The organism is Methylobacterium sp. WL1 (assembly GCF_008000895.1).
Lineage (GTDB): Bacteria > Pseudomonadota > Alphaproteobacteria > Rhizobiales > Beijerinckiaceae > Methylobacterium.
Genome location: NZ_CP042823.1, coordinates 2,466,099 through 2,522,564, shown reverse-complemented (window position 1 = coordinate 2,522,564; position 56,466 = coordinate 2,466,099). Strand labels below are relative to the sequence as shown.

Annotated in this window: 53 protein-coding genes and 1 other RNA gene (2 of these 54 running past the window's edge); 37 read left to right on the top strand and 17 right to left on the bottom strand. The window is 69.7% G+C overall.

From position 1 onward, the window contains the following. From FVA80_RS12310 to FVA80_RS12300, 3 genes are all read left to right on the top strand, one after another. A protein-coding gene (locus FVA80_RS12310) for a GDSL-type esterase/lipase family protein (RefSeq protein WP_147907456.1) crosses the window boundary here: on the top strand, positions 1-339 show its 3' portion. Its footprint begins 546 nt before the window's first position; only the last 339 of its 885 coding nucleotides appear in the window; its start codon lies off the left edge, out of view; it ends in the stop codon at positions 337-339. Between the two features lie 190 nt (positions 340-529). Then, positions 530-1,885, top strand: coding sequence for a lipopolysaccharide biosynthesis protein (locus FVA80_RS12305; protein WP_147907455.1), 1,356 nt, complete (start codon positions 530-532; stop codon positions 1,883-1,885). Next, on the top strand, positions 1,882-3,027 hold the full coding sequence (locus FVA80_RS12300; protein ID WP_187193657.1) for a GNAT family N-acetyltransferase: 1,146 nt from the start codon (positions 1,882-1,884) through the stop codon (positions 3,025-3,027). The genes FVA80_RS12305 and FVA80_RS12300 overlap by 4 nt, the downstream gene beginning before the upstream one ends. 56 nt (positions 3,028-3,083) lie before the next feature. Here FVA80_RS12300 and FVA80_RS12295 read toward each other — a convergent pair whose 3' ends face one another. From FVA80_RS12295 to FVA80_RS12260, 7 genes are all read right to left on the bottom strand, one after another. Then, complete coding sequence (locus FVA80_RS12295) at positions 3,084-3,368, bottom strand: hypothetical protein (protein WP_147907454.1); 285 nt, start codon at positions 3,366-3,368, stop codon at positions 3,084-3,086. Between the two features lie 439 nt (positions 3,369-3,807). Beyond that, on the bottom strand, positions 3,808-6,138 hold the full coding sequence (locus FVA80_RS12285; RefSeq protein ID WP_147907453.1) for a PAS domain-containing sensor histidine kinase: 2,331 nt from the start codon (positions 6,136-6,138) through the stop codon (positions 3,808-3,810). Between the two features lie 179 nt (positions 6,139-6,317). Next, positions 6,318-8,939, bottom strand: coding sequence for an aminopeptidase N (gene pepN / locus FVA80_RS12280; protein WP_147907452.1), 2,622 nt, complete (start codon positions 8,937-8,939; stop codon positions 6,318-6,320). Positions 8,940-9,032: 93 nt separating this feature from the next. Next, positions 9,033-10,238: an MFS transporter gene (locus FVA80_RS12275; RefSeq protein ID WP_147907451.1), complete on the bottom strand. Its 1,206-nt coding sequence runs from the start codon at positions 10,236-10,238 to the stop codon at positions 9,033-9,035. Positions 10,239-10,242: 4 nt separating this feature from the next. Next, complete coding sequence (locus FVA80_RS12270; protein ID WP_147907450.1) at positions 10,243-11,538, bottom strand: arsenic transporter; 1,296 nt, start codon at positions 11,536-11,538, stop codon at positions 10,243-10,245. Positions 11,539-11,565: 27 nt separating this feature from the next. Next, the gene (gene arsC, locus FVA80_RS12265) at positions 11,566-12,006 is read right to left on the bottom strand and encodes an arsenate reductase (glutaredoxin) (RefSeq protein WP_147907449.1); all 441 of its coding nucleotides are present in this window, start codon (positions 12,004-12,006) and stop codon (positions 11,566-11,568) included. Continuing rightward, entirely contained in the window at positions 11,999-12,349 is a 351-nt protein-coding gene (locus FVA80_RS12260; protein WP_147907448.1) for a metalloregulator ArsR/SmtB family transcription factor, read from the bottom strand. Before FVA80_RS12260 ends, arsC begins: the two co-directional genes overlap by 8 nt. Positions 12,350-12,399: 50 nt before the next feature. On the opposite strand from FVA80_RS12260, the gene arsH reads away from it, so the two are divergent. The 10 genes from arsH to murD all read left to right on the top strand — a co-directional run bounded on the left by arsH (position 12,400) and on the right by murD (position 23,677). Further along, positions 12,400-13,146, top strand: a complete 747-nt coding sequence (arsH, locus tag FVA80_RS12255; RefSeq protein ID WP_147907447.1) for an arsenical resistance protein ArsH — start codon at positions 12,400-12,402, stop codon at positions 13,144-13,146. Between the two features lie 129 nt (positions 13,147-13,275). Next, complete coding sequence (locus FVA80_RS12250) at positions 13,276-13,716, top strand: VOC family protein (RefSeq protein ID WP_147907446.1); 441 nt, start codon at positions 13,276-13,278, stop codon at positions 13,714-13,716. 52 nt (positions 13,717-13,768) lie between these two features. Further along, an RNA gene (gene rnpB, locus FVA80_RS12245) (RNase P RNA component class A) lies at positions 13,769-14,167 on the top strand. Positions 14,168-14,571: 404 nt separating this feature from the next. Further along, positions 14,572-15,639, top strand: a complete 1,068-nt coding sequence (rsmH, locus tag FVA80_RS12240) for a 16S rRNA (cytosine(1402)-N(4))-methyltransferase RsmH (RefSeq protein WP_246692383.1) — start codon at positions 14,572-14,574, stop codon at positions 15,637-15,639. Continuing rightward, the gene (locus tag FVA80_RS12235; RefSeq protein ID WP_147856841.1) at positions 15,636-16,049 is read left to right on the top strand and encodes a hypothetical protein; all 414 of its coding nucleotides are present in this window, start codon (positions 15,636-15,638) and stop codon (positions 16,047-16,049) included. Before rsmH ends, FVA80_RS12235 begins: the two co-directional genes overlap by 4 nt. 6 nt (positions 16,050-16,055) lie before the next feature. Next, complete coding sequence (locus FVA80_RS12230) at positions 16,056-17,966, top strand: penicillin-binding protein 2 (RefSeq protein ID WP_147907445.1); 1,911 nt, start codon at positions 16,056-16,058, stop codon at positions 17,964-17,966. Positions 17,967-17,976: 10 nt separating this feature from the next. Beyond that, entirely contained in the window at positions 17,977-19,437 is a 1,461-nt protein-coding gene (locus tag FVA80_RS12225) for a UDP-N-acetylmuramoyl-L-alanyl-D-glutamate--2,6-diaminopimelate ligase (RefSeq protein ID WP_147907444.1), read from the top strand. Positions 19,438-19,468: 31 nt separating this feature from the next. Beyond that, positions 19,469-20,920: a UDP-N-acetylmuramoylalanyl-D-glutamyl-2,6-diaminopimelate--D-alanyl-D-alanine ligase gene (locus FVA80_RS12220; protein ID WP_147907443.1), complete on the top strand. Its 1,452-nt coding sequence runs from the start codon at positions 19,469-19,471 to the stop codon at positions 20,918-20,920. Between the two features lie 100 nt (positions 20,921-21,020). Then, positions 21,021-22,106 (top strand): phospho-N-acetylmuramoyl-pentapeptide-transferase, encoded by a 1,086-nt coding sequence (mraY, locus tag FVA80_RS12215; RefSeq protein ID WP_147907442.1) that lies wholly within the window; start codon positions 21,021-21,023, stop codon positions 22,104-22,106. Positions 22,107-22,312: 206 nt separating this feature from the next. Continuing rightward, entirely contained in the window at positions 22,313-23,677 is a 1,365-nt protein-coding gene (gene murD, locus FVA80_RS12210) for a UDP-N-acetylmuramoyl-L-alanine--D-glutamate ligase (protein ID WP_147907441.1), read from the top strand. Between the two features lie 97 nt (positions 23,678-23,774). Here murD and FVA80_RS12205 read toward each other — a convergent pair whose 3' ends face one another. Beyond that, positions 23,775-25,250: a PAS domain-containing methyl-accepting chemotaxis protein gene (locus FVA80_RS12205; RefSeq protein ID WP_147907440.1), complete on the bottom strand. Its 1,476-nt coding sequence runs from the start codon at positions 25,248-25,250 to the stop codon at positions 23,775-23,777. Between the two features lie 283 nt (positions 25,251-25,533). On the opposite strand from FVA80_RS12205, the gene FVA80_RS12200 reads away from it, so the two are divergent. The 3 genes from FVA80_RS12200 (at position 25,534) to murC (ending at position 29,344) form a co-directional block, all read left to right on the top strand. Then, positions 25,534-26,700: a putative peptidoglycan glycosyltransferase FtsW gene (locus FVA80_RS12200; protein WP_147907439.1), complete on the top strand. Its 1,167-nt coding sequence runs from the start codon at positions 25,534-25,536 to the stop codon at positions 26,698-26,700. Further along, complete coding sequence (gene murG / locus FVA80_RS12195; RefSeq protein WP_147907438.1) at positions 26,697-27,806, top strand: undecaprenyldiphospho-muramoylpentapeptide beta-N-acetylglucosaminyltransferase; 1,110 nt, start codon at positions 26,697-26,699, stop codon at positions 27,804-27,806. Before FVA80_RS12200 ends, murG begins: the two co-directional genes overlap by 4 nt. 131 nt (positions 27,807-27,937) lie before the next feature. Beyond that, on the top strand, positions 27,938-29,344 hold the full coding sequence (gene murC, locus FVA80_RS12190; RefSeq protein ID WP_147854203.1) for a UDP-N-acetylmuramate--L-alanine ligase: 1,407 nt from the start codon (positions 27,938-27,940) through the stop codon (positions 29,342-29,344). Positions 29,345-29,360: 16 nt separating this feature from the next. On the opposite strand, the gene FVA80_RS12185 is transcribed toward murC, so the two are convergent. Together FVA80_RS12185 and FVA80_RS12180 are read right to left on the bottom strand one after the other, a co-directional pair. After that, positions 29,361-29,753 carry a transcriptional regulator gene (locus tag FVA80_RS12185; RefSeq protein ID WP_246692382.1) on the bottom strand — a complete coding sequence of 131 codons (393 nt, stop codon included), beginning with the start codon at positions 29,751-29,753 and terminating at the stop codon, positions 29,361-29,363. Position 29,754: 1 nt separating this feature from the next. Further along, on the bottom strand, positions 29,755-30,024 hold the full coding sequence (locus FVA80_RS12180) for a type II toxin-antitoxin system RelE/ParE family toxin (protein WP_147907437.1): 270 nt from the start codon (positions 30,022-30,024) through the stop codon (positions 29,755-29,757). 50 nt (positions 30,025-30,074) lie between these two features. Here FVA80_RS12180 and murB point away from each other — a divergent pair, with 50 nt between their 5' ends. The 11 genes from murB to FVA80_RS12125 all read left to right on the top strand — a co-directional run bounded on the left by murB (position 30,075) and on the right by FVA80_RS12125 (position 41,426). Continuing rightward, the gene (gene murB / locus FVA80_RS12175; RefSeq protein WP_147907436.1) at positions 30,075-31,022 is read left to right on the top strand and encodes a UDP-N-acetylmuramate dehydrogenase; all 948 of its coding nucleotides are present in this window, start codon (positions 30,075-30,077) and stop codon (positions 31,020-31,022) included. A gap of 29 nt (positions 31,023-31,051) precedes the next feature. Beyond that, entirely contained in the window at positions 31,052-31,285 is a 234-nt protein-coding gene (locus FVA80_RS12170) for an AbrB family transcriptional regulator (protein WP_147907435.1), read from the top strand. Continuing rightward, positions 31,272-31,628 (top strand): type II toxin-antitoxin system PemK/MazF family toxin, encoded by a 357-nt coding sequence (locus FVA80_RS12165; protein WP_147907434.1) that lies wholly within the window; start codon positions 31,272-31,274, stop codon positions 31,626-31,628. The genes FVA80_RS12170 and FVA80_RS12165 overlap by 14 nt, the downstream gene beginning before the upstream one ends. 35 nt (positions 31,629-31,663) lie before the next feature. Next, a complete protein-coding gene (locus FVA80_RS12160) occupies positions 31,664-32,587 on the top strand; it encodes a D-alanine--D-alanine ligase (RefSeq protein WP_147907433.1) in 924 nt (307 codons plus the stop codon). Next, the gene (locus FVA80_RS12155) at positions 32,554-33,510 is read left to right on the top strand and encodes a cell division protein FtsQ/DivIB (RefSeq protein WP_147907432.1); all 957 of its coding nucleotides are present in this window, start codon (positions 32,554-32,556) and stop codon (positions 33,508-33,510) included. Before FVA80_RS12160 ends, FVA80_RS12155 begins: the two co-directional genes overlap by 34 nt. A gap of 52 nt (positions 33,511-33,562) precedes the next feature. After that, positions 33,563-34,885, top strand: a complete 1,323-nt coding sequence (gene ftsA, locus FVA80_RS12150; protein ID WP_147897292.1) for a cell division protein FtsA — start codon at positions 33,563-33,565, stop codon at positions 34,883-34,885. A 92-nt stretch (positions 34,886-34,977) separates the two neighbouring features. Continuing rightward, complete coding sequence (gene ftsZ / locus FVA80_RS12145; protein ID WP_147957834.1) at positions 34,978-36,771, top strand: cell division protein FtsZ; 1,794 nt, start codon at positions 34,978-34,980, stop codon at positions 36,769-36,771. A gap of 439 nt (positions 36,772-37,210) precedes the next feature. Beyond that, a complete protein-coding gene (gene lpxC / locus FVA80_RS12140) occupies positions 37,211-38,158 on the top strand; it encodes a UDP-3-O-acyl-N-acetylglucosamine deacetylase (protein ID WP_147854463.1) in 948 nt (315 codons plus the stop codon). 192 nt (positions 38,159-38,350) lie between these two features. Beyond that, positions 38,351-39,232 carry an outer membrane protein assembly factor BamD gene (locus FVA80_RS12135; protein WP_147910065.1) on the top strand — a complete coding sequence of 294 codons (882 nt, stop codon included), beginning with the start codon at positions 38,351-38,353 and terminating at the stop codon, positions 39,230-39,232. 201 nt (positions 39,233-39,433) lie between these two features. Further along, complete coding sequence (gene recN / locus FVA80_RS12130; protein ID WP_147910066.1) at positions 39,434-41,107, top strand: DNA repair protein RecN; 1,674 nt, start codon at positions 39,434-39,436, stop codon at positions 41,105-41,107. Positions 41,108-41,225: 118 nt separating this feature from the next. Beyond that, on the top strand, positions 41,226-41,426 hold the full coding sequence (locus FVA80_RS12125; RefSeq protein WP_147910067.1) for a hypothetical protein: 201 nt from the start codon (positions 41,226-41,228) through the stop codon (positions 41,424-41,426). A 56-nt stretch (positions 41,427-41,482) separates the two neighbouring features. Here FVA80_RS12125 and FVA80_RS12120 read toward each other — a convergent pair whose 3' ends face one another. Next, complete coding sequence (locus FVA80_RS12120) at positions 41,483-41,728, bottom strand: hypothetical protein (protein WP_147910068.1); 246 nt, start codon at positions 41,726-41,728, stop codon at positions 41,483-41,485. A gap of 255 nt (positions 41,729-41,983) precedes the next feature. Here FVA80_RS12120 and pstS point away from each other — a divergent pair, with 255 nt between their 5' ends. The 6 genes from pstS to phoB all read left to right on the top strand — a co-directional run bounded on the left by pstS (position 41,984) and on the right by phoB (position 47,742). Further along, the gene (gene pstS / locus FVA80_RS12115; protein WP_147910069.1) at positions 41,984-43,024 is read left to right on the top strand and encodes a phosphate ABC transporter substrate-binding protein PstS; all 1,041 of its coding nucleotides are present in this window, start codon (positions 41,984-41,986) and stop codon (positions 43,022-43,024) included. Positions 43,025-43,109: 85 nt separating this feature from the next. Continuing rightward, positions 43,110-44,087, top strand: coding sequence for a phosphate ABC transporter permease subunit PstC (pstC, locus tag FVA80_RS12110; RefSeq protein WP_147910070.1), 978 nt, complete (start codon positions 43,110-43,112; stop codon positions 44,085-44,087). 12 nt (positions 44,088-44,099) lie between these two features. Further along, the gene (gene pstA / locus FVA80_RS12105; RefSeq protein ID WP_147910071.1) at positions 44,100-44,996 is read left to right on the top strand and encodes a phosphate ABC transporter permease PstA; all 897 of its coding nucleotides are present in this window, start codon (positions 44,100-44,102) and stop codon (positions 44,994-44,996) included. A 22-nt stretch (positions 44,997-45,018) separates the two neighbouring features. Next, positions 45,019-45,834 carry a phosphate ABC transporter ATP-binding protein PstB gene (gene pstB, locus FVA80_RS12100; RefSeq protein WP_147910072.1) on the top strand — a complete coding sequence of 272 codons (816 nt, stop codon included), beginning with the start codon at positions 45,019-45,021 and terminating at the stop codon, positions 45,832-45,834. A 315-nt stretch (positions 45,835-46,149) separates the two neighbouring features. Continuing rightward, positions 46,150-46,872, top strand: a complete 723-nt coding sequence (gene phoU, locus FVA80_RS12095; protein ID WP_147910073.1) for a phosphate signaling complex protein PhoU — start codon at positions 46,150-46,152, stop codon at positions 46,870-46,872. A gap of 174 nt (positions 46,873-47,046) precedes the next feature. After that, positions 47,047-47,742, top strand: a complete 696-nt coding sequence (gene phoB / locus FVA80_RS12090) for a phosphate regulon transcriptional regulator PhoB (RefSeq protein WP_147854464.1) — start codon at positions 47,047-47,049, stop codon at positions 47,740-47,742. 45 nt (positions 47,743-47,787) lie between these two features. Here the strand turns inward: phoB and FVA80_RS12085 are convergent, their stop codons facing one another. The 3 genes from FVA80_RS12085 to FVA80_RS12080 form a co-directional block, all read right to left on the bottom strand. Continuing rightward, positions 47,788-49,941 carry a protein-disulfide reductase DsbD domain-containing protein gene (locus tag FVA80_RS12085; protein ID WP_187193656.1) on the bottom strand — a complete coding sequence of 718 codons (2,154 nt, stop codon included), beginning with the start codon at positions 49,939-49,941 and terminating at the stop codon, positions 47,788-47,790. A 260-nt stretch (positions 49,942-50,201) separates the two neighbouring features. Continuing rightward, positions 50,202-50,348, bottom strand: coding sequence for a hypothetical protein (locus tag FVA80_RS30505; protein WP_187193655.1), 147 nt, complete (start codon positions 50,346-50,348; stop codon positions 50,202-50,204). Between the two features lie 25 nt (positions 50,349-50,373). Continuing rightward, the gene (locus tag FVA80_RS12080) at positions 50,374-52,206 is read right to left on the bottom strand and encodes an aminopeptidase P family protein (RefSeq protein WP_147910074.1); all 1,833 of its coding nucleotides are present in this window, start codon (positions 52,204-52,206) and stop codon (positions 50,374-50,376) included. A gap of 181 nt (positions 52,207-52,387) precedes the next feature. Between FVA80_RS12080 and FVA80_RS12075 the strand changes: the two genes are divergently transcribed. Further along, positions 52,388-52,648, top strand: a complete 261-nt coding sequence (locus FVA80_RS12075; RefSeq protein WP_147910075.1) for a hypothetical protein — start codon at positions 52,388-52,390, stop codon at positions 52,646-52,648. Positions 52,649-52,686: 38 nt separating this feature from the next. Here FVA80_RS12075 and FVA80_RS12070 read toward each other — a convergent pair whose 3' ends face one another. Both FVA80_RS12070 and FVA80_RS12065 read right to left on the bottom strand, forming a co-directional pair. Further along, a complete protein-coding gene (locus FVA80_RS12070) occupies positions 52,687-52,875 on the bottom strand; it encodes an Rmf/CrpP family protein (RefSeq protein WP_147910076.1) in 189 nt (62 codons plus the stop codon). A 30-nt stretch (positions 52,876-52,905) separates the two neighbouring features. Then, positions 52,906-53,826 (bottom strand): 50S ribosomal protein L11 methyltransferase, encoded by a 921-nt coding sequence (locus FVA80_RS12065; protein WP_147910077.1) that lies wholly within the window; start codon positions 53,824-53,826, stop codon positions 52,906-52,908. 278 nt (positions 53,827-54,104) lie between these two features. On the opposite strand from FVA80_RS12065, the gene FVA80_RS30500 reads away from it, so the two are divergent. From FVA80_RS30500 to modB, 3 genes are all read left to right on the top strand, one after another. Continuing rightward, complete coding sequence (locus FVA80_RS30500) at positions 54,105-54,248, top strand: hypothetical protein (RefSeq protein WP_187193654.1); 144 nt, start codon at positions 54,105-54,107, stop codon at positions 54,246-54,248. Positions 54,249-54,695: 447 nt separating this feature from the next. Further along, positions 54,696-55,505: a molybdate ABC transporter substrate-binding protein gene (modA, locus tag FVA80_RS12055; protein WP_147957833.1), complete on the top strand. Its 810-nt coding sequence runs from the start codon at positions 54,696-54,698 to the stop codon at positions 55,503-55,505. 18 nt (positions 55,506-55,523) lie between these two features. After that, on the top strand, positions 55,524-56,216 hold the full coding sequence (gene modB, locus FVA80_RS12050; protein WP_147910081.1) for a molybdate ABC transporter permease subunit: 693 nt from the start codon (positions 55,524-55,526) through the stop codon (positions 56,214-56,216). 38 nt (positions 56,217-56,254) lie between these two features. Here the strand turns inward: modB and FVA80_RS12045 are convergent, their stop codons facing one another. Further along, on the bottom strand, positions 56,255-56,466 hold the final stretch of the coding sequence (locus FVA80_RS12045; protein WP_147910082.1) for a glutathione S-transferase. The gene runs 445 nt beyond the window's last position; the window shows 212 of its 657 coding nt (coding positions 446-657); its start codon lies beyond the right edge, outside the window — the gene reads right to left on this strand; it ends in the stop codon at positions 56,255-56,257.

The following is a 56,466-nucleotide window of genomic DNA, read 5'->3' as shown; positions in this document are numbered from 1 at the left end:
ATCGACGTGGTTCTGGTCGATCCGATCTACACCGCCAGCATGGCGGCGGATGTCGACTACAACCGGATTGTCGACGCGGTCCGTACGGTGGCGAACCAGCAGCAGGTGCCGTTAGTCCGGCGCTACGAGGCCCTGCACTACCTCTCGAGCCGCACCGACAAGGGCGAGAGCCACATGCTCGGCCGGCAGTTCCGGCTGAACGATCTCGGCCTGCGCTGCATGGCCGAGCACGTGGCGTTGACCATCGCCACCTCGCTTGCCCGGACCGAAGCCGCCCCGGAACCGGCAACCGCACCCGGCCCCGCGCCCTTAACCGAGCCGCAACGCGCACCGGGCTAGACACCTCATCCCGAGACCGTTCTTCGGCGGTTACTGGAACAACGTTCTGGATACAGGATCCGAAGATCCCGCATCCGAGGATATCAGGTTCCTGGCGCCGCCTTCACGGGATCGATGGGCATCATCCGGCTTTGAAGGCCGACCCCGCTTTCGGGATGATGCGCGAGAATAGCCCGGTGCGGAGCGCGTAGTGTCAGCCACGGCCGTCCCAGCCCGCCCCCTGCTCGCCGCCGCCGCTCGGCGCCTCGACGCCCTGCGGGCCGGGCCAGGGCGGGCGGCGCTCACGGTCTTCGCAATCCGGGTCGGCGCCGCCGGTTTCGCCTACGCGGCACAGGTGCTCGCCGCCCGGTTGATGGGCTGGGACGCCTACGGGGTCTTCGCGTCGGTGTGGGTCTGGACCGCGATGCTGGGCCACACGCTCACCCTCGGTCTGTCGCAGGGCGCCTGCCGGTTCGTTCCGGGCGACCAGGCTCGGGGCGATCTCGACCTGGCCCGCGGCTATATCCGGGCCGGTGCCCTGGTGACCGGCGGGGCGGCCGTCAGCGTGGCCGGTCTAGGCGCGGCCCTGCTGTGGCTGGAGCCGAGCTTGTTCGCATCGGCATACCGCGCGCCAATCGCGGTGGCTTTGTGCGTGATGCCGCTCTTCGCCCTCCAGGATTACCTCGAAGGGGTGGCGCGAAGCCAGAACTGGGTCGGGCTCGCGATCGCGCCGCCCTACCTGCTGCGCCAGAGCCTGATGATGGCCTGCATGGTCGGCGCCGTCCTGCTCGGAGCCCCGCCCCGGGCCGAAGTCGCGATGGCCTGCATGCTGGTCGCGGCCGCGATCGCCACCGCGCTTCAGGCCGCCCTGCTCGTGGCGCGCCTGCGGGCGGACCTGCCGGCCGGGCCGCATCGCTATCATTGGCGGACTTGGCTCGGCACGAGCCTGCCGATCGCCGGGATCGACCTGGCCAATGCCGGCTTCACCTTCGTCGACGTGATCGTGCTCGGCGCCCTGGTAAGCCCGGCCGAGCTCGGCCTTTACTTCGCGGCGACCCGGATCCAGCAATTCGTAGTGTTCGTGCACTTCGCCGCCAGCGCGGCGACGCTTCAGCGCTACAGTGCCGCCCATGCCCAGGCCGACCGCCCGCTGCTCGCCGACCTCGTCCGCCGCCAGGGCCGGCTGACCGCCGCCGCCACCCTGCTGGTCGGGGCCGGGATCGTGGTCGCAAGCCCCCTCCTACTGGCGATGTTCGGCCCCGGCCTCGGCTCCAGCGTCCCGATCCTGGCCGTGCTGGTGGCCGGGAGCGTCGCCGCCAGCTTGTTCGGCCCCGGCGAGGACCTGCTGACCATGCTGGGCGGGGAGCGCCTCTGTGCCGGCATCACCGCCGCCATGCTGGTTGCCGCCGCGCTCCTGTGCTTGGCCCTGATTCCGCCCTTTGGAACCCTGGGCGCCGCGCTCGCAGTGGCGCTGGCGACGATCGCCCGCGCCATGCTGCTGGCCGCCGCCGCGGGACGCCTGCACGGGCTGCCGACCCCGATCTGGTCCACAGGAGCGACGCGATGATTGTCCACGCGGCCGCCGCGCGTGTGAGAGCGTCCGACCTGTCGGTCTCGGTCGGCGCGGCACCGGAGCCAGAGGCGTGGGACGCGCTGTTCGCCGCGAGCGCCACGCCCCACCCGCATTACGCACGCCAAACGATCGCCGCGCACCAAGCCGCCGGGATGCTTCCGGCGGCTGTGAGCTTCGTCACGGTTCACCGCGGGGATCGCCTGTCCGCGCTCCTGCCGTTCGCGTTCCGGCGCGACCTCACCGGCCTCGGTGGCCGGGTCGCACGGCCGTTCCTGTCACCGCTGGTGACGGCCACGACGCCCCTGGTGATCGACGGACCCGAGCGCGCCGCGACCGTCGCGGCCCTGGTCACCGGCCTGGATCAGGCGTCCGGCGGCCGGGCCTGGCGCTGGCCGCTCCTGCCGGTGCAGGACGGAGTGATCCCGGAGATGCTCGCGGCCATGCGCGCGCGCGGTTGGGCCATCGGCACGGTGGCGGCGTTCGAGCGCCCGGTGATGGAGTGCCGGGAGGACCACACCGCCTTCCTGGCCGGGCACCCGAACCGCTCTCGGTTCAAGGATCTGCGTCGCCGCGCCCGTCGGCTCGGCGAGATCGGTAGCCTCGCGCATGTGAGCGCCACGCATGGCCCGGATCTCGCCGCGTTGGTCGCGGCGTTCCTCGCCCTCGAACGCCGGGGCTGGAAGGGCGAGGCCGGGACCGCCATGGCCTGCCGGCCCGAGACCGAGACGCTCGCCCGCGCCCTGTTCACCGATGTGTCCGGCCCGGTCGCGGTCCGGGCGGATGCGTTGACGCTCGATGGCCGGCCGATCGCGGTCAGCCTCGCCTTGGTCTCCGGTGGCACCGCGACGCTGCTCAAGACAGCCTACGACGAGGATCTGCGCAACCATGCCCCCGGCCTGCTGCTGGAGGCAGACATCGTGCGCGTCTGCCACGAGACCGGCTTCGCCGACAGGCTCGACTCGGCGACGCTCGATGGCTCGGCCCTCGAAGACCTCTACCGCGAGCGCACGCAGGTGGCCGAACTCATCGCCCTGCCGCCGGGGGATCGGACCCTATCCCTTGAGCGGCGCCTGCGGCTGGCCCGGTTCGAGCACGAGGCGCGCGCCGCAGCCAAGAGAGCGTTGCGGCGGCGCTGACGTTCACGCCATATGCGGCGTCATCTATCGGACGCCGGGCGCTTCGGGACGATGCCCTACCGGCTGCGGTATGGACCCTCACCCTGGACCTGGTCGTAGACGCCGTGCCCGGTTCGGGCTCGATAGGCCCGTCCCGCGATCTGACCGGGCGTTGGCGGCGTGCCGGGCTGGGCGAAGCTGGTCTCGGGCCGGTAGGCCGGCCCCCAACCGATCTCCTCGTCGCCGGCCGGGTCCTTACCCGGAAAGCCGGTGGCGTAGCCGACGCTCTGGGCCAGAGCCGGCGCAGTCGCCAGACCGAGCAGGGCGGAGAGGATGAGGCGAAGCGTAGTCCTTGAACGCATCGTTGATGGCTCCCGAAGTTCGATCCGGAAAGCGGATCCTTTGCGAGGGAAACGCCGGATCGCGACACGCGTTCTGTGGGGGCGATTCCGTGTCGCGGGCGAGCCCCGGGCCCACCGGCCGGCGACCGACGACGGTTCGCCGCATAGGTTCGGGTCGGCACGGAGAAGTCGCCATGGAGGATTGGAAGGCGGAGTTCCGGGCCGAGCTGCGCCATCGAGATCGCCACCGCCGACGCGGCCTCGGCGCTGCTGCCGGACCTGCTGCGACGCCTGCGCCGTCACGAGGCCGGACTCGGCGGATGGGGATACCTCTCGCCCTATCGCCGCTGGCGGATCCGACGCCTCACACGCGCCGTGGCCGATGCCCGCTGGCAGGTCGAGCAGGGTCGGCTGGCGCGGATGGGCGGCCTCGACACGAGCCGGTGACGCGCCGGCCGGCTCAGGCAGCGGCCGACTTGCGACCGTCATTCCGGGGTGCGGCGACAGCGCGGCCGAGGCGGTCCGTCTGCTCGGGGGCCGGGGCTGGCAGGCGCACCAGGACGACAGTGCCGACCGTCTCCTCGGAGCGGATCCGCAGGGAGCCGCCGTGCAGCTCGACCATGGAGCGGGTGATCGCCAGCCCCAGCCCCGAGCCCTTGTGGCTGCGGGTCATCTGCGCCTCGACCTGGGTGAATGGCCGGCCGAGGCGGGCGAGGTCGGCGCGCGGGATCCCGATGCCGCTATCCTCGACGAACAGGTGAGTGCTGGCCCCCGCGCGGCGGACGCGCACCGCAATGCGGCCCCCGGCCGGTGTGAACTTCACGGCGTTCTGCACGAGGTTGGCCAGGATCTGCTGCATCGCACTCGGATCGGCCAGCAGCTCGATCCCGGGCTGCACGTCGATGCCGACCGCGATCCCCTTTTCCCGGGCGGCCGCCTCGACGAGGCCGAGAACCGATGCGACGGCGGCATCGGCGGGAATCGTCCGCGGGTTCAGCCGCACCCGCCGCGCCTCGAGCCGGGCCATGTTGAGGATGTCGTCGATCATCGAAAGCAGGTGCGAGCCGCTCTCGCGGATGTCGCGGCAATACTCGGTGTAGCGAGGGGTGCCGAGAGGTCCGAGAACCGCGTTCTCCATAACGTCGGCGAAGCCGATGATCGCGTTGAGCGGGGTGCGCAGCTCGTGGCTCATGTTGGCCAGGAACTCGGACTTGGCCTGGCTGGCGGCCTCGGCCGCGGCCTTCTGGTCGAGGTAGCGCTCGGCCAGATCGGCGAGCTGCTGGGTCTGGAGTTCGAGGGTACGGCGGGAGCGTTTGAGGTCCTTGACGGTCTCGATCAGTTCGCGCTCCGAGGCCTGAAGCTGCTCCTGATGGCGCTTCAGGCTGGTGATGTCGGTGCCGACCGAGACATAGCCGCCGTCCTTGGTCCGGCGTTCGCTGATCTGCAGCCAGCGGCCGTCGGTCAGCTCGGCCTCGAAGGTCCGGGCCGCTAGCCCGGTAAGCGCCAGGTTGGACTCGGGGGATTCGCGTCGGACCTGGGGCAGCACACCCCGGCCCATCACATCGATGTAGCTCCGGCCCGATTGCGCGTCCTCGGGGCTGAGGGCGTGGAGGTGGCGGAACTTCGAATTGCACAGGACGAGGCGGTTGCCGGTATCCCAGAGCACGAAGGCTTCCGAGATCGCCTCGACGGCGTCACGCAGGCGCATGTCGGAGGCCGCGTTGGTCTCCTCCAACGCCCGCTGCTCGGTGATGTCGGTGGCGATGCCGACGAGGTGGCGGCCACCATCAGTGGCATCCGGCATCACTTCGGCCCGGGCGCGCAGCCAGACATAGGCGCCGTCGGCCCCGCGCATCCGGAAGGCATGATCGACGCAGGTCTGGTTGGCGGCGAGGCCACGGGCCAGGCTGTAGAGGTCGCCGTCGTCGGGATGGACCAGGGCGTTCACGGCCCCGAAGGAGAGATATTCGTGCTGCCGCTGGTAGCCGAGCAGGGCGTACATGGAATCCGACCAGTAGATCCGGCCCCGGGCGATGTCCCAGTCCCACAGCCCGCAGGCGCCGCGGCGCAGGGCGGTCTCCAGGCGGCCGCGGATCTGTTCGCGGGCACGGTCGGCGCGGGTCGCCTGCCGGCTCTGCAACCCATAGGCGAGGCCCACACCGACGATCACCAGGATCGCGGCGGCGACCAGGACGATCTGGTCCCGGGCCCGGGCGCTCCAGCCGCGCATCAGCGGCTCGATCGGCTGAAGTACGGCGACCTGACCGGCCCCGTCGGGCAGGCTGTGGATGGCCGCCAGCACGCTCTCGCCGCCGGGTAGGTCGAGGGCCATGGCACCGGCGCGCTCGCCCAGGCCCGAGAGCGGCTCGCTCTCACCGAGCACCTCGGCCAGGGTCGTCGAGCTGGCGGGCAGCGGCGGGTGGGCGGCGGCGATGCGGGCATCGGGCCGAAGCAGCAGCAGGCGGCGCCCCGGGTGCCGCTCGCTCTCCGGCAACAGCGCACGCAGATCGCCCGCCCGGCCACCGGCCGACGTGATCGCCCGGGCGGCCAGCCGAGCGAAACCCTCGACCTCGGCCTTGGCGCCGGCCAGGATCTCGGCCTTCTGGCCCTGGATGTGGAGTGCCGCAAGGCCGATCAGGCAAGCGAGGAACACCGCCAGGATGCCCGGCACGGCGTAGCGCAGCCACCGCTCGACCAGACCGAGCCGCGGATCCTGGACGCGCATCGGCCAGGAAACGGCAAGACTCGATTCCGCACGCGCGGAGAAGGAAGCGGAAGCCGCCTCCGGCATGGCCGAACCTCACCCTTGGGAACTGCGATCCGTCCGCGGCGTCTCGCGCGCCCCGAATCTGATTGAATACAACCATCTTCGAGGGGCGCTTGTCCACGGATTTTTTACCATTCGGCCTTGACGCACCCCCTGGGTTCGGACTCGGCCAGAGAATCGTTTTCTACCGCAAGTTCAGTATCTTAGCCGCCTCCGAGGGTGCGCGCGACGATGTCCGCGGAGTCCCGCGAGAGGCCCGGGATGGCCTTGATCCGATTAAGCATTTCGCCGGCTTTGGCAGCCCGCGATTTTTCCAGCCGACGCCAGGATCCGAAGGCCGTCAGGAGCCGCGCAGCAACCTGTGGGTTGGCCGAATCGAGGGCCGCGACCGTATCGGCGACGAGCGAAAAACCGGCGCCATCGGCCCGAGCGAACTGAGTCGGGTTGCCGAAGGCGAAGCTTCCCACCACGGCACGCACCCGATTCGGGTTGATCATGGTGAAGGCCGGATGGGACTTCAGCCGGGCGATTCGTTCCAAGGTCCCGGATTCGGGGATCTGAGCCTGGATGGCGAACCACTTATCGAGGACGAGCGGCTCGTCGGCGAAGCGCTCCGCGAAGCCCGCCAGCGCGCCCTCCCGGGCCTGACCGGGGATCAGCGCCAGGATCCCGAGCGCTGCCAACCGGTCGGTCATGTTGGTGGCGCGCGCCAGACGGTCCGCGGCGCGCGATGCCCCGGTCTCGGGGTCGCCCGCCGCGATCAGGTCGAGGGCGGCGTTGCGCAGGGACCGGCGCCCGGCCGACGCTGCGTCCGGGCTGTACGCCGCGTCGTCGGCTGCCGCGAGGGCGGCGTCGAGCCGCTCCAGGCGCGGTCGCAGAACTTGGCCGAGATGCGCCCGCAGCGAGAACCGGGCCCCGTGGATCGCATCGGGATCGACGTCCGACAGCAGCGCGTCCGCGGCCTCGCCCTCGCTCGGCAGGGCCAGAACCAGGGCTGCGAAAGCAGGGTCGGACAGCGCCTCGCCGTCCAGGAAGCGCCCGAGCGCCTCCGCGAACGCGTCGGCCCGGGCAGGATCGGGGTTGAGGATGAGTCGGAGGGCGACGTCCTGCGCCGCCTGCCAGCGGTTGAACGGATCGTTGTCCTGCGCGAGCAGGCGCAAGCGCTGGGCGTCGGTCAGCGCGAAATCCAGGCGCACCGGGGCCGAGAAGTCGCGCATCAGCGACGGCACGGGTTCCTCGGTGACCCCGTCGAACACGATCTCGGCCTCTGTCTCGTCGAGGACGAAGATGCCGTCTCGCACATCCGGGCAGGTCGCGCCCGAAAGCGGTCCCGCGGCGCCGACCAGCCCGAGCGCCACCGGGATCACCAGCGGCGGCGTGTCCCGGCCGCCCTCGCCGGGCAGGCTCTGGGTGAACCGCAGGGTGCAGCGGGACGCAGCCGGATCGTACGCCATGGTCGCCGTCAGGCGCGGCGTTCCCGGCCGCTCGTACCAGCGGGCGAAGGCCGAGAGGTCGCGGCCCGTCACGGCCGCGAAGGCGGCCAAGAAGTCCTCGACGGTGGCGGCGCGGCCGTCATTATCGGCAAAGTAGCGGTCCATGCCGGCCCGGAACGCGTCTGCGCCGATCAGCGTGCGCAGCATCCGGACGATCTCGGCGCCCTTGTCGTAGACGGTCGCCGTGTAGAAGTTGTTGATCTCGGCATAGGCGCGCGGCCGCACGGGGTGGCGGAGGGGGCCGGCATCCTCGGGGAACTGCCGCGCCCGCAGGGACCGGACCTCGGCGATCCGGTGGACCGGCCGGGAGCGCATGTCGGAGGAGAATTCCTGGTCGCGGAAGACCGTCAGCCCCTCCTTGAGGCAGAGCTGGAACCAGTCCCGGCACGTGACCCGGTTGCCCGACCAATTGTGGAAATACTCGTGGGCGATGATCGCCTCGATCGCCGCGTAATCCCCGTCGGTGGCGGTCTCCGGACTCGCTAGAACGTACTTGTCGTTGAAGATGTTGAGGCCCTTGTTCTCCATGGCGCCCATGTTGAAGTCGGACACCGCGACGACGTTGAACACGTCGAGGTCGTAGGGACGGCCGAAGGCGGTCTCGTCCCAGCGCATCGAGCGGACCACCGCGTCGAGGGCGTAGCCGGCGCGGTCCTCCTTGCCGGGCTCGACGTAGACCGCGCAGGTGACGGCGCGCCCCTCCATCGTGGTGAAGCGCGTCTCGACCTGGCCGAGCCGGCCGCCGACCAGGGCGAACAGGTAGGCGGGCTTCGGGTGCGGGTCGTGCCAGATCGCAAAATGCCGATCGGTCCCGGCGGAACCGGATTCGACGAGGTTGCCGTTGCCGAGCAGAACCGGAGCCTCGGCCCGGTCCGCCTCGATCCGAGTGGTGTAGACCGCCATGACGTCGGGGCGGTCGAGGAAGTATGTGATCCGCCGGAAGCCGTCGGCCTCGCACTGGGTGCAGTAGACCCCGTTCGACCGGTAGAGGCCCATCAGCTTGGTGTTGGCGGTCGGGTCGATCTCGGTGACGAGGCGTAAGGTAAATGGCTGCCCGGGCGGTGCGTGCAGGCCGAAGCCCGATGGCGTGGCCGTGTAGGCATCCCCTGCGAGCGCCGTACCGTCGAGGGTGACCGAGACCAGCCGGAGGTCGTCACCGTCGAGATGAAGCGGCGCGCCCGCGCGGCCGCCGGGGTTCGGACGCAGGGCCAGGGTCGCGTCGATCCGCGTGGCGTGCGGATCGAGACGGATATCGAGGTCGACGCGGTCGATCAGATAGTCGCTCGGCCGGTATTCCTCCAGGCGGATCAGCGGCGGCGTCTCGGTGCGCATTCGGCTCTCTCCGGATCGGGGGCTGGCCCGTTCTGGTCCCTCGCGCGGCCCGGCGCAACGCGGTCGGGGCGTGAGGGCCCATGATCGGAAACCTCAGCGCGTCGTGCCGCACCCGGGACGATTCTGAGCCGCGCCCTTCAGCCGCCACAGCCCGCCGATCAGGCCGAGGTTGATGGCGGCGAGCAGCGCCAGCAGGCCCCACAGGGCGTCGGGCCCGATCCGCTCCAGCAGGAAGGCGCCGAGCGGCGGCGCAATAGCTTGAGCCACCAGCGCGGGCCGGGCCAGCCGGCCGACGAGCCCGGCATACTGGTCGGGCCCGAACAGCACGAGGGGTACGGTACCGCGCGCGATCGAGTAGACGCCGTTGCCGGCCCCATAGATCATCAGGGCGAGGCCGATCACCGGCTCGTGCGACGCCAGCAGCAGCAGCCCGCAGGCGACCAGCGCGAAGGCGGCGGTCAGCGTCCAGAGCGGGTGATGCCGGCCCCGGTTGGCGATCTCGATCAGCCGCGCGGCGACCTGCGACGGCCCGATCAGGCCGCCATACGCGACGGCGGTGGCGAGGGTGACGCCCCGGGCCTGCAGCAGGGTCAGCAGGTGCACCGAGACCAGCGCCATGATGGTGCCGCCGAGCACCAGCACGCCGGCCATCAGCAGGAAGGCCCGGACTTGCCGCGGCGTCAGCGGTACGACGGGCGCCCCTTGCCCGGTCGTCACCACCGCCGGGGGAGGGGCCGGCGGGATCAGCGCGAGGACCAGCGGCAGCGTCACCGTCATGTGCAGGCCGGCATAGGCGAAGCAGGTCCCCCGCCAGCCGACCTGCGCGACCAGGAACGCCGTGAGCGGCCAGCACACGGTGCTGGCGAAGCCGCCCACCAGCGTCAGAGCCGTGATCGCGGACCGCGCCTCGGCGCGGTACAGGCGTCCCAAGGTGGCGTAGGCAGGATCGTACAGGCCACAGCCCATGCCGACGCCGAGGATCAGCCAACCGGCCAGGAAGACCGGCAGGGTCGGGGACAGGCCCAGCACCGTGAGGCCCGCCGCCAGCAGCAGGGCCGCCAGAGCCAGGACCGGCCGCCCCCCGCGCGCCTGGATGACGCTCCCGACGCGCGGCGACACCACCGCCGCAACCAGCAGGCCGAGGGACAGGCCGCCGACGATCCAGGCCAGCGGCCATCCGGTATCCCGGGCGATCGGCTCGGCCATCACGGCCGGGAGGTAGTAGGTCGAGCCCCAGGCGACGATCTGCACGACGCCCAGCGCGGAGATCACCGGCCAGCGGCGGGTCCGATCTGCCACCGGATCATCCCGTCCCGAGCAGGGGCAGCCACAGGGCCAGGGCCAGCAGGGCGACGAGCAGCACCGGCACGGTAATGACCAGGCCAATCCGCATGTACTGGCCCCAGCCGATCCGCTGTCCCTTGCTCGCCAGAACGTGCAGCCACAGCAGCGTGGCGAGGCTGCCGATCGGGGTGAATTTCGGGCCGAGGTCGCAGCCGATCACGTTGGCGTAAATCATCAGTTCGCGCATCAGCGGCGACAGGTCGGGCGCCTGCTGGATCGCCAGCGCACCGATGAGCACGCTCGGCATGTTGTTCATGACCGAGGACAGGATCGCGGCACCGAAGCCCGCCCCGAGCGTCGCCGCAAGCGGCCCGTAACCGGCGAGCCAAACCAGGCCGCCGGCCAGCGCATCGGTCAGCCCGGCATTCCGGAGCCCGTAGACCACCAGGTACATGCCGAGGCTGAACAGCACGATCTGCCACGGCGCGCCGGCCAGCACCTTGCGGATCGGGATGCGGCCGCCCGTCCGGGCGAGGAGCAGGAGCATGGCCGCGCCCGCGCAGGTGACCACCGAGACCGGCACCCCGAACGGCGCCGTGACGAAGTAGGCCCCGAGCAGCAGGCCGAGCAGCGGGAACGCCGCCCGGAACAGCAGCGGGTCGCGGATCGCGTCGCGGGGCGATTCCAGCTCGTCGACCGGGTAGGTGACCGGCAGCGCGGACCGAAAATACAGCCCCAAAACCAGCAGCGTGGCGGCGAGCGACACCAGATCGACCGGCACCATCACGGCGGCGTAACGCCCGAAGGTGATGGCGAAGAAGTTCGCCGAGACGATGTTGACCAGGTTGGAGATCACCAGCGGCAGGCTGGTGGAATCCGCCACGAATCCGCAGGCGACGATGAAGGCCAGGGCGGCCTGCGGCTTGAACGCGAGCTTCAACAGGATCGCCAGCACGATCGGCGTCAGCAGCAGCGCCGCCCCGTCATTGGCGAACACGGCCGCGATGGCGGCGCCCAGTACCACCACCAGGGGAAACAGACACCGGCCCCGCCCGCCGCCCCATCGGGCGACGTGCAACGCCGCCCAGTGGAAGAAGCCGGCCTCGTCCAGCAGCAGCGAGATGATGATCAGGGCCACGAAGGTGAAGGTCGCGTCCCAGACGATGTGCCAGACCACCGGCACGTCGGCCGGCTGGATCACCCCCGTGGCGAGGGCCACGCCCGCACCGATCAGGGCACTCCAGCCGATCCCGAATCCCCCCGGCTGCCAGATGACGAAAATCAGGGTGACGACGAAGATGACGAGCGCGAGCATGCGGACGGGGATCTTTCCGGCGCCGGGTCAGGCGAGACCGACGCGGCGGCCGACTTCGTCCACCACCGGCTCGCCGCTTTCCTTGACGACCGCGCCCTGCTGCTGCGGCAGCAGCTCGAGCACCCGCTCGGACGGCCGGCACAGCCGGACACCCTTCGGGCTGACCACGAGCGGCCGGTTGAGCAGGATCGGGTGCGCCTGGATGGCATCCAGCAGCTGCGCGTCGGTCAGGGCCGGGTCGGCGAGGCCGAGTTCGGCATAGGGCGTGCCCTTCTCGCGCAGCGCATCCCGAACCGAGAGGCCGGCGCGGGCAAGGAGTTGCTCGAGCAGTGCCCTGGCTGGCGGTGTCTTGAGGTACTCGACGACGTGCGGCTCGATGCCGGCGTTGCGGATCATCGCCAGGGTGTTGCGCGCGGTGCCGCAATCCGGGTTGTGGTAGATCACCACGTCGAAGGCGCAATCAGGCATGGTCCACCTCGTTGGTTCCGGGGCCGCAGGCGGCGAGCGCGGGCGCGCAGATCTCCGGGTGTCCCTGGCAGCAATCCGTCATGAGGAATGCGACCAAACTGGCGAGAACCGGATAGGCGACACTATAAATGATCGAGCGCCCGGCACGGCGCGATCCGATCAGTCCAGCCTGCTGCAGCTCCTTCAGGTGGAAGGAGATGGTCGAGGCGGACACGCCGATGGCGCCGGCCAGCGCCCCGGAGGCCATGCCGTCCGGGCCGGCCTTCACCAGCGCCCGCAGCGCCCGCAATCGGTGCTCCTGACCAAGCGCCATGAAGGCCGCGAGGGCTTGCGGTTCGTCCATTTTCGTTTCTACAATCAGACGATCGTACGAACATACGAGAATGCCTGACCGTGGACAAGCCCGCCCAGCCCTTCGACGACAGCCTCCCGAATCTCAGCCGCCCCCATTTCGCGGTGCCGAGCGCGGCGCAGCTTGCAATTGCGCTTCCCTATGCGCACGCGCCGCGCTTCCTGATCCTGTACGGCTCGCTGCGCGAGCGCTCGTTCAGCCGGTTCCTGGCCCAGGAAGCGGCGCGCCTGCTCGAAGCCATGGGAGGCGAGGTCCGGATCTACGATGCGCACGGCCTGCCGCTGCCCGACGATGCCACGGCCGACCACCCGAAGGTGCAGGAACTGCGCGCGCTGTCGCTGTGGTCGGAGGGGCAGGTCTGGGTCTCGCCGGAGCGCCACGGCAATCTCACCGGCGTGATGAAGAGCCAGATCGACTGGCTACCGCTCAGCGAAGGCTCGGTGCGGCCGACGCAGGGGCGCACCTTGGCGGTGATGCAGGTCTCGGGCGGCTCGCAGAGCTTCAACGCGGTGAACAGCCTGCGCCTGCTCGGGCGGTGGATGCGGATGATCACCATCCCCAACCAATCCTCCGTGCCCATGGCCTACCGGGAGTTCGACGCGGCCGGCCGGATGAAGGCGGGGCCGCTGTACGAGCGCGTGGTCGATGTCTGCGAGGAGTTGATGAAGTTCACGCTGCTGACCCGCGAGCGGGCCGACTATCTCGTCGACCGCTACAGCGAGCGTAAGGAGCGGGAGCCGGAGCGGCTGCGGGCGGTGGCAGACGATATCGGCATCGGCAAGCCATGACCGGCCCGGGTGGCCTACTCGGCCGGGGACGCGCGCTCTAGCTAGGACGGAGGCCGGCCCCGCCGGTCATGTTCGTTTCCGCTGAGGGCGTCGTGACGGCCCTCGCTCCGAAAGAGGGATAGCCGCCAGATGGAATACCTGCACACCATGGTCCGGGTGGCCGATCTCGACCGGGCGCTCGCCTTCTACGTCGGCGCGTTCGGGCTTAAGGAAGTCCGCCGCGTCGAGAACGAGAAGGGCCGCTTCACCCTGGTCTTCCTGGCCGCCCCAGGCGATGTCGAGCGGGCACAGGCGACCAAGTCGCCGCTGGTCGAGCTGACCTACAACTGGGACCCGGAGACCTATTCGGGCGGCCGCAACTTCGGGCACCTCGCCTACCAGGTCGACGACATCTACGCCTTCTGCACCCAGCTCCAGGACAAGGGCGTGACCATCAATCGCCCGCCCCGCGACGGCTACATGGCCTTCGTGAAGTCGCCGGACGGCATCTCGATCGAGATCCTGCAGAAGGGCGCCGCCAAGGAGCCGCAGGAGCCCTGGACGTCGATGGAGAACACCGGCAGCTGGTAATCCATCTGCGACTCTTGACCCGGACGGCGGCGCGGGCGCATCTGCCCGCGGATCAGCCGGCCGGGCGGCCGCTCCGGGTGCGTCAGCGTCCGGGGAGGAAAGTCCGGGCTCCATGGAGAGACGGTGCCGGATAACGTCCGGCGGGGGCGACCCCAGGGACAGTGCCACAGAGAGCAGACCGCCCCGGACGCGTTCGGGGTCAGGGTGAAAGGGTGCGGTAAGAGCGCACCGCGGACGCGGCAACGCGGACGGCACGGCAAACCCCACCGGGAGCAAGACCGAATAGGGGCGGCGCGCCCTTCGCGAGAAGGGCAGGCCCGCTCTCCAGGCCAGTCGCCCGGGTTGGTTGCTCGAGGCGGTCGGCAACGACCGTCCCAGAGGAATGGCCGCCACGTCGGCGCGCGCGAGCGTTCCGGCCTTACAGAACCCGGCTTATAGGCCGGCTGATCCAACCACCCCCGGACCCCTCCGGCGCGGCGATCGCGGACGAGCTCTACAAGCTCCGCGAGGCGCCAGATTCGCGCCCGGTAAAAACCTTCGGTTAACCGTACCGGGGTCAGATCGGTCGGCTCGCCAGCGCCAGGCTCGCGCGTTGACGATCCTCCGAGGCCCATGATACCCGGCATCCTCCCGTCAACGGCGTGTATCGGATCGCCGGACGTAACCTGCACAGTTGCAGGTCCCGTCCGTGCGCGGCGTTTCGCGCGCTCCGCATCCGGTGCCGTTCCCGTCACGCGCGCCGCGCTCGCGCGGCCCGGCACAGGGCACCATGAGACGCACGAGCCGCATCCGCGCCGGAATCCCCGGATCGCGCCGAACCCCCGATTGTCCCCGCACCGGCCCGGCGAGGCGCGCATGATTCGGCGCCGCCCCCCGGCCGAGACGGCGTCCGCGCACCGCGACGGGCCTGCCGCATCCGCCCAGCCTCACGTGCCGGTTCTGCTTGGCGAAGTCGTCGAGTCGCTCAAGCTCGAGGGCGGCCTCGCCGTCGACGGCACCTTCGGAGCCGGCGGATACACCCGCGCGCTGCTGGCGGCCGATCCGACGCTCAAGGTGATCGGCATCGACCGCGACCCGCTGGCGATCGCCGGCGGGCAGGCCCTGGTCTGCGAGGCCGGCGGGCGCCTGCGCCTCGTGCCGGGCCGGTTCGGGGATCTCGACGCGTTGCTCACCGAGGCCGGCGAAAGCCACGTCGACCAAGTCGTGCTCGATATCGGCGTCTCGTCGATGCAGCTCGACGTCCCGGAGCGGGGCTTCTCGTTCCGCAACGACGGCCCCCTCGACATGCGGATGGGCAATGACGGCCCTAGCGCCGCGGACCTCGTGAACGAGGCCGACGAGACCGTGCTGGCCGACATCATCTATCATTACGGTGAGGAGCGGCGCTCGCGGGCCGTGGCCCGGACCATCCACGAGGCCCGCCGCCGCGGCCGGATCGAGACCACCGCCCAGCTCGCCGAGTTGGTCGCCAGCGTGGTGTGGGTCGAGCCCGGCAGCCACATCCATCCCGCGACCCGGACCTTCCAGGGCCTCCGGATCGCCGTGAACGACGAACTCGGCGAGTTGGTGCGGGCGCTCCACGCCGCCGAGCGGGTCCTGGCCCCGGGCGGACGGCTCGCGGTGGTGACGTTCCATTCCCTCGAGGATCGGATCGTCAAGCAGTTCTTCGCCGCCCGCAGCGGCCGGGCCGCCCAAGGCTCGCGGCACCTGCCGGTCGGCCAAGCGGAGACGATCCGCAGCTTCCGCCTCGTCACCAAGGGTCCGGTCCTGCCGGGCGAGGCCGAGATCGCCCGCAACCCGCGCGCCCGCTCGGCCAAGCTCCGGGCCGCGGAGCGCACCGAATCCGATCTGCCCGAACCGCTCGCGGCGCTCCACGCGCTCGCGAGCCTGCCAGACGCCGCCCGCGGGGGCCATCGCCGATGATCCGCCTGCTGAACCTCCTGGCGGTCGCCGGCCTCGTGGCCTCGGCGATCTACGCCTACTCGATCAAGTACGACACGCTCTACCAGGGCGGTCAGGTCTCGAAGCTGCAGACCGCCCTGCACAAGGAGCGGCAGGCGATCGCGGTCCTGCGCGCCGAGTGGCAGCTCCTGACCCGGCCGGACCGGCTGCAGGCCGCGGTGGACAAGCACCTTGCGCTGGAGCCGATCGGGACCAGCCACCTGGCGCGCCTGTCGGACCTGCCCGCCCGCCCGGAGCGCGGCGACGAGATCGGCCGGCTGCTCGCCGCGACCGCGACACCCAAGGACAAGGGCGGGATCGAGCCGCGCACCACCGGCTCGATCACCCGCACCGTCACCACGACTCGCACCCCGAATACCGCTTCGAGGTAATCACCCGTGTCCGAAGACGCCGACCAGATCAGAGACGCGGCTGCCGAGGTGCAGATCTCGGAGCACGCTGTGCGGGAGACCGACGCACCGGCCCACGAGGCGGCGCACTACGCCGTGTCGGAGCAGGATGCGTCGGCGCTCGAGGCCGCCGCCCGGGCGCTGCACCCGGACATGCGTGCCGTCCGCGCCAAGGCGTTCGTGCGGAGCATGTTCCGGCTCGCCATCGAGCGCTCGCACATGCGCGTCGCTTTAGTCGGGCTGGTGTTCGTCGGGGTGTTCGGGACGATTTCGGCCAAGCTGCTGATGATGGCCGTGTTCGGCGATCCGCCGAGCCAGGAGCACCGGGTCGCGGCCGCGTCCTCGACGGCGTTCCGGCCCGACATCGTCGACCGCAACGGCGAGATCCTGGCCACCGACATCCGCACCGTCTCGGTCTTCGCCGAGCCCGGAAACATCTACGACAAGGACGAGGCGGTGGAGCTGCTGACCGCGGTCCTGCCGGAACTCAACGCCTCCGAGCTGCGCGCCAAGCTGTCCTCGCGCAAGGACAAGAAGGGCGCGGGCTTCGTCTGGGTGAAGCGCGAGCTCACTCCGAAGCAACAAGCCGAGGTCCACCGCCTGGGCATCCCCGGCATCGGCTTTCTGCCGGACCACAAGCGGGTCTACCCGAACGGTGTCGCCGCCGCCCACATCCTGGGCGCGACCAATCTCGACGGCGTCGGCATCGCCGGCATGGAGAAGTACATCGACTCGACCGGCCTCCAGGCGCTCAACAGCTTCGGGCTGGTCAGCAAGCAGGCCGACCTGAAGCCGGTGCAGCTGTCCATCGATCTGCGCGCCCAGTTCGCCGTGCGCGACGAGCTGGCCTGGGGCATCGACCACTTCAAGGCCAAGGCCGGCGCTTCGATGATCCTCGACGTCAAGACCGGCGAGGTCATCGCGTTGGTCTCGATGCCGGACTTTGACCCGAACGACCCGAAGGACGCGCTCTCGCCCGACCGCATCAACCGCATGAATGTCGGCGTCTACGAGATGGGCTCGACCTTCAAGGCGATGACGCTGGCCATGGCCCTCGATTCCGGCAAGTACAACGTCAACTCGACCTTCGACACCCGCGGCGGCGTGCTGAACTGGGGCCGGCAGAAGATCCACGAGTATCACGGCACCAACCGCGTCATCACCATGCCGGAGGTGTTCACGCACTCGTCGAACATCGGCTCGGCCAAGATGGCGCTCGGCGTCGGCGTGCCCGGCCACAAGGCCTTCCTGAAGAAGATGGGCCTGCTCGACCGGCTGCGCACCGAGCTGCCCGAGAGCGCCGCCCCGATCGTCCCATCCCGCTGGACCGAGATCAACACGATCACGATCGCATTCGGCCACGGCATCGCGGTGGCACCGATCCAGGCCGCGGCCGCCGTCGCCGCCATCGCCAACGGTGGCGACCTGATCACCCCGACCTTCCTGAAGGCGGCGCCCGAAGACAAGGCCCGCGCCACGCACGTCCTCTCCGGCCAGACCTCCGAGGCGATGCGCTACATCATGCGCCTCAACGCGGCCGAGGGCTCTGCCAAGAAGGCGGCGGTCCCGTACTACTTCGTCGGCGGCAAGACCGGCACGGCCGAGAAGGTGATCGGCGGGCGGTACATCCACAACCGCCTCTTCACCACCTTCATGGCGGCGGCGCCGATGAACGACCCGAAATACCTCTTCATCACCATCATGGACGAGCCGCAGGGCCTGCCGGAATCGGGCGGCTACGCCACCGCGGCGTGGAACTCGGGCGTCGTCACCGGCAAGGTGATCGAGCGGGTCGCCCCGATCCTGGGGTTGCCGCCGCAATTCGAGCCGCCGGTGCGACCGTTCCCTCAGATGGTCAAGCTCAATGCCTACCACATCAACCAGTTGGGCGGCCCATGATGGTGCGGCTATGATCGCCCGGCTTGCGGACCTTTTCCCGGAGATCGCCGGCCCATCCGCCGACCAGACCGTGTCGGCGTTGACCGCCGACAGCCGGCAGGTCGCGCCGGGCGTCGTGTTCGTCGCGGTGCCCGGCACGAAGGCCGACGGCCGCCTGTTCGCCGCGCAGGCCGCCGCACGCGGCGCCGTCGCGGTGGCCGGGGAGGGGGACCGCCCCGCGGACCTGCCCGAGGCGGTCGCCTGGATCGCCGTGGCGGATGCCCGCCGCGCGCTGGCGCTCGCCGCCGCGCGACTTGCGGGTGCACAGCCCGCCACCGTCCTGGCGGTCACCGGCACCGCGGGGAAAAGTTCGGTTGCCGACTTCGTCCGTCAGATCCTGTCCCGGCTCGGCCGCGACGCCGCGAGCCTCGGCACCGTCGGGATCGTCACCGATCGCGGTGCGGAATACGGCTCGCTGACGACCCCTGACCCGGTGACGCTGCACCAGACCCTGGCCAGGCTCGCTCGCGAGGGCGTCACGGACCTCGCCATGGAAGCGTCCTCCCATGGGATCGAGCAACGCCGCCTCGACGGCGTGCGTCTCGCGGCAGCCGGCTTCACCAATCTCGGCCGCGACCACCTCGATTATCACGCCAGCATCGAGGAGTACCTGGCGGCCAAGCTGCACCTGTTCACCGACTTGCTGCCGCAAGGCTGCCCGGCGATCGTCAACGCCGACGGCGCCTATGCCGAGCGGGTGATCGCGGCGGCTGAGGGCGCAGGGCGGTCGGTCCGCACGGTCGGACGGGCGGGAACGGATATCCGCCTCGTCTCAACGGGGACCGACGGCTTCACCCAGGCGATCACGCTTCTGCATGAGGGTGTGACCCGCACGGTGCGCCTTCCTCTCGTCGGCGACTTCCAAGTCGAGAACGCCCTGGTGGCGGCCGGCCTGGCCCTCGCGACCCCGGCCGGCGCCGCCGACCCGGACGGCGTGTTCGCGGCCCTCAGCCACCTCACCGGCGTACCCGGCCGGATGGAGCGGATCGGCGAGGCGGGGGGCGGCCTGTGCCTGGTCGACTATGCCCACAAGCCCGAGGCACTAGAGAGCGTGCTGACCGCGTTGCGGCCGTTCGCGTCCGGCCGGCTCATGGTGGTGTTCGGCTGCGGCGGCGACCGCGACCGGGGCAAGCGCCCGCTGATGGGGGCGATCGCAGAGCGCCTGGCGGATGTCGTGATCGTCACCGACGACAATCCCCGCACGGAGGAACCCCACGCGATCCGGCGGGCGATCCTGGCGGCGGCGCCCAATGCGGACGAAATCGGCGACCGGGCCGAGGCGATTGGCTCGGCCGTGCGGCGGCTCGGACCCGGCGACGTGCTGGTCGTCGCCGGCAAAGGCCATGAAACCGGCCAGATCGTGGGAGATCGGACGCTGCCGTTCTCGGACCACGAGGTCCTGCGCGCCGCCATCGCCGAGGCCGCACGCTGATGGCGCGGCCAGATGGTGACCGGGGGCTGACATGACTGCACTCTGGACCCGCGACGAACTCGAAACCGCCACAGGCGGGCGCTTGCTCGGCGAAGGGCGCCCGATCGGCGGCGCGTCGATCGACACCCGCACGCTGCAGCCGGGCGACCTGTTCTTCGCCATCAGAGGCGAAGCGCGCGACGGCCACGACTTCGTCGCGAGCGCCCTCGGGCGCGGCGCCGGCGCCGCCGTGGTCAGCGAGGCCCGCGCCACGGATCTGACCGCCCACGGCCCGGTGCTGGCGGTCCCGGAATCGGGGGCGGACCCGGTCCTGACCGCCATGACCCGTCTGGGCGAAGCCGCCCGGGCGCGCACCGACGCAAAGGTCGTGGCGGTGACCGGCTCAGTCGGCAAGACCGGGACCAAGGAGGCCCTTCGCCACGTGCTGGCGGGGCAGGGCGAGACCCACGCCTCGGCAGCCTCCTACAACAACCATTGGGGCGTGCCCCTTACGCTCGCCCGGATGCCGCGTGCCACCCGCTACGGCGTGTTCGAGATCGGCATGAACCACCCGGCCGAGATCGTGCCGCTGACCGCCCAGGTCCGGCCCGACATCGCGCTGATCACCACGGTCGAGCCGGTGCATATCGAGCATTTCGCCTCGGTCGCAGCCATCGCGGACGCCAAGGGCGAGATCTTCTCCGGCATCGAACCCGGCGGCGTGGCGATCATCAATCGCGACGGCGAGCATTACGACCGCTTGATCGCCCATGCGCGGGCGTCGCGCGCGGGCCGGGTCGTCAGCTTCGGCGAGCATCCGGACGCGGACGTGCGCGCCCAGACCATCGTGCTGCGCCCCGACCTGTCGGTGGTCGACGCCGTCGTGATGGGGCAGCCCGTCACCTACAAGCTCGGAACCGCCGGGCGGCATGCGGCGCTGAACTCGCTGGGCGTGATGGCGGTGGTCCACGCGCTCGGCGCCGATCTCGCAGAGGCGGCCCTGGCGCTCGCCGGGTTGAGTCCGCCAGTTGGGCGCGGCGAGCGCACCGCCCTCGAGATCGACGGCGGCACCGCCTACCTGGTCGATGAGAGCTACAACGCCAACCCGGCTTCGGTCCGAGCCGCGATCGCGACGCTCGCCGGCATCGAGACCGGCCCGCGCGGCCGCCGCATCGCGGTGCTGGGCGACATGCTGGAACTCGGCGCGACCTCCCACGACCTGCATCGCGGCCTAGCCGATGCGATCGAGGCCGCCCGGATCGACCTGGTCTTCGCCTCCGGGCCGCTGATGCGCCACCTGTTCGAAGCGCTGCCGGTGAGCCGCCGCGGCGGCGTCGCCGACACCGCAGCCGACTTGATCGAGCCGCTGACCCGCAACCTCCGGTCCGGCGATGCCGTGATGGTCAAGGGATCGAACGGCAGCCGCATGGGGCGGATTGTCGATGTGCTGAAAGCCCGCTACGCGGTCGACCCGGCGCGGCGCGGAATGGCCGCCGCCCCGTGATCCGTCCGTGATCCGCCCCATGATCGACACGCCCGAGCGTTCGCGACGATCGGTGCCGCTCCCCGAAACCCGCGCCTGAACAAAGGGGCCGAGCGCCCGGATGCTGTACCTTCTCTCGGAACTGAGCGGCACGTTCTCGCCGCTCAACGTCTTCCGCTACATCACTTTCCGCACCGGCGGCGCGCTGTTCACGGCGGGCCTGTTCGTGTTCTGGTTCGGGCCGTGGATCATCTCCCTTCTGCGCCTGCGCCAGGGCAAGGGCCAGCCGATCCGGGAGGACGGGCCGCAGACGCACCTGCTGACCAAGCGCGGCACGCCGACCATGGGCGGGCTGATGATCCTGGCTGGCGCCGTCGTGGCGATCCTGCTCTGGGCCAACCCGCGCAATCACTACGTGTGGGTGACCCTGACCGTCACCCTCGGCTTCGGGGCGATCGGCTTCTATGACGACTACCTCAAGGTGACGAAGCAGTCGCACAAGGGCTTTTCCGGCAAGTTCCGGCTGTCGCTGGAAGCGATGATCGCCATCGCGGCGTGCACGATCGTCTCCGTCTATTCGCCGGCCGCCCTGCAGAACCAGCTCGCCTTTCCCGTGTTCAAGGACGCGCTGCTGAATCTCGGCTGGTTCTACGCCCTGTTCGGCGCCTTCGTGATCGTCGGCGCCGGCAACGCCGTGAACATGACCGATGGCCTCGACGGCCTGGCGATCGTGCCGGTGATGATTGCGTGCGGCACCTTCGGAATCATCGCGTATCTCGTCGGCAACTCGTTCACCGCGAGCTATCTCCAGGTGAACTATGTCCGCGACAGCGGCGAACTCGCAGTCGTCTGCGGCGCGGTGATCGGCGCCGGCCTCGGCTTCCTCTGGTTCAACGCGCCGCCCGCCCAGATCTTCATGGGCGACACCGGCTCGCTGGCGCTGGGCGGCCTCCTCGGCACCATCGCGGTGGCGACCAAGCACGAGATCGTCCTGGCCATCGTCGGCGGCGTGTTCGTCCTAGAAATGATGTCGGTGATCATCCAGGTCGCGTCGTTCAAGCTCACCGGCAAGCGCGTCTTCCGGATGGCGCCGATCCACCACCATTTCGAGCAGAAGGGCTGGAAAGAGCCGCAGGTCGTGATCCGGTTCTGGATCATCGCGGTCATCCTGGCGCTCGCGGGCCTCGCGACCCTGAAGCTGCGCTGAGAAACTGTGCTAGACTATGTACCACTACGGCCGATCCCAATCGGGCCCTCATCCTGAGGTGCGGCCGCAAAGCGGACGCCTCGAAGGAGCCCTCCAGCCGGCCGCGTGACCCCTGGAGGACTCCTTCGAGGCCCGCTGGCGCAGGCACCTCAGGATGAGGGGGTTGGGTGGGATCGGCGATGTTCCCACGTTGAATTGAGTTTCCCATGACACCCGTCACCGTCTTCGCGGGCCAGAAGGTCGCCCTGTTCGGGCTCGGCGGCTCGGGGCTGGCCACGGCCAACGCGCTGAAGGCCGGCGGCGCCGAGGTGATCGCCTGGGACGACAACGCCGACAGCGTGGCGCGCGCGCAGGATGCGGGCCTGGGCACACAGGATCTGCGCGAGGCCGACTGGTCCGGCTTCATGGCCCTGGTGCTCAGCCCCGGCGTGCCGCTGACCCATCCGGAGCCACACTGGACCGTCCGGCTCGCCCGCGAGACCGGGGTCGAGATCATCGGTGATATCGAGCTGTTCTGCCGGGAGCGCCGGGCGCAGTCGCCCGAGGCGCCGTTGGTGGCGATTACCGGCACCAACGGCAAGTCGACCACCACGGCGCTGATCGCCCACGTGCTCGCGCAAGCCGGGCGCGACGTGCAGATGGGCGGCAACATCGGCACCGCGATCCTGTCGCTGGCGCCGCCGGATGCCGGCCGCGTCCACGTGATCGAGATGTCGTCGTTCCAGATCGACCTGACCCCGGGTCTCGACCCCACGGTCGGGGTGCTGATGAACATCACGCCGGACCATCTCGACCGCCACGGTACCATGGAGCAGTACGCCGCCATCAAAGAGCGCCTGATCGCCGGCGCCGGGCTGGCGGTGGTCGGGATCGACGACGGCCCGAGCCGGGCGATCGCCGAGCGGCGCGCCGGTGACCTCGTGCGCGTCCACGTACCCGCCGGCGACGCGCTCTGCGCCGACGCCGTGACGGTGCGCGACGGCATCGTCCGCGATCCCGACGGGACGGCTTTGGCCGACGTCAACGGCATCGGCTCGCTGCGCGGCGCCCACAACTGGCAGAACGCGGCGGTGGCAGTGGCGGTGGCCCGCGCGCTCGGGCTGACGCCCGAGGCGATCCAGGCCGGCCTGTCCTCGTTTCCGGGACTGCCGCACCGGATGGAGGAGGTCGGGCGGCGCGGCGCCGTGCTGTTCGTCAACGATTCCAAGGCGACCAACGCGGATTCCACCGAGAAGGCGCTGACCGCTTTCCGGGACATCCACTGGATCCTCGGCGGCAAGGCCAAGGAGGGCGGCATCTTCCCGCTGGTGCCGTATTTCCAGCGGGTCGCCCATGCTTACCTGATCGGCGCGGCCTCGGACGCCTTCGCGGCCACCCTGGAAGGGGTCGTGCCCTACACGCGCTGCGAGACCCTCGACGTCGCGGTCCCCAGGGCCGCCGAGAACGCCGCCGCCTCGGGCGCGCCGGAGCCGGTGGTGCTGCTCTCGCCGGCCTGCGCCTCCTACGACCAATTCCGCAACTTCGAGATCCGCGGTGACAGGTTCCGGGCGTTGGTGCAGGCGCTGCCCTGAGGGCATCGATCGGCAGGGTTTCGAAAGGTCGGGTACCGTTTGCGAGTGCGGAGCCCCACCGAAGGGATGAGCCCTTTGGAAACCCGGTCCGGGTCGGTCAGCGCGCCAGCACCCTGGCGGCGTCCCGCGTGGTCGCCACCGCCTCGGAGACGTCGGCCACGGCTTGCGCGATCGCCCCGATATTGCCGGTTATCGCCGTGACCGCGCCGGCGGCACTCTGCATGCTCTCGGCGAGGTCGCGGGTTACCGCGCTCTGCTCTTCAATGGCCGCTGCGGTGGACACCACGGTCTCGCGCATCACCGAGACCGAGGCCCCGATCGAGCCGAGCGCGACGACGACCTCCTGCGAGACCTGCTGGACGCTGGCAATCTCACTGTTGATCTGCCCGGTGGCGCGGGCCGCCTGGTCGGCGAGCGCCTTCACCTCGCTTGCCACCACCGCGAAGCCGCGGCCGGCCTCGCCGGCCCGCGCCGCCTCGATGGTGGCGTTGAGCGCCAGCAGGTTGATCTGGCCGGCGATGCTCTGGATCAGGCCGACGATGCTGGACATCGCAGTCGCGCTGTCGGCGAGCCTCTTGGTGTGGCCGTCCGCCTCGCGCACGCAGGTATAGGCGGTATCGGTGGCGCCCTGAGAGCGCACGATGCTCTGGGACATCTCGGCGACGGAGGCGGCGAGTTCCTCGGCCGCCGCCGCCACGGTCTGGACATTGCCGGAGGTCGAGTCCGCCGCCGAGGAGGCCAGGCGGGCGGCATCCGTGGAATGCAGGACCGCGTGCTCGATTGCGCCGAAATTGGTGTCGATCAGCCTGCGGAGGTCGGCCAGCAGGCGGACCTGATCGGTGATGTCGGTGGCGAACTTCACCACCTTGTAGGGTCGGCCCCCGGCGTCGAGGATCGGGTTGTAGGACGCCTGAATCCAGATCTCCCGACCGTCCTTGCCGAGGCGGCGGAACTGCGCGGCCTGATAGGTACCGTTGCGCAAAGCCGCCCAGAACGCCCGGTAGGCCTCGCTGTCCCGGTAGCCCGCCTCGACGAACAGGCTGTGGTGCTGCCCGACCACCTCGTCGCGGCCGTAGCCCATCGCGGTAAGGAAGTTGTCGTTGGCTTCGAGAACCATGCCATCGAGGTCGAAGGCGATCACCGCCTGGACCTTGTGGATCGCGGCGATCTGACCGGCGCGGTCGGCCTCCTCGGTGCGCTGCCGGGTGATGTCGGTGGCGAACTTCACCACCTTGTAGGGCCGGCCACGGGCGTCGAGCATCGGGTTGTAGGACGCCTGGATCCAGATCGGCCGCCCGCCGCGGCCGACCCGACGGAACTGGCCGGATTCGAACCCGCCGCCGCGCAGGCGCTCCCAGAACGCCCGGTAATCCGCCGAATCACGATATTCCGGGTCCACGAACAGGCTGTGATGCTGCCCGACCACCTCCGGCAGGGTGTAGCCGACCGCGTCGAGGAAATTGCCGTTCGCCGACAGGATGCGGCCGTCGAGATCGAACTCGATGAGCCCCTGGACGCGGTCGAGGGCCGCCAGCTTGGCCTGCGCTTCACGGACCTTCAGAGCAGCGAACATCTCGAACCGACTTCTGCTGTGCGGATCGGGCCTGGCAAAGCGGCGCATGCAACACGCCGGTCTCCGATCCTGGTGGGGATACACCTCCAAGTTGCACAACGAGAATTAACATTCGATGACATCGTCCACAGTATACCTCGGACGAATACGGTACTTCTTCCGCGCTGGGGATCCCGGGCCGCGCCAGGCTCAGCCGGCCATAAGGCTCTGTTTACCATTCCCCCACAGGATCGACTCGACCGACGCGGACCGGCCTCCGCGCGGCCTGGAGTCGTTGCCCGGCATGATCTCACGCGCGGAACGCACACCCCTCACCGACTGGTGGTGGACGGTGGACCGCGGGCTGCTCGCGGCGCTGTTCGCGCTGATGGTGGCCGGCCTAGTCTTCCTGATGGGCGGCGGCCCACCGGTCGCCGAGCGCATCGGCCTGCCGACCTTCTACTTCCTCAACCGGCAGGCGCTATACCTTGCGCCGACCATCCTGCTAATCTGCGCCGTGTCATTCCTGTCCCTGCGCGGGGTCCGGCGGTTGGCGCTGGTCACCTGGATCTGCGGCGTCGCGCTCTGCCTGCTTGCCGGCAAGTTCGGCCCGGAGATCAAGGGCGCGCATCGCTGGATCCAGTTCGGACCGATCGGCCTGCAGCCGTCGGAATTCGTCAAGCCGGCCTTCGTGGTCGTGGCGGCCTGGGCCTTCTCGGAGGGCGCGCAACGCCGCGACATGCCGGGCGGCTTCCTGGCGATGCTGCTCCTGCCGATCACCATCGTGCCGCTGCTGCTGCAGCCCGATTTCGGCCAGACCATGCTGATCACCATGGTGTGGTGCGCGCTGTTCTTCGTCGCCGGCCTGCACCTGATCTGGGTCGCGCTGCTCGGCGTGCTCGGGCTCGGCGGCGTGTTCGCGGCCTACCTGTTCTTCCATCACGTCCGCGAGCGCTTCAACAAGTTCCTCGACCGCGATTCCGGCGGCGGCTTCCAGGATTTCTGGTCGCGGGAATCGTTCCGCTCGGGCGGCTGGTTCGGCACCGGCCCGGGGGAGGGGGTGGCCAAGCGGCACCTACCGGACGCACATACCGACTTCATCTTCTCCGTAACGGGCGAGGAATTCGGCGTGATCGTCTGCCTGTGCCTCGTCGGCCTGTTCGCTTTCATCGTGCTGCGCGGCCTCAAGCTCGCCCGGCGCACAGACGACACCTTCTCGCGCCTTGCGATCACCGGGCTGACCACCCTGTTCGGGCTCCAGGCCTGCATCAACATGGCGGTGAACACCCAGCTGATGCCGGCCAAGGGCATGACCCTGCCGTTCGTCTCCTTCGGCGGCTCGTCGATGATCTCCCTGGCGCTCGGCACGGGCTTTCTGGTTGCGCTGACCCGCAAACGCCCACGCACCGTCCTGCTCAGCCAGAAGCCACCCGGCACCGCCTCGGCCACCGTCGCCGGAGTGATGCGATGACGGTCTTCACACCCACGATCCTGCTCTGCGCGGGCGGCACCGGCGGCCACCTGTTCCCGGCCGAGAGCCTCGCCCACGCCCTGCGCGCCCGCGGCATCCGAGTGGCGCTCGCCACAGACGCCCGGGTCGACGCGATCTCGGGCGAGTTCCCGGCCTCGGAGGTGATCACGATCGCCTCGGCGACGCCCTCGGGCCGCTCGCCCCTGAAGCGGGCCGGTGCCGTGCTGACGCTCGGCCGCGGCTTCGGCGTCGCCGCCCGGGAGATCCGGCGGATCAACCCGGCCGCAATCGTCGGCTTCGGCGGCTACCCGACCGTACCGCCGGTCCTCGCCGGCCAGATCCTGCGGGTGCCGACGGTGCTGCACGAGCAGAACGCCGTGATGGGCCGGGCCAACGCCTTCCTGGCGCGGGGCGCGCGGACCATCGCCACCGGCTTCGAGGATGTCCGCGGCGTGCCCGACAAGGCGCGCGCGCGGCGCATCCACACCGGCAACCCGCTCCGCCCGGCGGTGATCGAGGCGGCCAAGGTTCCATACCCGCCGCTCGGCGACCGCGATGCCCTCCGGCTCCTGGTGTTCGGCGGCAGCCAGGGCGCCCGGGTCATGGGCGAGGTCGTGCCCGAGGCGATCGAGCGCCTGCCCGCCGACCTGCGCGGCCGCCTGCACCTCGTCCAGCAGGTCCGGCCAGAGGACCTGACCGCGGTGCAGAACCGCTACCTCGCCCTCGGACTCGCTGGGCTCGAGGCCGCTCCGTTCTTCAAGGATCTGCCGGCCCGGATGGCGGCGAGCCACCTCGTGGTCTCGCGATCGGGCGCCTCCACCGTGTCGGAACTCGCGGCGATCGGCCGGCCCTCGATCCTGGTGCCGCTGCCCGGCTCCCTCGATCAGGACCAGGCCGCCAACGCCGCGACCCTCGACGCGATCGGCGCGGCGCTCGCCCTGAAGCAGACCGCGTTCACACCGGATCGCCTCGCGGCCGAGCTGGTCGCCTGCTTCGAGACGCCGGCAAAATTGACCGCGGCGGCCGATGCGGCCAGAAGCGCCGGCATTCACGATGCCGCCGAGCGGTTGGCCGAGGTCGTCATCGAGACGGCCACCCGTGGGTAGCAATGGGGTTTCCGAAGGGCTCAGCCCTCTGGCGGGGGATCGGGGCGAAGCCCGACGGCAGGGCTCCACCCTGCACCCGCAAAAGGTCCCAGACCTTTTGAAACCATGACGTTACGGAAGGCACGAAACAGATGAAGCTGCCCGACAAGCTCGGCCCCATCCACTTCATCGGCATCGGCGGCATCGGCATGTCCGGCATCGCCGAGGTGATGAGCAACCTCGGCTACACGGTCCAGGGCTCCGACGCCTCGGACAACGCCAACGTCCGCCGGCTGGCCGAGAAGGGAATCCGCACCTTCGTCGGCCACCAGGCCGAGAACGTGGACGCGGCCGCCCTGGTGGTGGTCTCGACCGCGATCCGCCGGGACAACCCGGAGCTGCAGGCCGCCCGCGAGCGCCGGCTGCCCGTGGTCCGGCGCGCCGAGATGCTGGCCGAGCTGATGCGCTTCAAGTCCTGCGTCGCCATCGCGGGCACCCACGGCAAGACCACCACGACCTCGCTGGTCGCGACTCTGCTCGACGCCGGCAGCCTGGACCCGACCGTGATCAACGGCGGCATCATCAACGCCTACGGGACCAACGCCCGCATGGGCGAGGGCGACTGGATGGTGGTGGAGGCCGACGAGTCCGACGGGACCTTCCTCAAGCTGCCCGCCGATGTCGCCATCGTCACCAACATCGACCCTGAGCATCTCGACCATTTCGGCTCGTTCGAGGCGGTGAAGGACGCCTTCCGGCGCTTCATCGACAACATCCCGTTCTACGGCTTCGCGGTGATGTGCACCGACCATCCGGTGGTGCAGGACATGGTCGGCCATATCGAGGACCGGCGCATCATCACGTACGGCGAGAATCCCCAGGCCGACGTGCGCCTGCTGGATGTGGATCTGAAGGGCGGCCAGAGCCGCTTCCGCGTGATGATCCGAGACCGGCGTCCGGGCTTCCGCATGGAGATGGAAGATCTCGTCCTGCCGATGCCGGGCAAGCACAACGCGCTGAACGCCACCGCGGCGCTCGCCGTCGCCAACGAGCTCGGCGTCTCGCACGACGCCATCCGTCGGGCGCTGGCGGGCTTCGGCGGGGTCAAGCGTCGCTTCACCCGCACCGGCGAGTGGAACGGCGCCACGATCTTCGACGATTACGGGCACCATCCGGTGGAGATCAAGGCGGTGCTCAAGGCGGCCCGTGCCTCAACCGACGGCAACGTCATCGCGGTGGTGCAGCCGCACCGCTACACCCGCCTCGCCTCGCTGTTCGACGATTTCTGCACCTGCTTCAACGACGCCGACACCGTGATCGTCGCCCCGGTCTACACGGCCGGCGAGTCGCCGATCGAAGGCGCCGACCGGGACGCGCTCGTCGCGGGCCTGCGCTCCCGCGGCCACCGCGACGCCCGCCCCCTGGAGCGGCCCGAGGAGCTGGCCGGCATCGTGGCCGAACTCGCCAAGCCCACCGACTACGTCGTGTGCCTCGGCGCCGGCACCATCACGCAATGGGCCTACGCGCTGCCGGGCGAACTCGCCGCGCGGGGGAAGTGAGCGGGATGGGCGTCGATCAGGCTGAGTCCGGCATGAGGTCTTCGACATCGATGTCGAGCGCCCGTGCCAGCCGTTCGTAGACGGCAGGATCGGCCGTGCCCGCGCCAGTTTCGAGATCGATGAGTTTCACCTCGGGCACCGACCCGTCGCGCGACAGCACCGCAATCGTCATGCCCCGCCGGGCACGCCAGAACGCCAGGGGACACGGTGCCGCGCGCAGGGCTTCGAGATCGGCCTCGTCCAGAAGCTCGTTCTCGCCGCCGTCCAGGCGCCGCTGCGACTCGTCGATGACGCGTGCGTCGAGGGTGTCTTCCGCCAGCTCGCGCAACCGCTCGAGTCTCGCCTCCGGCAGGATCACGATGGCTTCTCCGGAGGGCGTCCGGGTTCTGACGATGGTCACGGGCAGCATCCTAGCCCTCGATCGAGCCGCGCGGGCCGACGGCGTGGACAATGATCCGATCCGCCTCGGTCGTGAAGACCGCACGCCAATCCCCGACTCGCAATCGGTACCGCTCTCCTGCGCCTTTCAGTGCCTCCACGTTGGTGGCGAGGCTGTCGGGATCCTGCGCATAGAGTTGAAGCTTCTGCCGGGTCAGGTCTTCGGTCGGCTTCGGCATCCGATTGAGGCTACGGGCGGCCGCACGGGTGAAGCTCAGGCTTCTGCCGGTATCGTTCGCCATCCCGCCCCGATTCCCTCAAGCGAGCCGGTTGATCCGGTCCAAAGCTTAGCATGACCGCATCGCTCCACGATCGAATCCGCGCCGCCGCGCCGGCCCTGCGCGGGCGCCTGCTGGCCGACCAGCCGCTGGCCGACCTCACCTGGTTCCGCGTCGGTGGCCCGGCGGAGGTGCTGTTCACCCCGGCGGACGAGGAGGATCTCGCGCACCTCCTCGCAGCCCTGGAGCCCGACGTGCCGGTCACGGTGATCGGCCTCGGCTCCAACCTGATCGTCCGCGACGGCGGGGTGCCGGGCGTGGTCATCCGGCTCGGCGGCAAGGCGTTCGGCGGGATCGCGATCGACGGCGACGCCCTGCAGGTCGGTACCGCCGTTCCGGACATGCGCCTCGCGAAGGCGGCGGCCGAGGCCGGGCTCGACGGGCTCGCGTTCTACCGGGGCATTCCGGGCTCGATCGGGGGCGCCCTGCGGATGAATGCGGGTGCCCATGGCGGCGAGACCACGGACGTCCTGGTCGAGGCGCACGGCGTCGACAGGAGCGGAGCGCTACGCCGCTTCAGCCACGCCGAGATGGGTTTTTCCTACCGGCATTCCGACGCGCCCGAGGACGTCGTTTTTACTCGTGCGTTGTTGCGCGGAACACCCGGGGACCGCACCGCGATCGAGGCCGAGATGGAGCGGGTCACCGCGGCCCGCGAGGCCGCGCAACCGATCCGCGAGCGCACCGGCGGCTCGACCTTCGCCAATCCGGAGGGCGGCAAGGATCCGACGATGAAGGCCTGGCAACTCGTCGATGCCGCCGGCTGCCGCGGCCTGACGCGGGGCGGTGCCCAGGTCTCGCCGATGCATTGCAACTTCCTGATCAACACCGGTGGCGCCACCGCTGCCGATATCGAGGGGCTGGGCGAGGAGGTCCGGCGTCGGGTGCGGGAGACCAGCGGTGTCGCTCTGCGCTGGGAGATCCGGCGGATCGGCGTGGCCTCTGAGCCGGTAAGCCAGTAAGCTGTAAGTCGCGGCGAGGAACCGATGCGATGCCGGACACGAGCGCCCGCACCGCCTACTCGAAGATGTCGGTGACGAGTCAGACCGTGCTGCCCGCAGAGGTGCGCGAGCGCCTCGCCCTCGGACCCGGTGATCGCGTGCGCTACCGGATCACGCCGGAGGGTATCCAGATCGACAAGGCTCCCCCGGCGGGCGAGGATCCGTTCGTGGCGTTCACACAATGGGGCGGCGCCATCGACGACGAAGATTATGCCGACCGCTAACGCCTTGGATTTCCCCGCCGGCTCGGTCGTGGTTGTCCCGTTACCCTCTTCGGACCGGCTGGCCGAGAAGCGGCACCCCGCCGTCGTCGTCTCTGGAGCCGCGGTGGCGCGGGCCGGTTATGTTTGGATCGCGATGATCACGAGCGCCCGAAACGCCGGCATGGCCGGCGACATCCCGATCGCGGATCTCGGTGCGGCCGGGCTCGGCGTCGCCTCCACGGTCCGCCTCTTCAAGATCGCCTGCATCGAACCCGGCCGCGTCCTTCGCGGCATCGGCGCTCTGCCACCGGTCACCGCGAAGGCGGTCTTTGCCGCGATCCATGACTGGGTCGGCCCAGCGTGACTCGATCCTCGACCCAGACTTCCCCGGAGCCCACCATGTCCAAGCACGTCGCCGTCCTCCTGGGCGGCACCTCCGCCGAGCGCGAGGTCTCGCTCAGCTCCGGCGCGGCCTGCGCCACAGCGCTCGAAGGGGAGGGGTACCGGGTCACCCGGGTCGATGTCGGGCCGGACATCGCTTCGGTGCTCACCGAGTTGCGGCCGGACGTGGCCTTCAACGCCCTGCACGGCCCAGACGGGGAGGACGGCACGATCCAGGGCCTGCTGGAGATCCTGAAGATTCCGTACACCCATTCGGGCGTGCTCGCCTCGGCGCTCGCCATGAACAAGGAGCGGGCAAAGACGGTGCTGCACGCCGCCGGCGTGGACGTGCCGGCGGGTCGGATCGTTAACCGCTTCGAGGCCGCGAAAAGCCACCCCCTGCCGCCGCCCTACGTGGTCAAGCCGATCGCGGAGGGCTCGTCCGTGGGGGTCATCATCGTCCGCGACGGCCGGTCGCACCCGCCTCAGATCCTCGCCTCCGAGGACTGGACCTTCGGCGAGCAAGTCCTTGCAGAACCTTACATAGCGGGTCGCGAACTCACCTGCGGGGTGATGGGCGACAAGGCACTCGGGGTGATCGAGGTGAAGGCCGCCACGGGGGACTGGTACGACTACGACGCGAAGTACGCTCCGGGGGGCTCGGTGCACGTGCTGCCGGCCGAACTTAAACCAAATGTTTACCAGCGTGTCCAAGAGTTGTCGTTAACGGCGCATCAAGCACTGGGCTGCCGGGGCGTCAGCCGTGCCGACCTTCGCTACGACGACACACCGGGTGGAACCGGTTTGCTCGTCGTGCTGGAGGTCAACACGCAACCCGGCATGACCCAGACGAGCCTTGTGCCGGAGATGGCGGCCCATGCGGGTCTTGGTTTCGGTGAGCTCGTCCGATGGATGGTGGAGGACGCTTCTCTGAATCGCTGAGCGGCGGTGACGCGGCCGGTCGAAGCCTTCCCGCGCGCCTCGTCGGCGCCGCGTTGGACCGGCTCACCGGACGCGCTCCCAACCGCTCTCTCTCGGTGCGCCGGTCCCGCAAGGGCCAGCTCCTGAGTGAGCGCTTGCCCCGCGGCGTCGGTACCGTGGGCGTCTCCGTGTCCCTCGCTGCCGTGGCCTTCGCCGGCTTCGTGGCGAGCGGGCGCTACGAGTCCTTCGTTGCCGAGCAGGGCCGCCCCCTGGACATCGCCGCACGGGTCCTCGGCTTCGGCGTCGAGCGCGTGACCATCTCGGGCATCTCCCGGATGTACGAGCGCGAGGTGCTATCGGCGGCCGGCATCGACTGGCGCTCCTCGGTCCCGTTCCTGGACGTCGTGGCGGTGCGCGAGAAGCTGCTCGCCGTGCCGCTGATCGCCCAGGCTTCGGTCCGCAAGATCTATCCGAACGAGATCGCGATCACCCAGGTCGAGCGCGAGCCCGCTGCCCTCTGGCAGAAGAACGGCGAGATCAACGTGATCGCCGCCGACGGGACCGTGATCGACGCGATGCGGGACGACCGCTACGCCAGCCTGCCGCTCGTGGTCGGCGACGACGCCAACAACAAGCTGCCCGAATATCTCGCCCTCATCGCCGCCGCCGGTCCGCTCTCCGAGCGGATCAAGGCCGGGACCTACGTCTCGGGCCGGCGCTGGACTCTCAAGCTCGACGGCGTGGACGTGCGCCTGCCCGAGATCGATCCGGCCGCGGCGCTCGCCCGCCTCGTCCGGTTCGAGCGCGAGGCCGGCCTGCTCGAAAAGGACATCATCGCGGTGGATCTGCGCATGCCCGACCGCCTGGTGGTGCGCCTGACCGAGGAGGCCGCCGCCGCCCGTGCGGAAGCCCAGAAGGCGAAGAAGAAGGGCGCAGCCAGCTGATGCCCTCAACCGCGATCCCCGCCCGTCCCGCCTTCTGCGTCCGGTAGTGTCAATGCACAGCCAACACGGCCTCACGCCGCGCCTGAAGCCGCTCTCCGCCCGGCGCTCGACCACCCTGTCGGTGCTCGATATCGGCACCAGCAAGGTCGTCTGCCTCATCGCCGAGCTGCAGCCGGCCGAGGCGCTCTCGACCCTGCGCGGCCGGACGCACCTCGCCCGCATCATCGGCATCGGCCACCAGCGCTCGCTGGGGCTGAAGGGTGGGGCGATCGTCGATCTCGCCGCCGCCGAGGGTGCGATCCGCCAGGCGGTCCACGCCGCCGAGCGGATGGCCAAAGTCGAGGTCCAGTCGGTCATCGTCAACATGTCGGGCGGCCGGCTCGCCTCGCAGCATTTCCAGGCCCGGGTGAACACCCGCTCCGGCACCGTCACCGGCAGCGATGTCGAGCGGGTGCTGGAGACGGCGAGCGCCCACGGCGTCAGCCCCGGCCGGGCCGTGCTTCATGCGCTGCCCACCGGCTACGCACTGGACGGGCAGGGCGCAGTGATCGATCCGTCGGGCATGATCGGGGAGGCCCTCGGGGTCGACCTGCATGTCGTGACGAGCGAGCTCGCCGCCGCCCGCAACGTCATGCTGGCGGTCGAGCATTGCCATCTCGGGGTCGAGGCGGTGATCGCGACGCCCTACGCCGCCGGGCTCTCGGCCCTGGTGGACGACGAGGCGGAGATGGGCGTGTGCGTCGTCGACATGGGCGGCGGCACGACCAGCGTCGGAGTGTTCTCGGGCGGCCACCTCGTCCACGTGGACGCGGTGGCGGTCGGCGGGCACCACGTCACCATGGATATCGCCCGGGGGCTCTCCACCCGCATGGCCGCGGCCGAGCGGCTGAAGACCCTCTACGGCTCGGCCCTCTCCACCCCGTCCGACGATCGCGACATGATCGCCGTGCACGGGGTCGGCGAGGACGAGGGCGAGGCCCCGGCCCACATCCCGCGCTCGCAGCTGGTGCGGATCATCAAGCCGCGGGTCGAGGAGGTGGTCGAACTGGTCCGCGACCGCCTGCGGGATGCCGGCTTTGCGGCCCAGGCCGGACGCCGGGTGGTGCTGACGGGGGGCGCCAGCCAGCTCGTCGGCCTGCCGGAGGTCGCCCGGCGCGTCCTCCAGGGTCAGGTCCGCATCGGCCGGCCGCTGGGGATCCGCGGCCTGCCCGAGGCGGCCAAGGGACCGGCCTTCTCGGCCGCCGTCGGCCTGCTGGTCTACCCGCAGGTGGCGCACGCCGAGCACTTCGAGCCGCGGGGGCACGGCGCCTTCGCGGCCACGGGATCGGACCGGTACATCAGCCGGGTCGGGCGCTGGCTCCGAGAGAGCTTCTAGAGTTTCACCGCCGCCTTCACGGGCGGGGGATCGAAAAAATATCGGCGCCGCAGCGCCGCACGGAAAGCAGAGTAAGCGAGAGGCTCGACACCATGGCCATTACCCTCCAGGCGCCGGACATCCGGGAACTCAAGCCCCGCATCACCGTCTTCGGTGTCGGCGGCGCAGGCGGCAACGCAGTCAACAACATGATCGAGTCGGGGCTGCTCGGCTGCGAGTTCGTGGTCGCCAACACCGACGCGCAGGCGCTCACCTCCTCGAAGGCGGAGCGGGTGATCCAGATGGGCCTGGGCGTGACCCAGGGCCTCGGCGCCGGCTCACACCCGGAGGTCGGCTCGGCCGCCGCCGACGAGGTGATCGACGAGATCCGGGACCAGCTCTCGGGCGCCCACATGTGCTTCATCACCGCCGGCATGGGCGGCGGCACCGGAACCGGCGCCGCGCCGGTCATCGCGCGGACTGCCCGCGACATGGGCATCCTCACGGTCGGCGTTGTCACCAAGCCGTTCCAGTTCGAGGGGGTGCGCCGCATGCGCACCGCGGAGAGCGGCATCCAGGAGTTGCAGGCCGCGGTCGACACCCTGATCGTGATCCCGAACCAGAACCTGTTCCGGGTCGCCAACGAGAAGACCACCTTCGCCGACGCCTTCGCGATGGCCGACCAGGTGCTCTACTCGGGCGTCGCCTGCATCACCGACCTGATGGTCAAGGAAGGCCTGATCAACCTCGACTTCGCCGACGTCCGGGCGATCATGCGCGGCATGGGCAAGGCCATGATGGGCACCGGCGAGGCGTCGGGCGAGAAGCGCGCCAACCGCGCCGCCGAGGCAGCTATCGCCAACCCGCTCCTCGACGACGTCTCCATGAAGGGCGCCCGCGGCCTGCTGATCTCGATCACCGGCGGCTCCGACCTGACCCTGTACGAGCTCGACGAGGCCGCCACCCGCATCCGCGAGGAGGTCGATCAGGACGCCAACATCATCCTGGGCGCCACCTTCGACGAGAGCCTCGACGGCATTATTCGGGTGTCTGTCGTCGCCACCGGCATCGAGCCGCTGCTGATCTCGGCCAACTCGCCGAACAACCCGGCGATCGCCGAGACCGAGCAGCGTATCGCCGAAGTCGCCGAGCGCCTGCGGGCCGAGGCCCGTGCCCGCGCGACCTCGCCGATTCCGAGCATCCGCACGGACTCGATCGCCCAGGCCCCCGTACAGCATCAGGCGCCGGCCGCCCCGCAGCCGGCTCCCGAGATGCGCGCCGAGACCCGCTTCGAGGCTCCCGCTCCGGTCGCCCGCGACGAGGTCGTCCTCGCCCCCCGTCCCAGCCGCGGGCCGCCGCGCCGTTCGTCCCGCCCCCGCCCAGCAGCAGGCCGAGCCGGCTCCGCAGTTCCAGGCCGGCCCGTTCGTCCCGCCGCGTCCGGCCGCCCCCGCGGCCGCGCCGCTCGCCCGCGCCCGCGCATGCCGCAGATCCACGAGCTGCCGCCGATCGCCCAGAACCAGATCCTGGCGAACCGGGCCGCCGAGGAAGCCGCACCGGAATCCAAGCGGACCTCGCTGCTGCGCCGCCTCGCCACCGTCGGCTTCGGCGGACGGCGCGAAGACATGGACGGCGTGCCTGCTCCCCGGGCCGCCGGCCCGGTGGCGCCGCAGCCCCACCAGGGTCAGCAGCATATGGCCCAGCCCCAGCTGGCGCAGCCCCAGCTGAACCAGCCCCAGCTGAACCAGCCCCACGTGCCGGCGGCCCCGCGCGCTCCGCTTCCGGCGGCGCCGCAATACCGGCCGGCCCAGGGCGGCCTCGATGCCCAGGGACGCGTTGCGCCCCAGTCCCGGATGATGGACGACGATCAGCTCGAGATCCCGGCCTTCCTCCGCCGTCAGGCGAACTGAACGCGCGAGGCGCGCGATGACGAAAGAGGGGCCGGCGGGAAACCGCTGGCCCTTCGCGCTGCAGCGAAGCAACCCTTGGTTGCGAAGAACAAGGACTGGGGTCTCCGCGGGGTTAACGATTGAGTCGCTATCCCCAGGTGCGTGATGCATACACGCCACAGAACGGCCACCGGTTAGCCACGCATTAACCAAGCTTTAAGCCTTTGTGCCATCAGCTTTTTAACCGCTCCCAACAGCAAGCGTGTCTGTAACAGAGCGTAAGAATCCGTGATTTGGCTGCCCTGTGCGGTGCAGCTATAGACACTTCCAGACCAATGAGACGCGCTCCGGGACACAACCTGATAGCGCGGGTAGGGGCTTCAAGCAGCGGACGGATCGGACAGTTTCCTCACCATCCCTGGTCGGGATGGCGGACCTGATCGCGGCCGGGGGCTAATGAATGCGAACGCATAAACAGACGACCCTGAAGGGGCCGGTAACGCTCTCGGGAGTCGGGGTCCATTCCGGGAACCCGGCCGAGATCACCATCCGCCCAGCTCCGGCCAATCACGGCATCGCGTTTCTTCGGACCAGCACCACCCACGGCAACGACCGCCTGATCAAGGCCCATCACGCCCTGGTCTCCGCCACCGAACTCTGCACCGTCATCGGTGACGTCGAGACCGGTGCCGTCGCCACCATCGAGCATCTGATGTCGGCCCTCTACGGACTGGGTGTCGACAACGCCCTGGTAGAGATCGACGGGCCGGAGATGCCGATCCTAGACGGTTCAGCCCTCCAATTCGTACAGGCCATCGACACGGCTGGGATCGCCTCCTGCGGCACCCCGCGCCGCTGGCTGAAGATCCTGCGCCACGTCCGCATCGAGACCGGCCGTGCCTTCGCCGAGCTGCGCCCGATCGACCGGGGCTTCCGCCTCGATGTGGAGATCGATTTCGACAGCCCGGTGATCGGCCGCTCGCGCAAGGCGATGGACCTGTCTCCCGCCACCTACCGCCGGGAGATCGCCGGCGCCCGCACCTTCGGGATGATGAAGGATGTGGAGCGCTACTGGAAGGCCGGGTTCGCGCTGGGCGCGTCGCTGGAGAACACCGTCGCGGTCGGCGAGACGGCGGTTGTCAATCCCGAGGGTCTGCGCTTTCCGGACGAGTTCGTCCGCCACAAGATCCTCGATGCGGTCGGCGACCTCGCGCTGGCCGGCCTGCCGATCCAGGGGGCCTACCGTTCCTATTGCGGCGGCCACCGGATGAATGTCGGGGTGCTCTCTGCCCTCTTCGCCGACCGGTCCAACTACGCCATCATCGAGGCGCAGGGCTCGCGCCGCGAAGCCGTCCTGTCGGAACTCGGCGTCGGCCTCGGCATCGCCGCCTTCGCGGGCGATCTCTGACCCCAAGTCTGTGACCTGCGGGACACAGCTGGCAACCGATACGGTCTGCCGCGGCCTTGCCGCTTTCGTGCCCGAATCAAGCGTCAGGGTTTAACGGTCCGTGAACGACGGGCACGGCCCGGTCGGGCCGGATCCATTCACGCGATGGCACGACGGCGCGGGAAGTGCGCCGGTCCCGGGAAAGAGCGCCAGATGCCTGTCACCATTCGTCATCGCCGGGCGGCTGCCTTCATGGCGCCCTTCGTGGCCGTTCTCGGCCTGGGCCTCGGCGGCTGCGACTTCGACCCGACCAACCTCTTCGCCGAAAAGTACAAGCCCGAAGTCGTGCCGGATGTCCCCGCGGACAAGCTCTACAGCGAAGGCTTGGCCAAGCTGGAGGACAGCGACTACGAGGGCGCGGTCAAGAAATTCGACAGTCTCGACAAGCAGTACCAGTATTCCGAGTGGTCCCGGAAGGCGCTGCTCATGACGGCCTACGCCAATTACGAGGGCCAGAAGTACGACGACGCGATCAGCGCGGCGAAGCGGTACCTGCAGCGCCACCCGGCCAGTAAGGATGCTGCCTACGCGCAGTATCTGATGGCGATGTCGAACTACAAGCAGATCCCGGACGTGACCCGCGACCAGGACCGCTCCGAGAAGGCGCTGGTCGCCCTGCAGGAGCTGGTCCAGAAGTACCCGACGTCCGAGTACTCGACCGATGCGCGCTCGAAGATCCAGATCACCCGCGACCAGCTCGCCGGCAAGGAGATGGAGGTCGGCCGTTATTACCTGGAGCGGCGCAACTTCCCGGCCGCGATCAACCGGTTCCGCGACGTCGTTGCCAAGTACCAGACCACCCGCCATGCGGAAGAGGCGCTGGAGCGCCTGACCGAGGCGTACTGGGCGCTCGGGATTACCCAGGAGGCGCAGAACTCCGCGGCGGTGCTGGGGCACAACTTCCCGGACAGCCCCTGGTACAAGGATGCGCACGCGCTCCTGGCCAAGGGCGGCCTCGAGCCCCGCGAGGAGAAGACCTCGTTCCTGTCCAAGATCTACCGGACCGTGACGGGCAAGACCGCCTCGGCCGAGTGACCGATCCGGCAGGCTTCGGCCTGCCGCCGGCGGGCTTCGGCTTGCCTCAAGACGCCCCAGGGCCCGGAGCCGCCGCTCCGGGCCTTTCTCGTCGGCGCGGCCCCGCGGCATCGCAATTGGGGCGCGACGCATTTTTGGGGTGAATCCGCGCCGCGGCGGCCTTATGTCTGCGGTCCCGCCCTCAGGAATCCCCGCCGCCGCATGCTGGCGCAGCTCGCGATCCGCGACATCGTTCTGATCGACAGGCTCGAACTGAATTTCCGGACAGGCCTCAGCGTCCTGACCGGGGAGACGGGTGCGGGCAAATCGATCCTGCTCGATGCCTTCGCCCTGGCCCTCGGCGGCCGCGGCGAAGGTCGACTCGTGCGCCATGGGGAGCCGCAGGGCGGCGTCACCGCGGTGTTCGATCTCCCCCTTGATCATCCGGCCCGCCGGATCGCGGCCGAGGCCGAGATCGACACCGAGGGCGACCTGATCCTGCGCCGGACCCAGATGGCCGACGGCCGTACCCGTGCCTTCGTCAACGACCAGCCGGTGGGCGTGCAGGTTCTACGGGCGATCGGCGCTGCGCTCGTGGAAATCCACGGCCAGCACGACGACCGCGCGCTGGCCGACCCGGCCTCCCACCGGGCGATCCTCGATGCCTTCGGGGGCCTCCAATCCCAGCTTGGCAAGGTTGCGACGGCCGCCAAGGCCGTGCGCACGGCGCGCTCGGAACTTGCCGAGCACCGGGCTCGCATCGAGGCGGCCCGCAAGGAGGCCGACTTCCTGCGCCACGCCGTGGAGGAACTCGCCACGTTGGCGCCCCAGCACGGCGAGGAGGCCCAGCTCGCCGAACGCCGCAGCGTCATGCAGCAATCGGAGAAGGTCGCCCGCGAGCTGAACGAGGCGCTCGACGCCGTCGGCGGACCGCATTCCGGCGTGCCGCACATATCGGCCGCCCTGCGCAAGCTGGAGCGCCGGGCCGGACAGCTCCCGGCCCTGATCGATCCCTGCGTCAACGCCCTAGACGCCGCCATGGTCGCCCTCGACGAGGCACGCGCGGTCCTGGACGCCGCTGTCACGGAAACCGAGTTCGACCCGCGCGACCTGGAGCGAGCGGAGGAGCGGCTCTTTGCGCTGCGTGCCGCCTCTCGGAAATACGACGTTCCAGCCGACGACCTCGCCGCCCTGGCGGAGCGCTACGCCGGCGAGGTTGCGAGCCTCGATGCCGGTGAGGCGGCCCTGGAGGGCCTGGAGCAAGCAAGGGCGAAGGCCGAATCGCAATACGCGGAGGCGGCCGAGAAGCTCAGTGCCGGGCGCCGCAAGGCGGCCAAGCACTTGGATGCGGCCGTGAAGGCCGAGTTGCCGCCGCTGAAGCTGGAACGCGCCCGGTTCATCACCGAGATCGTCACCGACCCGGAGGCGCGCGATCCCGCCGGCATCGACCGGGTCGAGTTCTGGGCGCAGACCAACCCCGGCACGAAACCCGGCCCGATGATGAAGGTCGCCTCCGGCGGCGAGTTGTCGCGTTTCATGCTCGCCCTGAAAGTCGTGCTCGCCGACAAGGGCTCCGCCCCGACCCTGATCTTCGACGAGATCGACACCGGGGTCGGGGGCGCGGTGGCCGACGCGATCGGCCTGCGCCTCGCCCGGCTCGCCGCCACCGTCCAGGTGGTGGCCGTGACCCACGCCCCCCAGGTCGCGGCCCGCGCGAGCACACATTTCCTGATCGCCAAGGCCCCCGTGAAGGGCGCCGGCCGGGTCGCGACCCGGGTGGCGAGCCTACCGGTGGCGGAGCGCCGCGAGGAGATCGCGCGGATGCTGGCCGGCGCCACGGTGACCGACGAGGCCCGTGCTGCGGCGGCCAAGCTTCTGCAAGGCGCGGATGCATGAACGCGCAACAACCTTAACCGTTAGTTGCGCGTAACGTTTTGTTAACCATTCCTGGCGAGACTGATCCCATCCCGGGACCGTGGTTCAGGAGCACGCGGTTGAAGGGCGGGAGGAAAACATGAAGCCGTCCATCGTCGCGTCCGAGGGGCGCGGGCATTCGGGTCGGGCCCTCAAGCAGGCGATCGACACGCACCAGCTCGGGCTGACGCTCCGCACGGTCTATGAAGGCAGCGTCGACACGCAGCCGATCACCGACACGCACGTGGAACTGCTCCTGCGCTTGCGTCAGAAGGAGCGGGAGCTGCGCCGGGTCGGCTGAAGCCGCGCCCCGACCGGACCCGTATTAGCCCGAACCAAGATTGCTTTCGCCCGGCGCTACCAGCGCCGCGAGCCGGGCCGCCGACGGTACTCCGCCGCCCGGATCTGCGTCAGAATCCTGTCGAGATCCACCAGAAGTTCGACCTCCTCGTGGCGCGCCTGAGCGATCGCCTCGGCGTCGGTGCCGTAGCGCTGACGGGCCTGAGCCAGGGTCAGCGCGCGCTCTACGGCCTCGCGGTCGGCGTGCAGGGCAAGCCATGCCGCATCGGGACCTTCCTGTGCGTCGGTCCCCTGATCATCCACGATCCGACTGCCTTCCTGGTCTCACGGGCAGCACCGCCGAGATGCCGCCACCGGGCTTGAACGCGCCAGCGCGCCAAACCGTGCCTTCGTCTCTGCGGCGCGATGTCATGCCGATGTCATCTCCCTGTCGTAACGCCCGGCCCATCGGGCGGCCGGCGCCGGGTCTCTTGGAAGACCGGCCGCACAGCTCTGCCGCGGGCATGGGCTTGCCGGCGGAGAGGCGCAGGCTCTCGCCCGACGGCAATGGAGATACCCTTGAGACCCTTTGCTTACGCGCTCGCCGTCGGCCTCGCCACGGTTCAGCTGGCGTCCGCGGCACTCGCTGCCGACATCACGGGAGCCGGTGCCACCTTCCCGTTCCCGGTCTACTCGAAGTGGGCCGAAGCCTACCGCAAGGAGACCGGCTCCGGACTGAATTACCAGTCCATCGGCTCCGGCGGCGGCATCAAGCAGATTCAGGCCAAGACCGTTGATTTCGGCGCCACCGACGCGCCACTCAAGGGCGAGCAGCTGGCCAAGGATGGCCTCGTCCAGTTCCCCACCGTGATGGGCGGTGTCGTGCCGGTGGTGAACATCGCCGGCCTCGAGCCCGGGAAGCTGAAGCTCACCGGCGACATCCTGGCGGACATCTACGCCGGCAAGATCTCCAAGTGGAGCGACCCGCGGATCGCGAAGCTCAACGACGGCGTGAAGCTCCCGGACGCCACCATCACCCCGGTCTACCGGTCGGACGCCTCGGGCACGACCAACATCTTCACCACCTACCTGTCCCAGGCGTCCGAGACCTGGAAGAAGGAATACGGCGCGGCCACGACGATCTCCTGGCCGGTCGGGCAGGGCGGCAAGGGCAACGAGGGCGTGACCGCCACCGTCAAGCAGGTGCCGAACGCCATCGGCTACGTCGAATCCGCCTACGCCAAGCAGAACAAGCTCGCTTACGCCCTGCTGCAGAACAAGGCCGGCAAGTATCCGCAGCCGGACGACAAGGCGTTCCAGGCCGCCGCCGCCAGCGCCGATTGGAAGTCGGCCCCGGGCTTCGGTATCTCGCTGACCAACCAGCCGGGCGACGATGCGTGGCCGATCACGGCGGCGACCTTCATCCTGGTCCACAAGGAATCGGCCGATGCAGCCAAGGCCGCAGATACGCTGAAGTTCTTCGATTGGGCCTATAAGAACGGCGATAAGCTCGCCTCAGACCTCGATTACGTGCCGCTGCCGGATAACGTCGTCGCTCTGATCCACGAAGAGTGGAAAACCGTGAAGGGCAAGGACGGTAAGCCCGTCTTCAACATGTGAGTGAGATGGGGAGGGGGTCGCGGCCCCCTCCCTCGCATCGCGGCCCGCACCGCGCTACCACGCCTCCCTTCGCAGAGAATCGCGGATGTCCGCTTTGACCGAGACGATTGCCCTCGCCCGACCTCGCGCCGCCGCCGCGCGCAAGGGACCGAGCCGGAACCTCGACACCCTGTTCCGGGTCTGCTCCTACGGCGCGGCCCTGTTCGTGCTCGTGGTGCTCGCCGGAATCCTGGGCTCGATCCTCTACGGCGGCTGGCCCGCCTTCCGGGAATTCGGGTTCGCCTTCCTGACCTCCAGCGCCTGGAACGTCGGGACGGAGCAGTACGGCTCCCTGGTCGCCGTCATCGGGACCGTGGCCTCCGCCACGCTGGCACTCCTGATCGGCGTCCCGGTCTCCCTGGGGATCGCCGTCTACCTTACGCAGCTCTGCCCAGGCTGGGCCCGCAAGCCAGTGGCGATGACCATCGAGCTGCTCGCCGCGGTGCCGAGCATCATCTACGGCATGTGGGGCCTGTTCGTGTTCGCGCCGCTCTTCGCGCGCTTCGTCCAGATCCCGGTATCGAACATCGTCGAGGGCCTGCCGATCGTCGGCACGCTGTTCTACGCCCGGGTCCCGTCCGGGGTCGGCGTGTTCACCGCCGGCATCATCCTGGCGATCATGATCGTGCCGTTCATCGCCTCGATCGCCCGCGACATGCTCGACCAGATCCCGACCGTTCTGCGCGAGAGCGCCTACGGCATCGGCTGCACGACCTGGGAGGTGGTCCGCCACGTGCTGGTGCCGCAGGCTTCCGTCTCGATCATCGGCGCGATCATGCTCGGCCTCGGCCGCGCCCTCGGCGAGACCATGGCGGTGACTTTCGTGATCGGCAACGCCAACCGCCTCTCGGCCTCGATCTTCGACCCGAGCTCGACCATCGCATCGCGCATCGCCAACGAGTTCAACGAGGCCGACGGTCTCCAGCTCAACGCCCTGATGGCCCTGGGCTGCATCCTCTTCATCATCACCTTCGTGGTGCTCATCATCGCCCGGCTGCTGACGCGCCGCGTCAAAGCTGCCTGAGGAGGGCTCTCGATGGACGCGTCCAACCCCATGGCCTTCAACACCGCCGCGCCGCGCCGCTCCGGACGGGTCCGCCCCAGCCGGCGGATCGCCGACCGCGTGCTGCGCACCGCCTGCCTGGTCGCCACGATCGTGGGCGCCGTGGTGCTCGGCTCGATCCTGCTGATGCTGATCATCCAGGGCGTGCAGGGCTTCACGCCCGCCATGTTCATGCACCCGACCCCGGGCCCCGGCTCCGAGGGCGGCGGCATCGCCAACGCGATCCTGGGTAGCCTGGTGCTCACCGGGATCGGGATCACGATCGCGACGCCGGTCGGCGTCATGGCCGGGACCTACCTGGCCGAGTACGGCCGGTTCTCGAAGATCGCCGGGCTGATCCGCTTCCTCAACGACATCCTGCTCTCGGCGCCGTCGATCCTGATCGGCCTGTTCGTCTACACCCTGATGGTGCGGCCGATGGGGACCTATTCGGGCTGGGCCGGCGGCGTGGCGCTCGCCATCATCGCCGTGCCGGTGATCGTACGCACCACCGAGGACATGATGCGCCTGGTGCCCGGCACCCTGCGCGAGGCCGGGGCCGCTCTCGGGGCCCCGCCCTCGACGGTGATCATCAGCGTCACCTGGCGGGCGGCCTCGGCCGGCATCGTCACGGGGATCATCCTGGCGCTGGCCCGCATCGCCGGCGAGACCGCGCCGCTCCTGTTCACCGCGCTCAACAACAATTCGTGGTTCTCGCCCGACCTCATGGGCGGCGTCGCGAACCTTCCGGTCATGATCTACCAGTTCGCCCTCTCACCCTATCCGAACTGGCAGAGCCTCGCCTGGGCCGGGGCGCTCCTCATCACCGCGACGATCCTGGTGCTGTCGATCATCGCCCGTCTCGTCATCAAGCCGCAGATGTCGCGCTAAGACCCTTCTCGAGGACACGACGATGAACGCCGCTTCCGCGATCCCCACGGTCGATCTCACCCGCAACCACGCCAACGAGGGCGGTGCGGTCCGGATCGCCGTGAAGGGTCTGAACTTCTACTACGGCAGCTTCCACGGGCTGAAGAACGTGGACATCAACTTCCACGACCGCCAGGTCACGGCCCTGATCGGGCCGTCCGGCTGCGGCAAGTCCACGCTGCTGCGCTGCTTCAACCGGATCTACAGCCTCTACCCGGAGCAGCGGGCCGAAGGTCAGATCATGCTCGACGGCGAGAACATCCTCGACCCGTCCGTCGACCTGAACGACCTGCGCTCGCGGATCGGCATGGTTTTCCAGAAGCCCACCCCGTTCCCGATGTCGATCTACGACAACGTGGCCTTCGGGCTGCGCCTCTACGAGAAGCTGCCGAAATCCGAACTCGACGGGCGGGTGGAGCAGTCCCTGCGCAAGGCCGCCCTCTGGGACGAGGTGAAGGACAAGCTGCGCCAGGCGGGCACCGGGCTCTCCGGCGGCCAGCAGCAGCGCCTGTGCATCGCCCGCACCGTGGCCCAGAGCCCGGAGGTGATCCTGTTCGACGAGCCGACCTCGGCGCTCGACCCGATCTCCACGGGCCGCATCGAGGAACTGATCGAGCAGCTGCGCGACGAGTTCACCATCGTGATCGTCACGCACAACATGCAGCAGGCTGCGCGCATCTCGCAGTTCACCGCCTTCATGTACCTGGGTGAATTGATCGAGTTCGGCCCCACCAACCGCATGTTCATGAACCCTGTGGAGCAGCGGACCCAGGATTACATCACCGGGCGGTTCGGTTAAGCCAATCGCGGAAGTTTCGCGGAAGAGTTGATGACCGGATCGGCACATGTTTGCGCGTCGATCTCAAGACGCGGAGCCGCGCCCGATCGGAATTCGACCGGGCGCTACTCCGAGGCATGTTGCGTTGACCTGGGAACATCGGCCTATTCCGGTTGTTTTTGTCGCGTTCCGAAATCTGCTCCGCTCCGCATCATGACGTGAACTATCCAAGGGACTGGGTACCGGGAAACGTACAACGGTATCCGTGATCGCAGCGGCGGGTTTCCGCCAGACCTCGCGGATCAAGGTTTGCGGGACGCCATCGAAGGATCCACCATGCCCGGCCATATCGTCAGTTCCTACGACACCGACCTGGATGACCTGCGTCGCTCGATTTCCGAGATGGGCGGCGTCGCCGAGAAGATGGCCGCCGAGGCGACCGATGCCCTCGTCCGCCGGGACGATACGCTCGCCCAGGCGGTGATCCTCGCCGACAAGCGCCTCGATGCGCTCCAGCGTGACATCGAAGAGCGGGCAGTGCTGCTCATCGCCCGGCGTCAGCCGCTGGCGATCGACCTGCGCGAGACCATCTCGGCAATCCGCGTGTCCGGCGATCTGGAGCGGATCGGCGACCTCGCCAAGAACGTCGCCAAGCGGGTCGTCGCGATCTCCGATCAGGCGCCTGCGCAGAAGATCGTGCTCGGCGTGCGCCACATGAGCGACCTCGCGGAAGCTCAGCTCAAGGATATCCTCGACGCCTATGCCAGCCGCGACATCAAGGCGGCCTACGATGTCTGGGAGCGGGATGGCGAGATCGATGCCCTGTACAATTCGCTGTTCCGCGAGCTCCTCACCTACATGATGGAGGATCCGCGCAACATCTCGTTCTGCACGCATCTGCTCTTCTGCGCGAAGAACGTCGAACGCATCGGCGACCACACCACCAATATCGCCGAGACGATCCATTACCTCGCCACCGGTGAGACGCTGGCGGGCGAGCGGCCGAAGAACGACGCGTCGAACTACGCGACGGTCGGGCCTGCCGCCACGGCCCCGTGACATGCGGTTCGCGGTTCCTCCGCAGCGCGCACTCCCACCTGCGGGACAAAGCCCCGGTGGGAGTGCGCGTGGGTTGAGGAATCGCGGCCCCTGCCGCACCATCGGCGCGTCCGGGCCCTCCGGCGCGGTTGATTCGATGCGTGCCGAATTCGGAACAGGTTATCGAACGTGAGCATGCAAGTCCTGATCGTCGAGGACGAGGAGGCGCTGACTACCCTGCTGCGCTACAACCTGGAGGCCGAAGGATTCCTGGTGGATTCGGCCAGTCGCGGTGACGACGCCGAACTGCTCCTGGCCGAGCGCACGCCCGATCTGGTCCTGCTCGACTGGATGCTGCCCGGCCTCTCGGGCATCGAGTTGTGCCGCCGCATCCGGGCCCGACGCGAGACCGAGCGTCTGCCGGTGATCATGCTCACCGCGCGCGGCGAGGAAGGCGACCGGGTCCGCGGGCTCGGAACCGGCGCCGACGACTACATCGTCAAGCCGTTCTCGGTGCCGGAACTGCTGGCCCGCGTTCGGGCGCTGCTGCGTCGGGCCAAGCCGGCCCACGTCGCCGACCGTCTGGCGGCGGGCGACATTGAGCTCGACCGCTCCGGCCACCGGGTCCGGCGCGCCGGCGAGGAACTCCATCTCGGGCCAACCGAATTCAGGCTGCTCGAATTCCTGATGCTGGCGCCGGGCCGGGTTTTTTCCCGTGAACAGCTCCTCGACGGGGTCTGGGGCCACGACGTCTACATCGACGAGCGCACCGTGGACGTGCATGTCGGGCGGCTGCGCAAGGCGCTCAACGCCCCCCGGCAGGCCGACCCGATCCGCACCGTGCGGGGCTCGGGATACGCCTTCGACGAGACGTTTTCCCTCGAAGCCTGAAGACCTCCAGCCCGTCGGGGCGGAACGGCGCGCCTGCCTCCTCGGTCAGCGTGCCAGCGCTGCGCTCTTACCGGAGGCGGCCGGTACCGCCTGCAAGGCCGCCAGCACCGTTCCCTCGGTGAGGATCTGCGGCAGCACCTTTGCCTCCCCAGTGCCCGTGTAGAGCAGGTACAGCGGGACGCCGCTGCGCCCATGCGCCTCCAGCAGGCGGGTGATCTCGGGGTTCTGGTTGGTCCAGTCGCCCTTCAGGTAGGTCACACCCCGATCATTCATGGCGGCCCGCACGGCCTTCGTGGACAACGAGGTCGTCTCGTTGACCGCGCATGTGATGCACCAAGCGGCGGTCATGTTCACGAAGACCGGCCGCCGCGCGTTCACCAAGGCGTCGAGACGCGCCTGCGTGAAGGGCTCGACGCCCTCTGCGGCGGCACGGGCGACGGGCACGGCCCGGTCGCGATCGAGGGTCAGGGTCAATGCCCCGACGGCGACGACCGTCAGCAGCGCGACGCCCTGGACGCCGGGTCCGACCCGCGAAGCGGCGGCGCGCCCGTGCTCCCAGGCCCAAGCCGCGAAGCCCACCAGCACGAGGCCGATCAGCCCCACCAGAAGCCCCTGCGGGCCGACCTGCTGGGCCAGGACCCAGATCAACCACGCCACCGTTGCGTAGACCGGGAAAGCCAGAACCTGCTTCAGGGTTTCCATCCAGGCGCCCGGCCGCGGCAGCGCCCGCAGCGCCGGCGGCCACAGGGTCAGCGCCAGGAAGGGCAGGGCGAGGCCCAAGCCCATGCTGGCGAACACCGCGAGCGCGACGCCGGCGCTCTGGGTCAGCGCGAAGCCCACGGCCGAGCCCATGAACGGTGCCGTGCAGGGGGTTGCCACCAGGGTCGCGAGAACGCCCGTAAAGAATGAGCCGCTGAGACCCGAGCGCCGGGCGAGCCCGTCTCCGATGGCGGTGAGCCGACCGCCGACATGGACAACCCCCGAAAGGCTCAGGCCCATGGCGAGCAGCAGATAGGCGAGCCCGGCCACCACGGCCGGCGATTGCAGCTGGAAGCCCCAGCCGATCGCGGCCCCGCCGCCCTTGAGGGCGAGCAGCAAGCCTGCAAGGCCTAGGAAGCTTGCCATCACCCCAGCCGTGTAGGCGAGGCCGTGCAGGCGCACGCGCGCCGCGCTCTCGCCGGCATGCCGGACGAGGCCGAGCACTTTGATCGACAGGACGGGAAAGACGCAGGGCATCAGGTTGAGGATCAGCCCGCCCAGAAAGGCCAGGCCCGCCGCGGTCGCCAGGGTCAGCGCGTCGAAGGCCGGGGCGACCGGTTGGGCTGCGGCGGAAGCCTCGGGTGCAGCCACTGGGACCGGTGCAACCGGCTCGTCCCCGTACGCGAAGGCCAGGCGATGCGTTTCGGCGCCGGTCGTCTCCTCCACGGTGAGCACGCCCGGCAGGGCGGCCGGTGCCGGGTCCGTCGGGGTGCTCCGCGCGAGGGTGAGGTGCAGGCCGGATGCGTCGACGCGCATCACCTGGACGGCGGCGTTGTCGATGGCGGTCTCGGAATAGGGGAAGAACGATGCAGCCTTGATAGACTCGGGCTTTAGGCCGGCCGCGGCGAAGTCGAGTTGCAGCGTGTCGCCCTGACTCGAGAGTTGCAGCGGCCAGAGCGCAGGGGCGGGCAATGCGGTGCGAGCCCGCTCGAACATGGCAGCCTGCCCGGCATCTGGCCGGGGCTCGCCCACCGGCAGGGTCAAGGCGAGGTCGGCGGAGCCCGGGACGCATTCGGTCTCGCAGACCAGGTAGGTCAGCTTGGCCTGGATCCGCACCGGATCGGCCGGGTCGAGGCTCGGCGGCGGCGTGACCGGCACGAGCAGGGTGACCTCGCCCTCGTAGCCGTAGTTCATCAGCGTCGCGATCGCGATGCGCTCGGGGGCGGGCCACCGGATCGCGCCGGCGTTGAAGCCCGCCGGCAAGGTCCAGGTCACTTCGGGGGGCAGACCGGAATCGCCCGGGTTGCGCCAGTAGACGTGCCAGCCCGGCTTCACCTGCATCCGCACCGCCAGGGTGAACGGCTGCGCCCCGGCCACCGCGATCGGCTCGGCCACGAGGCTCGACCGCACCAAGTCGGGTGGCGTGCGGAAGCCTTGCGCCGACGCGGCCGACAGGCTTGCGGTAAGGGCCAGGACAAGGAATGCGAGGCGGCGGATCATGCTGTCCCTTCGCGCGCGGGTCGGCCGCGGTTTCACCCGCGTCATCTCCGAGACGCAGGCGGGTCGTCTCGTGACGGGCCTTATAGCGCGCCGGTTCGGGCCCTGTCCTGCGCTCCAGCCCATGAGCCATCGGCCACGACGCCGCTGAGGCGCTCAGCGGGGCTCGAACAGGATGAGGGAGAGGGCGACCCTTCACTGAGTTCGTGGAGCTCGCGCTGTTCGCCGTGCTCGGCGATGACGCGCAGCGTTTCGCCGGCCGTCTAAAGAGCTTTGCGTATCGCCAAGCCGACGTCGCAAAGCTTGTCACCGTCGAGCGGGTCGGTGGCGTCGTCGCAGACGATCAGCTGGACCCGCCGGACATCGTCACCATCCGATCCTTGCGTGTGGCCGAGGCGCACGTTCTGCACCGGGGCGCACTCGAAGGCGCCCGGATCAGAGCGCCAGAGGCGCAGTGGCGCGGTCCAACCAGCCGCGGGTTCCGGCATCGACGAGCGGCGCCAGTGTGTCGCGCACCCGGGTGTGGTAGGCGTCGATCCAGGCCCGCTCTTCCGGCTCGAGCAGGTCCGGGCGGATCAGCCGCCGATCGTAGGGTGCGAGCGTCAGGGTCTCGAAGCCGAGCATCGGGCGTTCGCCTTCAGGGATCTCACGGGGCTCGACGAGGACGAGGTTTTCGATCCGGATGCCGTAGGCGCCCGGGGCGTAGTAGCCCGGCTCGTTCGACAGGATCATGCCGGGCTCCAGCGCCACGGTCCCGGTCTTAGCGATGCGCTGCGGACCCTCATGCACCGACAGGAAGGCGCCGACGCCATGACCGGTGCCGTGGTCGAAATCGAGCCCGGCCTGCCACAGCGGAGCGCGGGCGAATGCGTCGATCTGGGCGCCGGTCGTGCCCTTTGGGAACACCGCCCGGGCGATGGCGATATGTCCCTTCAGCACCCGGGTGAAGCGGTCGCGCATCGCATCCGTCGGCGCGCCGACCGCGACCGTCCGGGTGATGTCGGTGGTGCCGTCCGGGTATTGAGCCCCGGAATCGATCATGAACAGCTCGCCGGCCCGCACGGTCCGGTCGCTTGTGCGCGTAACCCGGTAATGCACGATCGCCCCGTTCGGGCCGGAGCCCGAGATTGTCGGGAACGACACGTCGCGCAGGTCGCCGCCGGCCGCGCGGAAATCCTCCAGGGCCTCCACGGCGGCGATCTCGCTCAAGCCCCCCGTGGCGGCGGCGCCGTCGAGCCAAGCCAGGAAGCGCACGACGCTGGCGCCGTCGCGGGTGTGGGCGGCGCGCGCGCCAGCGATCTCGGCGGCGTTCTTGACCGCCTTCATGCCGGTGATCGGGTCCTTGCCGATATCGGCGGTCCCGCCCGCGGCTTCGATCTTCTCCTTCAGGGCCACGGCGCCCGTCGCCGCATCGACCCGCACGCGCACACCGCTGAGCGAGCCGAGCCCGTCATCGAGGTCGGCTCGCGACAGGATCTCGGCGACCGGCGCCAGCGCCGTGCGCAGGGCCGGATCGACCTTGGGCGAGACCAGGAACAGCCGCGCCCGCCCTTCGCGTGGCAGGATCGCGTAGCCCAGCGCCAGCGGCGTATGGCCGACATCGGAGCCGCGCAGGTTGAACGCCCAGGCGAGATTGTGCGGGTCGGAGATCACCAGGGCATCGCAGCCGCCCTCAGCCAGGGCCGTGCGCACACGGGTGAGCTTGTCGGCGACCGACTCACCCGCGAACGCCTCGGGATGGGGAACCACCGGCCCGGCCGGCGGCTTCGGACGGCCGGCCCAGACGGCGTCGACGAGGTTCGGCACGGGCCGTAGCGATCCGCCGGCCTTGACGGCGGCCCGTTCCAGGCGAGCGACGCCGTCCGGCGTGTGCAGCCAGGGATCGTAGCCGAGAACCTGATCGCGCTTGAGGTTGTCGGCGATCCAGGCCTCCGCGGTCGATTCGGCCAGCGGCACCACGGTGACGACCCCGGTATCGACCTGTTCGGGTGCCTGCAGGGTGTAGCGCCCATCGACGACCAGGGCGGCCGACTCGATCAGGATCAGGGCGGTTCCGGCCGAGCCCGTGAAGCCGGTGAGCCACGCCAGCCGTTCCGCGTCGGCCGGCACGTATTCCGACTGATGCTCGTCGGCCCGGGGCACCACGAACCCGTCGACGGCGGTCTCGCGCAGGGCCGCGCGCAAGGCCTCGATGCGCTCCACGCCCTTGCGATGGCTCGGATCGTCGAAGGTCTGGAACCGGTGGCGGGGCGGACTTGGCTCTGTCATGCGCGGACCCTATCGCCGGGCGGTCCCTCGTCGCAACCGGGCGGAATCGACGCGTGGATCGTGCGCAGCGCGGTTTTTCGAGCCGTCCACCCACCTTTCGGATGATGCTCGCGGGCGTAACCTATGGTTTAGAGTCGCGCGCAATCTTATCACGCCAGATCTTTGCCCTATCTCCCAGGTCATGCCACGCCGCGTCTTCTACCGAATCAGCGACAGAGCCGACGGTCTCTTCGACGCCATCACCACGATCGAGCCGGATACGGTGATCCGGCGCGACGGCTTCGCTTCGCTTGCGGAGGCGGAGGAGTGGGTCGAGGGTCTGCGCGTCCTGATGGCTGCGCTCGGCGCCCCGGTCGCACACGCGGACGATGCGGAAAGCCCGGTCGTCGAGGCGTTGCCAGAAGGATCGACGGGGCCTGGACGGCTCCGGACCGCGCGTTAGTGCACGGACGGTTTGGGATTCCCGGCGGTACGACGGAATCAGGCGTCGGCGATCGGCAGATCCGGGGCTTTGCCGGATGGCACGCCATCATAACCCTCGAGCCAGGCGATGCGGTCGGGTGAGTCGGCCGGATAGGGACAGGAATCCTTGGGACGGCCCCGGGCCCGGGCCTGCGCGCCCTCGGTGATGGGATCGGACGGCGGATTGGGGCGCGGCGTCTGGCTCATGCCCGGGCAATGCGCGGCCCGGGTCCCGGTTCAGCGCCGGGGCCGCTTCGCCGCACCGCCGCGGGCCAGCACCAAGGCGACCCAGCCCTCTATCAGGCCGCTTCTCACGAGATGGAAGCCCTGGTGGCGGTAGGCTGAGAGCACACCCGCCACGTCACGCTCGATCAGGCCTGACAGGACCAGCACGCCCGCAGGCGCGACCACGCGCGACAGGGTCGGAGCGAGGCGGCGCAGGGGCCGCGCGAGGATGTTGGCGAAGACGAGGTCGAAGTGCCGCGTCCGGTCCGCGAGCCGGTGGCGTACGCCGGGACCCTCGTAGAGTTTGAGATAGGGCCCAAGGCCGTTAAGGCGGGCGTTCTCCCGGGCGGTCCGGACCGCCTCGCCGTCGAGGTCGCCCGCCACAACCGCCTGCCGCAAAACCTTGGCGGCCGCGAAGGCCAGGATCCCGGTTCCGGTGCCCACATCCAGCACATGCGCCGGACGCCGTCGCTTCAACTCCGAGACCAGCGCCCGCAGGCAGCCGAGGGTCGTACCGTGATGGCCCGTGCCGAACGCCAGGGCCGCCTCGATCTCGATCGGCAGATCGTTGCCGCGCACCGCGTCGCGGTCATGTGCGCCGTGCACGAGGAAGCGGCCGGCCCGGACCGGCTTCAGCCCCTCCAGGGAGGTGCGGACCCAATCCTGCTGCTCGATGGTGCGGAACTCGGCGACGTCGGCCTCGTCCCCGATCACCGGGCGGATCAGGTCGCGGACGTACGCCTCGTCCGGCGCGTCGGCGAAGTAGGCCTCGAGCCGCCAGGTGAAGCCATCCGCATCCTCGAACGCCGCCACGGCGGTCTCGGTGGGATCGAACATCTCGCCCAGCAGATCCGTCATGGCCCGGGCCGACCGCTCATCGGTCGTCAGGCGCAGGATGTGAGTCGGGCGGTGGGGCGGCAGACCTTCGAGCATGGTGCCGGGCTGTAGCCCCGGAGCGCGCCGCATTACAGGGGCAGATGCGAAAAAACCGTATCCGACGCCACGATCTCATCGCGTCGGAGACCAGGATTGCCAATTTGTTGCTGCTTCGACACATCTGACAATCACCGGACAGAAATCGATTTAAATCAGTTTCCGCGCAGGATTTCGCTGATTACAACAGTCTCGGCTTTCCCAAGGCCAGACCCTCAACTCTGGCGCGCCGCGCTTCGTGAGCCGGCGCGCCCGTTTTGACAGATGACAGCGTCGCCATGAACTCACCCCTGCTCGTCAGCGTCGCCGTCACGCTCGCGACGACCCTTGTGGCCACGCTGTGGGCCATCCTGGTCGCGGCCGGGATGGGTCCGGTGCCCGAGGGCGAGCAGCACGAGCGGCGCGACATTCGGACCTGGTGAGACGGATCGCGCAGCTGGATTCGCAGCGGATCGCGCCCAGGAATGCGGCACGGTGTCTAAGCGTTAACCACAGAATCCATGGATCGCCCGCGGAACTGGCGACGTGTGCCGACGTTTTTGCCAGCTTTCGCCAGACGCGTGACCAAGCAGGGTGCGTACAGCGTGACCAAGTCCAGGCGTTCCGGACCGCGCGGCCCCACCATCGTCAACGATGGGGCTGTCCCTCCCTCACCCCGTGAACGGATCTTCGGCGGGCCGGCGCCGGACGGCCCGCTTCCAGGTCATCTCCTGGTCCTGCTGAGCCGGCTGCACCGGGCCGAGGCGGCGCCACGGGAGCGCCGGGAGACACCGCGCGGCTGAACGGCGCTTGGCCCGCCGGGGCACCGCACTTAAGGTCCCGGGCGCAGGCGGCCGGTTCACGGGGCCCGCCACGGGATTCCCGAGCCGATGCGACCCACAAGACGGATCTTGACGCTCATCGCCGTGCTGGCCGTCGTCCCGGTTGCCGGGACGGCGAGGGCCGCCGATCCGGTGGTCGTCTTCGCCGCGGCGAGCCTGAAGAACGCGCTGGACGACGCGGCGGCAGGCTGGACGAAGGAAACCGGCACGATCACCCGGATCTCGTATGCCGGCTCGAATGCCCTGGCCAAGCAGATCGAGGCGGGGGCGCCGGCCGACCTGTTCATTTCAGCCGACCAGGCCTGGATGGACTACGCCGAGAAGGCCGGCAGCTTGAAGCCCGACACGCGCGTCGATCTCCTGCGCAACGCCCTGGTGCTGATCGCGTCCGAGCCGAAAGAGGGCGGGTCCGACCCGGAGGTCGCCCTGGCGCCGGATCTCGGTTCTACGCTCACCCGGATCCTCAACGGTGGCAAGCTGGCGATGGCGACCATCGACGCCGTCCCGGCCGGCAAGTACGGCAAGGCCGCCCTCGAGAAGCTCGGGGCCTGGGACGCCGTGAAGGGGCAGGTTGCCCAGGCCGAGAACGTGCGCGCGGCGCTGCTGCTAGTGGCCCGCGGCGAGGCGCCGTTGGGCATCGTCTACGCCACGGACGCGGCCGCCGAGCCGGGCGTCCACGTGGTCGCGACCTTCCCGTCCGACAGCCATCCGCCGATCGTCTATCCGGCCGCACTGATCAAGGATTCGCGCAACCCCGATGCCGCCACCCTGCTGGCGTATCTGCGCGGCCCGGCGGCAAGGGCCTCCTTCGAGCGCCAGGGCTTCAGGGTGGTGGGCAAGCCTGGCGCAAGCCGGTAGCCGTCCGCGCCCGCGGCCGTGTTCGGCCTCCCCCCCGACGCCTGGAACGCCGTCACGTTGAGCCTGCGGGTGGCCAGCGTGGCGACCCTCGCGAGCCTGCTGCCGGGGCTCGCGGTGGCGTGGCTGCTGGCGCGACGCCGGTTCCCCGGGCGTGCACTGCTCGACGGTCTGGTCCACCTTCCGCTGATCCTGCCGCCGGTGGTGACCGGATACCTGCTGCTGCTGGCGCTCGGCCGGCGCGGCTTCCTCGGCAGCGCCCTTGCGGAGATCGGCATCGTCTTCGCCTTCCGCTGGACCGGGGCGGCGCTCGCCTGCGCGGTGATGGGGTTCCCCCTGATGGTGCGGGCGATGCGGCTGTCGATCGAGGCGGTCGATCCCAGGCTCGAGCAGGCGGCCGGCACCCTCGGGGCGAGCCCGCTCGCGGTATTCCTCACCGTCACGCTGCCGCTCAGCCTCCCGGGCTGCATCGCGGGTGCCGTGCTGGCCTTCGCCAAGGCGATGGGCGAGTTCGGGGCGACGATCACCTTCGTGTCGAACATCCCCGGGGAAACCCAGACCCTGCCCTCGGCGATCTACACGCTGACCCAGGTCCCGGGCGGGGAGGGGCCGGCGCTGCGCCTCACCCTGATCTCGGTCGCCCTGTCGGTGGCGGCCCTGCTGGTTTCGGAGTTCCTGGCGTCCCGCGCCGCGCGCCGGCTGCAGGCGGGCTGATGGCGGGACGCCCCACCGTCGCCCGATGCGACCGCCGCTCAGGCGTACGCGTAGGGACCACCCCGCTCCAACGCCGCGGCGTAGGCCGGGCGGGCATGGATGCGCGCGAGCCAGGCCGTGACCCGCGGCCCGGTCCCGGTTCCGCGGGCCGCGAAGGCCTCCAGCGGGAAGCTCATCATGATGTCGGCCGCGGTGAACTCCGCGCCGCAGAAGAACGGCCTGTCGGCAAGCTCCCCCTCCCAGAACGCCG

Bases quoted from the DNA above. Each gene is read 5' to 3' on its own strand.
- murD (WP_147907441.1), top strand. From the start codon at position 22,313: ATGACACCCGTCACCGTCTTCGCGGGCCAGAAGGTCGCCCTGTTCGGG.
- rsmH (WP_246692383.1), top strand. From the start codon at position 14,572: ATGATTCGGCGCCGCCCCCCGGCCGAGACGGCGTCCGCGCACCGCGAC.
- FVA80_RS12220 (WP_147907443.1), top strand. From the start codon at position 19,469: ATGACTGCACTCTGGACCCGCGACGAACTCGAAACCGCCACAGGCGGG.
- FVA80_RS12155 (WP_147907432.1), top strand. From the start codon at position 32,554: ATGGATGGTGGAGGACGCTTCTCTGAATCGCTGAGCGGCGGTGACGCG.
- FVA80_RS12205 (WP_147907440.1), bottom strand. From the start codon at position 25,250: ATGTTCGCTGCTCTGAAGGTCCGTGAAGCGCAGGCCAAGCTGGCGGCC.
- lpxC (WP_147854463.1), top strand. From the start codon at position 37,211: ATGCGAACGCATAAACAGACGACCCTGAAGGGGCCGGTAACGCTCTCG.
- arsC (WP_147907449.1), bottom strand. From the start codon at position 12,006: ATGCCTGATTGCGCCTTCGACGTGGTGATCTACCACAACCCGGATTGC.
- murB (WP_147907436.1), top strand. From the start codon at position 30,075: ATGACCGCATCGCTCCACGATCGAATCCGCGCCGCCGCGCCGGCCCTG.
- FVA80_RS12200 (WP_147907439.1), top strand. From the start codon at position 25,534: ATGATCTCACGCGCGGAACGCACACCCCTCACCGACTGGTGGTGGACG.
- FVA80_RS12085 (WP_187193656.1), bottom strand. From the start codon at position 49,941: ATGATCCGCCGCCTCGCATTCCTTGTCCTGGCCCTTACCGCAAGCCTG.
- FVA80_RS12125 (WP_147910067.1), top strand. From the start codon at position 41,226: ATGAAGCCGTCCATCGTCGCGTCCGAGGGGCGCGGGCATTCGGGTCGG.
- FVA80_RS12180 (WP_147907437.1), bottom strand. From the start codon at position 30,024: ATGGCGAACGATACCGGCAGAAGCCTGAGCTTCACCCGTGCGGCCGCC.
- FVA80_RS12300 (WP_187193657.1), top strand. From the start codon at position 1,882: ATGATTGTCCACGCGGCCGCCGCGCGTGTGAGAGCGTCCGACCTGTCG.
- FVA80_RS30500 (WP_187193654.1), top strand. From the start codon at position 54,105: ATGAACTCACCCCTGCTCGTCAGCGTCGCCGTCACGCTCGCGACGACC.
- FVA80_RS12285 (WP_147907453.1), bottom strand. From the start codon at position 6,138: ATGCCGGAGGCGGCTTCCGCTTCCTTCTCCGCGCGTGCGGAATCGAGT.
- FVA80_RS12170 (WP_147907435.1), top strand. From the start codon at position 31,052: ATGCCGGACACGAGCGCCCGCACCGCCTACTCGAAGATGTCGGTGACG.
- FVA80_RS12165 (WP_147907434.1), top strand. From the start codon at position 31,272: ATGCCGACCGCTAACGCCTTGGATTTCCCCGCCGGCTCGGTCGTGGTT.
- FVA80_RS12080 (WP_147910074.1), bottom strand. From the start codon at position 52,206: ATGACAGAGCCAAGTCCGCCCCGCCACCGGTTCCAGACCTTCGACGAT.
- FVA80_RS12250 (WP_147907446.1), top strand. From the start codon at position 13,276: ATGGAATACCTGCACACCATGGTCCGGGTGGCCGATCTCGACCGGGCG.
- FVA80_RS12075 (WP_147910075.1), top strand. From the start codon at position 52,388: ATGCCACGCCGCGTCTTCTACCGAATCAGCGACAGAGCCGACGGTCTC.
- FVA80_RS12070 (WP_147910076.1), bottom strand. From the start codon at position 52,875: ATGAGCCAGACGCCGCGCCCCAATCCGCCGTCCGATCCCATCACCGAG.
- ftsA (WP_147897292.1), top strand. From the start codon at position 33,563: ATGCACAGCCAACACGGCCTCACGCCGCGCCTGAAGCCGCTCTCCGCC.
- murC (WP_147854203.1), top strand. From the start codon at position 27,938: ATGAAGCTGCCCGACAAGCTCGGCCCCATCCACTTCATCGGCATCGGC.
- FVA80_RS12270 (WP_147907450.1), bottom strand. From the start codon at position 11,538: ATGCTCGCGCTCGTCATCTTCGTCGTCACCCTGATTTTCGTCATCTGG.
- FVA80_RS12065 (WP_147910077.1), bottom strand. From the start codon at position 53,826: ATGCTCGAAGGTCTGCCGCCCCACCGCCCGACTCACATCCTGCGCCTG.
- mraY (WP_147907442.1), top strand. From the start codon at position 21,021: ATGCTGTACCTTCTCTCGGAACTGAGCGGCACGTTCTCGCCGCTCAAC.
- recN (WP_147910066.1), top strand. From the start codon at position 39,434: ATGCTGGCGCAGCTCGCGATCCGCGACATCGTTCTGATCGACAGGCTC.
- phoU (WP_147910073.1), top strand. From the start codon at position 46,150: ATGCCCGGCCATATCGTCAGTTCCTACGACACCGACCTGGATGACCTG.
- ftsZ (WP_147957834.1), top strand. From the start codon at position 34,978: ATGGCCATTACCCTCCAGGCGCCGGACATCCGGGAACTCAAGCCCCGC.
- FVA80_RS12225 (WP_147907444.1), top strand. From the start codon at position 17,977: ATGATCGCCCGGCTTGCGGACCTTTTCCCGGAGATCGCCGGCCCATCC.
- pepN (WP_147907452.1), bottom strand. From the start codon at position 8,939: ATGCGCACCGAGACGCCGCCGCTGATCCGCCTGGAGGAATACCGGCCG.
- murG (WP_147907438.1), top strand. From the start codon at position 26,697: ATGACGGTCTTCACACCCACGATCCTGCTCTGCGCGGGCGGCACCGGC.
- FVA80_RS12160 (WP_147907433.1), top strand. From the start codon at position 31,664: ATGTCCAAGCACGTCGCCGTCCTCCTGGGCGGCACCTCCGCCGAGCGC.
- modA (WP_147957833.1), top strand. From the start codon at position 54,696: ATGCGACCCACAAGACGGATCTTGACGCTCATCGCCGTGCTGGCCGTC.
- pstA (WP_147910071.1), top strand. From the start codon at position 44,100: ATGGACGCGTCCAACCCCATGGCCTTCAACACCGCCGCGCCGCGCCGC.
- FVA80_RS12235 (WP_147856841.1), top strand. From the start codon at position 15,636: ATGATCCGCCTGCTGAACCTCCTGGCGGTCGCCGGCCTCGTGGCCTCG.
- FVA80_RS12185 (WP_246692382.1), bottom strand. From the start codon at position 29,753: ATGCTGCCCGTGACCATCGTCAGAACCCGGACGCCCTCCGGAGAAGCC.
- FVA80_RS12260 (WP_147907448.1), bottom strand. From the start codon at position 12,349: ATGGACGAACCGCAAGCCCTCGCGGCCTTCATGGCGCTTGGTCAGGAG.
- phoB (WP_147854464.1), top strand. From the start codon at position 47,047: ATGCAAGTCCTGATCGTCGAGGACGAGGAGGCGCTGACTACCCTGCTG.
- pstB (WP_147910072.1), top strand. From the start codon at position 45,019: ATGAACGCCGCTTCCGCGATCCCCACGGTCGATCTCACCCGCAACCAC.
- FVA80_RS12295 (WP_147907454.1), bottom strand. From the start codon at position 3,368: ATGCGTTCAAGGACTACGCTTCGCCTCATCCTCTCCGCCCTGCTCGGT.
- FVA80_RS12135 (WP_147910065.1), top strand. From the start codon at position 38,351: ATGCCTGTCACCATTCGTCATCGCCGGGCGGCTGCCTTCATGGCGCCC.
- pstC (WP_147910070.1), top strand. From the start codon at position 43,110: ATGTCCGCTTTGACCGAGACGATTGCCCTCGCCCGACCTCGCGCCGCC.